Here is a 51,060-nt window from a genome sequence, read left to right as displayed (position 1 = left end):
AGGGCGACGAGGAACTCGGCCTGCCGGGCCTGCGCGATGGCGATGGCGCGGGCCTCGACCGCGATCAGCTCGGTGCGGCGGGCCAGCTCCGAGCACACCAACTCGTCCAGCGCCGGATTGGGCACGTACGGCTCGAAACCGGCGGGCTCGGCTGCGGCAGGTTCGGCTGCGGCAGGTTCGGTCGCGGCAGGTTCGACTGCGGCAGGTTCGGTCGCGGTGGATTCGGGCGAGCTGGTTTCCGTCGACCCGGGTTCGGTCGGGTCGACAGGGGAGGGGGTGGAGCCAGGTGGAGCGGACTCCGGAGAGTGGTGGTCATCATCCGGAGCGGGCGGTACTGCCCGGTCGGGGTTACTCATAATGAGATCGTCTCACCAACCACTGACAATGCAGAAGGCTCCGCGAACTGTGAGAAATGCCCCGAAAACCGCCGGATTCTGGGGCTCAACTCACGGTTCGCGAGGGTGTCAGCGGAGGATTTCAACCATCAGGACCCAGGCGTCGAGCATGGAGCCGATGACGGTGAGGATCACCCCGGCCGCGACCAGGTAGATGCCGGTGGAGGAGCCGGTGACGATGAGGAGCAATGCGCCCAGCGCGAAGGGAAACAGCTGGAGGGCCGCGAGCGGTAGGTAGAGGGCGAGGGAGAACCGCCCACTCGCGCTGTTCCGTGCCCGGTGGCGGAGCGAGTTCGTATGCAGGGCGACCGCCGGAACGACGGCGACGAGCACCTCGACGCCCAGGACCGCACCGGGCTGGCCGGGCACCAAAAGCAGGCCGCCGGTCACCACCACCAGCACGAGGGAGCCGACGGCGGCCGCGGCCCGTGCCGTCAGCCCGGGCAGCGCGAGGATCTCCCGGATGTTCACCGAGATCGCCACCATGACCAGGCCCGCCAGCGCCGCGGCGGCGCCCACCATGGCCACGGCGAAGTCACCCCAGCCCGTCGTCACTGTCTCGTCACTGTCTCGGTCATGGTCGCCTTCGCTCGGATGCCGACACGATAGCGCGACCGGCCCGACCGTCATCCACCCATCAGCGCCCGCACGCCGGCCACGGCGCGGGACCAATGACCCCCGTGTGACCAGCAGTTTGACAGCCGTTTGTTCTACGCTGGTGGCATGAGAAGGCGCAGCGGGGAACCGATCTACAGCACGGCGATTGCAGCGGGTCGCACAATTTTCGGAGCATTCAGGCTCAGGCCGTCGGCGACGGGCCTCACCAACCTTCCGGACGCCGGTGGGGCGGTCCTGGCCATCACCCACTTCGGCTACGCGGACTTCGCCCTCGTGGAGTGGATGACCTGGCGAAAGAACCGCCGGCACATCCGCTTCATGGCTAAGAAGGGTGCGTTCGACAAGCCCGTCGTCGGCTGGCTGTTGCGCGGGATGCGGCACATCAACGTCGACATGACGGCCGGGGCCCAGGCCTACGCCGACGCGGTCCGGGCGCTCAACGCCGGCGAACTCGTCGGGGTGTTTCCCGAGGGGGGAGTGAACGCGTCGTTCACCGTGCGCGACCTGAAGACCGGTGCGGCGCGGATGGCGATGGAGGCCGGGGTGCCCATCGTGCCCATCGCCGTCTGGGGTGGCCACCGGCTGCTCACGAAGAACCACAAGCCGTCCCTGCGGGAGGCCTATCGCACCCCGGTCTCCTTCGCGGTCGGCACGCCGGTACGCGTAGACGCCGAGGACGACCCGCAGCAGGTGACCCGGCGACTGCACGGCGTGCTGCAGGAGCTCGTGGACGGCCTGCAGACGCGTTACCCGGAGCCGGGCGCCGGCCGCTGGTGGCAGCCCGCCCACCTGGGTGGGACCGCGCCCACCCCGGCGGAGGCTGCCGCGACCGAGGCGGAACGACAGCGACGCAAGGCCGCCGCCAGAGCCGCTCAAACCCCGGCCGGGTGAACCGCGCCGGCCGCAGCCTAGCCACCGCGGGGTCGGCACCCACCGGATCGAAGCGGATGAGCTAGAGCGTTTCGCCCAACGCCCGGTACTGGCGTTCGTGGTAGATCAGCGCCTCGTCGTCATCGCCGAGCCCGCCGCCCTCGATCTGCACGACGACGACAGCAGAGTTGTGCACGGTCACTCGCTCCACGATCCGTCCCACCATCCACGACGTCACGTTGTTGAGAACGGGCAGGCCGTACGGTCCCACCCGCCAGTGATCGCCGACGAAGCGCTCGGCGTTGGGTCCGGCCAGCCGCTCGGCCAGGGTGCGGTTGCGCAGTCCGAGCAGGTGGATGACGACGCGCTCGGTCTCGTTGATGGCCGGCCACGAGCTGGCCGACTTCGCCATGTTGAAGGTCGCCAGGGGCGGCACCGCCGACATGGACGCCAAGGATGTCGCGGTGAATCCGACCGGCTTGCCCTGAGCGTCCAGCGCGGTCACGACCGCGACGCCGGCCGCATGGCGGCGAAACGCGTTCTTGAACGCGGCCAGGTCGCCGGGCGCGTTCGGGTCGGTGTCGAGGGCCGGGGCGTGGGGGAGACCTGTGGCGGGGAGACCTGCCGGTGCGGTGGTGCGTTCGTTCATAGTGGTGCCAATCGTTTCACCGATCAGCCTATTCCCGTGCGAGCACCGTTCTTGGATAAGCTGGAGCGACATGATCCAGACGATTGACCTTCGAGGAACGCGGCCTGCTCCGGCCGAACTTTTGGCCTCGGTGCCCCGGGCGCTCACCAGCGTCACGGTCGCCAGCGACGTTGCCGCCGACCTGATCGATGATGTGCGCGCCCGCGGCGAACAGGCTCTGCTCGACCAGGCCGAACGCCTCGACAGGGTGCGCCCCGAGCACGTTCGCGTTCCGGCGTCCCACGTCGCCGAGGCCCTTGAGGCCCTCGACCCGGATGTCCGCCTCGCGATCGAGGAGACCATCCGCCGGGTGCGCCTGGCCAGTGCCGCACAGGTGCCGCCTCTGGTGACCACCACGATCGCCGACGGCGCCGAGATCGTGCAGCGCTGGCGCCCCGTGCAGCGGGTCGGCCTCTACGTTCCCGGCGGCAAGGCCGTCTACCCGTCCAGCGTCGTGATGAACGTGGTGCCCGCGCAGGTGGCCGGGGTCACCTCCATCGCACTCGCATCCCCGCCGCAGAGCCACTTCGATGGGCGAGTGCACCCCACCATCCTCGCCGTCGCCGGCCTTCTCGGCGTCGACGAGATCTACGCCATGGGCGGCGCCGGCGCCGTGGGCGCCTTCGCCTATGGCGTGCCCGGCCTCGGCCTCGACCCCGTACAGCTCGTCACCGGCCCCGGCAACGTCTACGTCGCCGCCGCCAAACGGCTCGTGCGCGGGGTCACCGGGATCGACTCCGAAGCCGGACCGACCGACATCCTCGTGATCGCCGATGCCGCGGCCGACCCGGCCTTCGTCGCCGCAGACCTGGTCAGCCAGGCCGAGCACGACGAACTCGCCGCCGCCGTGCTCGTCACGGACTCCGCCGAGCTCGCCGAAGCCGTCGAAGCGCTCCTGAACGACCTGGCCACCACCACCACGCACGCCGAACGGGTCACCGCATCGCTGGGCGGCAGCCAATCGGCCATCGTGCTCGTGGACGACCTCGAGCAGGCCGCCGCGTTCAGCAACGCCTTCGGTCCGGAGCACCTCGAAATCCAGACCGAAGACCCCGACGCGGTCCTCGGGCAGATCGACAACGCCGGCGCCATCTTCCTGGGCCCGTACGCGCCGGTCAGCCTCGGCGACTATGCCGCCGGCTCCAACCACGTGCTGCCCACCGGGGGACAGGCGCGGTTCTCCGCGGCCCTCGGCGCGTACACCTTCCTGCGCCCGCAGCAGGTCGTGCGCTACAGCCGGGACGGCCTCGCGGGCGTGGCAGACCACATCCTCGCCCTGTCCGCCGCAGAGGCACTGCCCGCCCACGGTGACGCCGTCAGCGTCCGATTCAGCACAGCCGCGGAACGGTAGGCTCGTAGGCACAATGTATTGCCCGTTCTGTCGCCACCCAGATTCCCGTGTCATCGACTCTCGCACCAGCGACGACGGGCTCTCGATCCGTCGCCGCCGGCAGTGCCCGGAGTGCGGTCGACGGTTCAGCACCACCGAAACCGCCAGCCTGAACATCATCAAGCGCAGCGGCGTGGTCGAACCGTTCAGCCGGGAGAAGATCGTCTCCGGCGTGCGCAAGGCCTGCCAGGGCCGCCCGGTCACCGACTCTGACCTGGCCATGCTCGCGCAGAAGGTCGAGGAGACCATCCGTCAGACCGGTGCGTCCCAGATCGAGGCCAACGACATCGGCCTGGCCATCCTCGCCCCGCTGCGCGACCTCGACGAAGTGGCCTACCTGCGCTTCGCCAGCGTCTACCAGGCATTCGATTCGTTGGAAGACTTCGAGAGCGCGATCGGCCAGCTGCGCACCGAGCACACCGCCGCGTCGGAATCCGATCCCGAATCTGAACGGTAGCCGTGTACCCCACCCTCTTCAAGCTGGTACTCACCCGGATCGACCCCGAGCGGGCTCATCACCTGGCCTTCGAGGTCATCCGGTGGCTGCCGCGCCTGGGCCTCGGCCCGCTGGTGCACAGGTTCACCCGCCCGCGCACCGACATCGGTGTGGACACCCTCGGCGTGCACTTCGACTCGCCGTTCGGCGTCGCGGCGGGGTTCGACAAGGACGGCCACGCCGTCATCGGGCTCGGCCGGCTCGGCTTCGGGCACGTCGAGGTCGGCACCCTCACCGCGGTCGCCCAGCCCGGCAACCCCACACCGCGCCTGTTCCGTCTCGTCTCCGACCGCGCCGTCATCAACCGGATGGGCTTCAACAACGGCGGTGCCGAGGCGGCCGTCGCGCGCCTGGGTCAGGTCCGCCGTACCCCCAACCGTCCGGTGCTGGGCATCAACATCGGCAAGAGCCGAGTCACCGCTGTCGAAGACGCCACGGCCGACTACCTGGTCAGCACCGTGGCGCTGGCCCCTCTCGCGGACTACCTGGTGGTCAACGTGAGCTCCCCCAACACCCCGGGCCTGCGTGGCCTGCAGGAACTCGATCAGCTCGCCCCACTGCTGCGCGCGGTGCAGGAACACGCCGGCGGTACCCCGCTGCTGGTGAAGATCGCACCCGACCTCACCGATGACGAGGTGACCCGCATCGCCGGCCTCACCGTCGAACTCGGCCTGGCCGGCATCATCGCCACCAACACCACCGTCAGCCGGGACAATCTGTTGACCGACCCGGCGATCGTGGCCGCGGCCGGCGCCGGCGGACTGTCCGGTGCGCCCCTGAACGACCGGTCGCTGGCCGTCCTGCGCCTCATTCGGGCCTGCGTGCCGGCCGAGCTGTGCGTCATCTCGGTCGGCGGCGTCGAGACTGCGCAGCAGGTCGTCGAACGTCTCGACGCCGGCGCCACCCTGGTGCAGGGCTACACCGGCTTTCTCTACCGCGGACCGCTCTGGGCACGCCAGATCAATCGCGGACTCGACAGACTCCTCGCGGGTCGTTCCACCGCCCCGATCCTCTCCTGACCGGCAGGTCGGCATCCGCCGGGGCGGCCCGGTCACGGGTCAGTCGGTGGGTCCGGGCGCTCCCGGATCCGTGATGAGTCCGAGGCCGGCCAGCTGGGCCGCCAGGCTCGCGCCGTCGGGTCCGTAGACCCAGAGCGGATCCGGCTTGGCCTCCACGGCGTCCTTGGCTCTGCGGCCGGCCAGCACGGCCTCGCTCGGCGACAGCCGACGGATGGCCACCGCGGCGACGCACTGCGGGAAGTCCTGTTGGAACTCGCTGTAAATCGCCTCGTCGTGCTGACCGTCGTCGCCGATGAGGACCCACTTCATGTCGGGGAACTCGTGCGCCAGCCTGCGCAGATTGTCGCGCTTGTGTTCCTTGCCACTGCGGAACAGCCTGTCGTGGGTGGGCCCCCAGTCGGTGAGCAGCAGCGCCCCGGCCGGGTAGAGGTTACGGGAGAGGAACCGGCTGAGCGTCGGCGCCACATTCCAGGCGCCTGTGGACAGATAGATCACCGGAGCCCCCGGTGTCGCATCGGCGAGGCGGTCCAGCAGCACTGCCATGCCCGGCGTCGGAACGCGAGCGTGCTCGTCGAGGACGAAGGTGTTCCACGCGGCCAGGAGCGGACGGGGCAGAGTGGTGACCATGACGGTGTCGTCGACGTCGGAGATCACGCCGGTGCGCACATCCGGGGCGACCACGAAGACCGGAGCGTCGACACTGCCGGAGGCGTGGGTGTGCAGCGAAGCGGTGTGCCAGCCCGGCTCGAGGTTGACCTGCATCACGGTGTCGACGACTCCGCCGCGGTCGGCCTGCACCCGGTGGGCCTTGCCGCCGATGTCGATGGTGACGGTGACGTCGTTGACCGGCACGCTGGTGAAGCTCCGCCAACCCCGGATGCTCCCGTCACGTCGGTCGGTGCGACGCCGCTTGGGGGTGGTGCCGGTGGGTTTCACGGGTTTTGCCAGCAGGACGCGGCAGAGAATCCGCACGCGTTCCGTGGTGCCATAGCCCGTGTAAGGGATGACGACCGGCAGGTGTCCGCGCCGACGGGCGAACTTTTCCCGCTTGTCGTGAAGCCAATCCTCGATCCGCGCGGCTCGGTGCATGAGGCGCACGGGGTTGAGGGGAGTGGACGGTGTGGCGGGGGACTTTGACACAGTTCAGTCTCTCATGCGCCGCGGGGCTGCTTGGCACGATCCCGGGCTGGAGAACCACCACGGCGACCCGCCCGGGGCAGCCGCTCCCACTCCGTTTGGGGGGTGTGTTCTGTGTCTGGGTGTCAGTCGGGGGCCCTAAGATTGTGACGTATATTCAAGGAGGACACGTGGCGCTGATCGACATATTCGGGGGAGACTCTGTCGCACAGGGGCGGCAGATCCGCACCGAGCCCATCCAGCAGCGCAGTGCCGCCAGGTTGACCGCTCTTCTGGACGCTGCGGCAGAGGTCGTCGACGAGGTCGGTTTCGACCGCATCACGACGGCCATGGTCGCCGAACGTGCGGGAGCCTCGATCGGCACTGTGTACCGCTACTACCCCGATCGGGTCGCGGTCCTCGAGGGACTGCGCGAGCGTGCGGTCCAGCGCTTCCGGCAGCGCGTCGCCGACACCCTCAAGGAGACCCAGCCGGGAACCTGGTGGGAAGCCGTGGACTGCGGGATCTCGGCCTTCGTAGAGCTGTATCGCGCCGAGCCCGGATTCCGCATCCTGCACTTCGCCGATCGTGAACGCGCCCAGTCCACCGGGCCGGACCAGCTGGATTCGGGATTCTTCGCCAACCAGATCGCCGGAGTCCTGTCGGAGGAATTCGGCCTGTCCGGTGGCCCCGACCTCATCTTCAGGCTCGAAGTCGCCGTCGAAATGGCCGACTCCCTGCTGTCTCGCGCCTTCACCTGGAACACCCAGGGTGATGAGCGCTTCATCGCAGAGTGCCGACGTATCATGCACGATTACCTCGTCGGCTACTACGGGACGGACGCCTAGCCCGGCTCATCGCCTGTGGCGCTGACGACGAACAACGGCAATCCGCTTTGGATTCGGCTCCGAAGAATGATTGGCTGGTCATCCGCACTTGCCTGCTTCCGTCGCCCCGCATCCGCGGGAGCGAGGGACGTCAAGCCCGCACCGAGGATTGAGCCCAGCCATGATCGAGTTCCGTTCCGTCAGCAAGCGCTTCCCCGACGGTACCCTCGCAGTCGAGGATTTCAGCCTGGTCCTGCCCTCCCACAAGACCACAGTGCTCGTCGGGTCCTCCGGATCGGGCAAGACCACCCTGCTGCGGATGATCAACCGCATGGTCGACCCCACCAGCGGCTCGGTCGAGATCGACGGCGAGGACATCGCCACTCTGCCCCCCGTGAAGCTGCGCCGCGGAATCGGCTACGTCATGCAGAACTCGGGACTCCTGCCGCACCGCACCGTCCTCGACAACGTCGCCACGGTGCCGCTGCTGCGCGGCACGCCGAAGCGTCAAGCCAGAGCGGATGCCCTGGCGATGCTGGACACCGTCGGGCTGGACCGCGCGCTGGCCGACCGATACCCGAGCCAGCTCTCCGGCGGCCAGCAGCAACGCGTCGGCGTGGCCAGGGGGTTGGCTGTCAACCCGAACATCCTGCTGATGGACGAACCGTTCGGGGCCGTTGACCCCATCGTGCGCGCCGAGCTCCAGCAGGAGTTGGTTCGGCTGCAGAAGGAGCTGGACAAGACCGTCGTCTTCGTCACCCACGACATCGAGGAAGCGTTCCTGCTGGGAGACCAGATCGTGATCCTGCGGGACGGCGGCCGCGTCGCCCAGGTGGGCTCGCCCGCCGAACTGCTCGCCAACCCCGCCGACGACTTCGTCGCCAGTTTCGTGGGCGCCGATCGGGGCCGGCGGGCGCTGCACGTGGAGCGGCACGGGAATGAGGACGTGGTGGTCGACAGCGACGGGCGCCTCGCCGGTGTGCTGAAGCCCGAAGGCGCCCGATGACCTGGGTCCTGGCCAACCTCGGCCTGATCTGGGCGCGCACCCTCGACCACGTGGTGCTGAGCCTGCCGCCGATCGTGATCTGCTTCGTGATCGCCGTTCCGTTGGGCTGGTTCGCCCGGCGCTACCGGGTGAGCCGCGGGATCATCCTCACCGGCGCCGGCCTGCTCTACGCGGTGCCCTCGTTGCCGCTGATCTTCGTGCTGCCCGCCGTGATCGGCACCAGCCTGCTGTCCCCGGTGAACGTGATCATCGCCCTGACCCTGTACGGTATCGCCCTGATGGTGCGGGTCGTCGCCGACGGTCTCGATTCGGTGGATGCCGACGTCCGCCAGTCGGCCTCCGCGATGGGCTATTCCACCTGGTCGCGGTTCTGGCAGGTGGAGCTCCCGCTGTCCGGCCCGGTCCTGCTCGCGGGGATGCGGGTCGTGGCGGTCAGCACGGTCAGCCTGGTCACCGTGGGCGCGGTGATCGGGGTGCAGAGCCTGGGCAGCCTCTTCACCGACGGTTTCCAGCGCGGAATCCAGGCCGAGATCGTCGCCGGCCTCGTCGCCACGGTGGCCCTTGCGCTCCTTTTCGACGGTGCGCTGGTGCTCGCCGGTCGGCTGCTGATGCCCTGGACCCGACGGGTCGCCCCGCCCAAGCCGAGTGTTCCTCTCGAGGTGAGCGCAGCATGAACCTCTTCGCCAGCGCCATCGACTGGATCCTTGACCCGGCCAATTACGTCGGGCTCAACGCGATTCCGCTGCGCATCGGACAGCACCTCGTCTTCTCCCTGGTCACCCTGGTGTTCGCGTCGGCGATCGCGATCCCGCTGGGCTACCTCATCGGTCACACCGGCCGTGGCCGCGGCCTTGCGGTGACGACGTCGGGCGGACTGCGGGCCATTCCCACCCTGGGCCTGCTCACCCTGGTCGCGCTGTGGGTCGGCATCGGCGTCGTGGCCCCGTACGTGGCCCTCACGGTGCTCGCGATCCCGCCCATCCTGGCCGGCGCGTACACAGGGTTCGAGGCGATCGACCGGCGCACCATCGACGCCGCGCGCGCCGTGGGAATGAGCGAACTGCAGATCGTGCGGAAGGTCGAACTGCCCCTCGGCCTGCCCCTGTTGATCGGCGGGCTGCGCTCGGCCACCCTGCAGGTGATCGCCACAGCGACCCTGGCCGCCTATGTGGCCGATCTCGGTCTGGGTCGATATCTGTTCTCGGGGTTGAAAACCAGGGATTATGCCGAGATGCTGGGCGGGTCGATCCTCGTCATCCTGCTGGCCCTGGCTCTGGAGGGAATCTTCGCGCTGATCCAACGGTTTGTTGTACCGCGGGGTGTCTCCGGGCGCCTCGGCACAGCTCCCAAGCTTCGCACCGGCGGCCCCGCGGCCGCACGGTGAAACATCTACCGAATCTTCGGTACCTGAGGAAGGACAACAGCATGTTCACAAACACACGAGGCCGGCTCGCGCTTGTCAGCGCGGTCGCGGTTGGGGCTGTCGTAGCCCTTGCAGGGTGCGCGTCCGGGGATCCTCTGGACGAGGGGGAGAGTTCGGCCGGATCCGAGACCCTGGTCGTCGGATCGCAGGACTACTACTCCAACGAGATCATCGCGGAGATCTACGCGCAGGCGCTGGAGAACGGCGGTTTCACGGTCGACCGCCAGTTCCGCATCGGCCAGCGCGAGGCGTACCTGCCCGAGATCGAGGCAGGCTCGATCGACGTGTTCCCCGAATACAGCGGCAGCCTGCTGCAGGCCCTGGATGCCGAGGCCCCGACCGGCACCGCCGACGAGGTCTACACGGCCCTGGAAGCGGCCTTGCCGGAGGGCTTGACCGTGCTCGACTGGGCCGAGGCCAGCGACCAGAACTCCTGGACCGTCACCCAGGCGTTCGCGGACACCTACGGCCTCACCGACATCGCTTCGCTGTCCGAGGTCACCGAACCGATCACCGTCGGCGGCAACTCCGAGCTGGAGACGCGCCCGTATGGACCGACCGCTCTCAAGGAGGAGTACGGCATCGAGATCGCCGGCTTCACCCCGGTTGAGGACAGCGGCGGACCTCTGACGGTCAAGGCTCTGGTCGACAACAAGATCCAGCTTGCGAACATCTACACGGCGGATCCCAACATCACCTCGAACAACCTCATCGCCCTGGACGACCCCGACAACCTGTTCCTGCCGGACAACGTCGTGCCCGTCGTCTCCGACAAGGTCGACGACTCGGCCGCCGACATCCTGAACGCCGTCAGCGCTGCCCTGGACACCGACACCCTGATGGCCCTGAACGCCCAGAGCGTGAACGACCAGGCCGCCGCCGACACCATCGCGACGGAGTGGCTGACCCAGGAAGGCCTGATCTAACCGCCTTCGTGTACAAGAAACGGCCCCGTGATCTTCACGGGGCCGTTTCTTGTTCGGGTGTGTGCTCAGCGCCCTAGACGGCGGGACCGACCGGGATGTCGTTGAGCGTTCCCGGGCCGTCCACCAGGATGACCGGCTGCTTGCCGCCGTTGATCGCCACGATCTGGTCCCACGAACCGAGCGGACGTCGTGTCCCGGCCTCGACCACGTACACCGTGCCGTTGTCGGAGGTCTTCACGAAGACGTGCTCGATGGGTGCGCCGCCGCCCTGGGGAAGCACAGCGCAGGTGCCACCGGTCAGATCGGTCACGGGCATTCCATGAGTGACTCCGCCTGCCAGCGGGTAGATACGATCTCCCGCGGCGAAATACTCCGTGGAATCGCAACGCACGACCCGCGTCAGGCTTCCGGCGGCCGCGGTATACGTGGCCAGTGACGCATCGGTCGCGTACGACCACGAGTTCATGCCGAACGCCGACGTCGTCGTGAACGAAGCCACCGGGATCTTGCGGGTGGCACCGTCAACGAAGTAGATCGTGGCGTCGCCCGGGCTGCGAACGAGTGAGGCGCCCGGCAGGTACGGGGACGCGAGCGGGATCGCGGATCGGGCATCCTGCGAAATCCACACGATCTGAGGAGCGGAACCGTTGTTCAAGGCGAGCAGCGTGGTCCAGGTCGGTACGGCGCGAGCCGTGCCGGCCTTGACCCCGTATACGGTGGGGCTTTCCGGCGAGATCACGAACAACGCACCGGCAATGGTCTCGCCCCGGGGCAGCCGGGCGCACGAGTCGGCCGACAAATCGGTGACCGGCAGGCCTGACGCTTCCGCGCCCTGCGCCAACTCGCGCAACGAGCCGGCGGCCGCGAAGTAGGCCTTGCCGTCGCACCGAACGGTCTGCGTCAGTGCCGCACCCGTGGAGTAGGAGTCGAGCTGGGACTGCGGCACGGTTTTGAAGCCGTTCGCACCGAACTCGCTCGCCAGACCGAACGAGGCGATCGGGAGCTTACGGTCAAGCCCGTCGATGAAGTAGACGGTTGCCGAACTGGACGACTTGGCCAGGCTCATCGGTGCCAGCACCGCCTGGACGATCGGAAGCGCTGCGGCAGCCTGGGCGCTCATGGTGGCGATGTACGGGACCGTGCCTCCGTTGAGGCTGATGACGGTCTCCCACGCGGTGATCGCGGTGCGGCCGCCCGGCGACAGCATGTAGACGGTTCCATCGTTGACCACGAAGAACTTGGTCATCTCGCCACCCACCGGCAACTTGGCCAGCTGGGCAGGGGAGAGGTTGACGGCCGCGGCACAGGCGAACCCGTACGAGGTCACGAGCTCACACGAGGTGAAACGATGCCGCACACCGGCCTGGACGAGGGAGATGTCGCCGCTTCCCGCGTCACGCACCAGGGTGCTCGCCAGGAGGGGCGAGGTCGAGAAGCTGTCGAGGTAGCTCTGCGAAACGATCCGGAACGGGCCGAGCGCGCCGAGGCCGTTCAGGACGTCCATCGACGGAACGGCGTACTTCGTCGTTCCGGAGAGCAGGTAGATCGTGCCGTTCGATTCGGTGCGTGCGAAGTCGCCCCCGCCCTGGGTGTTGCCGAACCAGTCCGTGAAGATACGGAAGAAGTTGCGGTTGCCGTAGGTGGAGCAACCGTCGCCGGTGCCGTACATGTTGGCCAACGAGGCACTGTTGGGTCGGTACGGGGTGTAGTTGTAGAGGCCCGCCGTGGCCTGGTTCTCGATGTACACCTGTGACGATCCGCACCCGGCGTTGGGGTGCCACTGGATGGTGTTCGTCCGGCCGGCCTGGAAGTTACGTCCGCTCGGTGTGGCCTGGTACTTCTTGTACTGGTAGGCCGCGTTGTAGACCTGATTGAAGAAGCCGTAGTACACGGCGTCGCAATCGGCGGTGTCCGGGCAGCCGAACCCCGTCGCCTTGCGGTAGATGCCGGACGTGGGTGAGGTCGCACTCACCAGTCCCTGTTCCTTTTCCAGCAGGACCAGCATCACCTGCGGGTTGATGCCGCAGAGGGAGGACACCTGCCAGATGATCTCCGCAGCGCTCTGATTGGCGGGGCCGGGGTAAGCGGCGCAGCCGGCGGCCCGTTGCGGCTGATAGGACGAGTCTGCGCGGTAGTCCTTGAGGCAGACGTAGCCGGAGCGGCAGGAGGGCACCTTGGAATTGAGGAACGCCTGCACCTGCGCGACGCTCATCGTGTTCGAGTTGTAGAACTGTGCGTCAGAGATGATGTTGCCGGGGTTGAAGTCGGCGGCCGAGGCGGCTTCCGCGCGGGACGGCGCCTGGCCGACCACCAGAAGCGGGGCAATGAGGACGACGGCGATAATCGCCGCGAGGAATCCCGTCCAGCGCCGAGCGCTCATCCGTGAGACATTCGGCAGACGGATCATGAGCGTTTCCCTACGTTGGCCAGCGCGTTCAGAGGTCAGATTCGGGTGGCCGCCCACAGGCAATCGCGCGCTCCCCCCAGCAGCTGAACGCGTGTTGCCATTCAGTACTTTTAGGTACTCTATTACACTGTGTCGGCTACACCCCCTCGATGACACTCCAGCGATATCACCCCATCTCGCGGGTCAGCGCGGCTCGTTGGAATTCCCGTCGTTAGACTGGTGGGTGAACGTCGCGGCAACATGGCCCTGGGCCGCCGGAGATCCGATCGATAGTCACCAGAGAGTCCTCATCAGAATGTTAAGCACATCTTCGCTGGAACACACGGTTTGCAGCGACGCTGACGTCGCTCGTGCCGCGTCCGCACCGAGCGCAGACGTCGGTCGCTCATGACGTCGTCGAGCGCTCGTGAGATCCAGGCCGTTTCCGTCGACCTGATGATGCCGTTCTACGGCGATCCGGCTCTGTTCCGGCTCGCGGTGGAGAGTGTTCTGGCGCAGACGGATCCGAACTGGCGACTCGTTGTGATCGATGATCAGTATCCGGATGCCGCCCCGGGAGCCTGGGTGGCCGGTCTGGACGATCCCCGCATCGTCTACCTCCGCAACGAGATCAATCTGGGCGTGAGCGGCAACTTCAAGAAGTGCGCCGAACTGGCCACCGCGGATTTCACGACCATCGTCGGATGCGACGACCTCCTCCTGCCCAACTATGTGGCCCGAATTCGTCAGCTTGTCGCGGAATTCCCCGATGCGGACTTCGTTCAGCCGGGGGTCCAGGTCATGGACGCCACCGGCGAGGATGTCCTGCCCCTGGCCGATCGGGTCAAGGGCTGGTATCGGCCACGCGTGGCCGGGGCGACGCAGATCTCCGGAGAACGGCTGGCATCGAGTCTTCTCGCGGGCGCCTGGACCTACTTCCCGTCCATCGCGTGGCGCACGTCGCGTCTGCACCGACACGGCTTCCGGGACGACCTCGATGTCGCCCTCGATCTCGCCCTGCTCATCGACATCGTCGTAGCCGGTGGCACGCTCGTGCTCGACGACCAGCCGAGTTTCCGGTATCGCCGGCACTCCGGCAGCGTCTCCTCGTGGAAGGCCGACGACGGCTCACGCTTCGTCGAAGAGCAGCGCTACTTCGCGGAGTGTGCGGAGCGGATGACCGCCATGGGGTGGAAACGTGCGGCGCGGGTCGCCTCGCGCCACTATTCTTCCCGGCTCAACGCCGTGACCCGCATCCCCGCGTCCATCACGGCCAGGGACCGCCGGGGCACCCGCGCTCTCCTCGGGCACGCCCTGGCGATCACGCCGGGGGACCGCTCCCTCGGGAGCGTCTCGGTCCCGCCCGTCGGGGCCAGCCCGGTGAGGCTCGCCCAGGACATGTCCTCGGTTCTCGCGCGTACCCTGATCGTCATGCCGGCCTTCAACGAGGAAGAGTCCGTCGGTGACGTCGTGCGTGAAGTCTTCTCCGCTCTGCCGGGGGTGCACTGCCTGGTGGTCAATGACGGTTCGGCCGACCAGACGACGGCCTGTGCCCGTCGCGCCGGTGCCGTCGTCGCTGAGCTTCCGGTCAACCTCGGGGTCGGCGGTGCCATGCGACTGGGCTTCAAGTACGCCATTGCTCACGGCTTCGACAATGTCGTGCAGATCGATTCAGACGGCCAGCATGATCCGGCGAACGTGCTGGCCCTGCTCGAGCGACTCGGTGACGCTGACCTGGTCATCGGTGCCCGCTTCGCCGGAGTCGGCGACTACGAGGCACGCGGACCCCGTCGATGGGCTATGCGTGTGCTGTCCGTCATTCTCAGCCGCACCGCGCGGACCACGCTGACCGATACGACCTCCGGGTTCAAGGCCTCCGGGCCTCGTGCGGTCGCACTGTTCGCGTCGCACTATCCGGCGGAGTACCTGGGTGACACCATCGAGGCCCTTGTCATCGCTTCTCGTGCCGGCTGCCGTATCGAACAGGTGCCTGTCATCATGCGGGTGCGCGCAGGGGGGCAGCCGTCACACAACCCGCTTCGATCCGCCGCCTACCTCGGCCGGGCCTTCGTCGCCCTGTGCTTCGCACTCATTCGTCCGTCGCTGCCACTTCGACCGGAGGCCTGAGTCCGTGAGTTTTTCCACCTATATCATCGGCGTCCTTGCCGCTCTCGCGACGCTGGGCGTTGTGATCGAGATGCTACGCCGACGACGCCTGCGTGAGCGCCACGCGCTGTGGTGGGTCATCGCCGGCCTTCTCGCGCTCATCATCAGCGTGTTCCCGGACACTCTCATCTGGGCGGCGGCGCGCTTCGGAGTGGATGTGCCGACCAACCTGGTCTTCTTCGTGAGCATCGCCGTGTTGTTTCTCGTCTGTATCCAGCACAGCGCCGAATTGACCGATCTGGAAAGCAAGACCCGCACTCTCGTGGAGATGTCTGCATTGCAGGATCTGCGCCTGCGCGAGTTGGAAAGCCGCGTGGATTCCGAAGATCTGCACGGTACCGCGACCGGCCGCGGAGTGCGACTGCCGGATACCCAGGAGCTCCGACCCGAGCGCTAAACTTTCCGCGGCGTGGGCACCCCGCCGCGATTCCTTTCCTCCCGTCCGCGGTCGCCCCGCCGAACGGTTCAATAGATGCGGACACAGCAGCGGCATGAAGACAGCAGCAACCAGCGATACGTCATCGGCACCATTAGACCGCACCGGCCGCCGATGGCGGGTCTTTGTCACCAGTTTTGTGGTCGTCCTGGCCCCGATGCTGCTGTGGGCCCTGGCGTCGCCGATGATGTCAGCACCCGATGAGGCGTCGCATGCGATCCGCGCCGCCGCCGTCGCCCGCGGACAGATCGCGAGTGTGCCCTGGGACCAGGACCTGTCGCTGGCTCGTGCTGAGGTCCCGCGGTCCGTTGCCCACGCCCACGAACTCAGCTGCTACAAATTCCGGCCGGATATCTCTGCTGGCTGCGTTCGCCCTGTCGAGGGCGATCCGACTGACATCGTGGTCACCGGAACGTCCGCCGGGCTGAACAGCCCCGCCTACTACGCCATCGTCGGGCTGCCGACGCTGGTGATTGACGGGACACCGGCGTTGTATGCGATGCGAGCGCTCAGTGCGGTACTGTCCGCCGCCGCCCTGGCCGTGATGTTCATGCAGTTGATGCAGTTGCCCCGGTCCCGATGGGTCATCGTCGCTGCCGCGGTCGCGGTGACGCCGATGGTGCTGTATCTCGGTGGGTCGATCAATCCCAACGGCGTCGAAGTCGCGTCGGCGGGGGCTCTGTTCGCCACCCTGGTGCTCACCCTGCGGACACCGGCCTCCCGACGTCTCCTGTGGGAACGGGCAGCACTGGTGGTCGTCACGGCCGCGGCCCTCTTGAGCACACGAAGCATCTCGCTGCTCTGGGTGCTGATCATCGTCGGAGCGGCACTCGTGTTCGCCAATCCGCGTGTCGTGGCGGGTCTGGTCCGCCAACCGGCTGCCTGGGTGGCCATCGGAGCATGTGGCCTCGTCAGCGGACTGACGGTCGCGTGGTACCTCGGCCTGGCCACCTTCGCCGAGCACCCCACCGCCAACACCGGCAGCAGCCCGACCATCGAGTTCTTCACGATGGTGCTGCGTACGCTCGACTTCAGTGACGGGCTGATCGGGTTCTTCGGTTGGACCGACACACCCTCGCCCAGCTTCAGCATCATCGTGTTCAGCTTCGGCATCGTGACCGTGCTGGTCGCCGCCGTGGCCTGGGGATCGCGGCGGGGAAAGTTCGCCGTTCTCGGCCTGGCCCTGGTCATGGTGCTGGTGCCGGCGATCACGCAGGCCATCCTGATCAGTTCGATCGGCAGCATCTGGCAGGGTCGCTACATGCTGGCCATGATGATGTGCCTCCTCGTCGCCTGCGGTCTGGCGATCGACGATTCCGATCAGAGGCCACAGCCTTCCGCGGGCCTGAAACGGTTCGTGATCACCCTGCTTGTTCTTTTGTCGATCGGGCAGGTGTTCTCGTTCGTCTCCACCCTGCGGCGGTACATGGTCACGGTCAACGGCGGCATCGAGGCCATGTTCCTGGCACCGAGTTGGCAACCGCCGGTGGGATGGCTCATTCTCACGGCCGTTCTCGCCGCCGCCGTGACGGTGGGCGCGCAGCTCACGTACCGGGCGGCATTCCGCGAGTCCCGCACGGCGGTGGGCCCGCTCGACGCCGCCAGGCCCGAACCGGCCGCTGCGGCTTAACCGCGCAGGCGTTCCCGGGGGACCGTCCCGGGGGACCGTCCCGGGGGACCGTCCCGGGGGACCGTTCCGAGGGCGACCCGCGAGCGTCAGGTCGTGAGCAGCAGCAGCGCCGGCGGCAGCAGGAGCAGGACGACGGTCGCGGAGACCACCAGGGTGCGCGCCGCCGTGCTCAGCCCGGGGACCTCGCCCAGCAGACGGCTCACCCGCGGCCCGACCAGGTCTGCCGAGGACACGTCATCGAGGCCGCCCGCGGCCGCGAGCGGCGTCTGGGTGCCGGAGACCTCCGCCAGGTGGGCGGTGCCCACGAGTGCGATCGCCCTGGCCAGGGTGCGGTCGTCGACAGCCTGCCTGGCCTGGTCGTCGGCCATCATCTCCACCAGCAGGGCCACCGCGTTCTCGGCGCGGTTGGCGATGGGGAACCAGGGCAGGGCGCTGTGCCAGGACTTGAACGCCAGCAACACCACGTGGTGCTGCTGACGCAGGTGGGCGCGCTCGTGCGCCACGACGCCACGCAGCTGGTCGGCATCCAGCAGGTGCAGCAGACCCCTGGACAACACCGTGGCCGACCTGGTGCCCCCGGGCAGGCAGTACGCGATCGGCGCGGCGTGATCGATGACCCTGGTGCCCTCGGTATCGAAGGGCAACGGATCGCTGAGCAGTCCGATCAGGGTGTGGTGACGACGGCGCTGCCGCTCGGCGCGGATGAACGTGGCACTGAGGTTGAGCAGCAGGTGGGTGCCGAGGATCAACGCCAGGCAGAGCGCCATCACCCCCGCCAGCGTGGCCCCGGCGGGTAGAGTGCCGGCCGCGACGTGCCCGGCGAGGGCGCCGAGGGCCGACACGGGGGTGGCTCCGAACGGGATCAGGCCGAAGACCAGCAACGAGCCGATCATCGAGATGCCACCGGCCAAGGCGATCGACTGCCACAGGGCGAGGGCCAGGCCGGGCGCGCGAGGCGGCCAGTCTGCCCCGGCAAGCAGGATCGGAACGGGCCAGGCCAGGAGGACGGCCAGCGCCATCAGGGCCAGTGCGGTGTTGAGCACGGCGCGCTACCCGGCCAGGGCCGACAGGCTCGTGCCGGAGATGACGGCCATCGTCACTCCGGCGACGGGCCGATGCTCTCAAGCAGGGCGCGCAGGGTCTGCGCCTCCTGCGGGCTGACATTTCCGATGAACCGGGCCAGAGTCGCCGTGCGGTCGCTCGTCGTGCCCAGAACCTCGTGCATGAGCTCGGCGGTGTGCTGCGCCCGAGAACTCACTGCCGTGTACCCGTGCGGCCGGCTATCGCGGTCGCGAGTGACGAAGCCCTTGCTCTCCAGGCGCGACAGCACGGTGAGCACCGTCGTCGTTGCGAGGGGCTTCGCGCCGGTGGCGGCGGGATCGAGCAGAGCATCACGCAGTTCGTTGGCGGTCAGGGGAGCGTCGGCAGACCAGAGCAGGTCCATCAGCATTCGCTCGAGCACGCCCAGACTTCCCATGAGGAAACTTTACCAAGCGAAACTGCGCTTTCTACCGAACGTAGAATAGTAGTCTTCTACGACACGTAGAAAAACCGTCTTGGAGGGCATATGAACGAGTGGCTTGATCCGTTACTCCTGTCGCGCTGGCAGTTCGGCCTGACGACGATCTACCACTTCCTGTTCGTACCACTGACCATCGGCCTGGTCACGACGGTGGCGATCTTCCAGACCGCCTGGTACCGCACCAACAAGGCCATGTACCTCCAGCTGACCCACTTCTTCGGCAAGATCTTCTTGATCAACTTCGCCATGGGCGTCGTGACCGGCATCGTGCAGGAGTTCCAGTTCGGCATGAACTGGTCGGACTACTCCCGCTTCGTCGGCGACGTCTTCGGGGCGCCCCTGGCGTTCGAGGGCATCACCGCTTTCTTCCTGGAGGCCACTTTCATCGGCCTGTGGATCTTCGGTTGGGACAAGCTGCCCAAGGGTCTGCACCTGGCCACCATCTGGCTCACCACGGTGGGCAGCATCGCGTCGGCGTACTTCATCATTGCCGCCAACGCCTTCATGCAGAACCCTGTCGCGTACCAGATCAACGAGGAAAAGGGTCGGGCCGAACTCACCAGCATCGGCGAGCTGCTCACCAACCCGATCGCCCTCGCGGCCTTCCCGCACACGATCTTCGCCTGCTTCATGGTCTCCGCCGGCCTGATCATCTCGGTCGCAGCCTGGCACCTGTCCCGCAATCAACACCTCGAGACCATGCGGCCCGCGCTCAAGTTCGGCCTGTGGATGATGGTCATCTCCGGAGCCCTCACCACCCTGATGGGCGACCAGCTGAGCCTGGCGATGGTGGCGGCGCAGCCGATGAAGATGGCGGCGGCCGAGGCCATGTACAACACGGCCACCGGCGCCGAGGCCTCCTTCTCGATCTTCACCCTCGGCACCCCCGACGGTGTCAGTGAACTCTTCTCCGTGCGCATCCCGTACCTGCTGTCGTTCCTGTCCACGCACACCTTCGACGGCACGGTGGAGGGCATCAACAACCTCCAGGAGCAGTACGTGCAGCTCTACGGTCCCGGCGACTACGCGCCGATCATCTGGGTCACCTACTGGTCGTTCCGGTGGATGATCGGGCTCGGCATCGCCCACATCCTCGTCGCCGTCGCCGGCCTCTGGTTCACCCGCAAGGGACGGAGCCCGAAGACCTGGATGTGGAAGATCGCGATCTGGTCCTTCCCGATGTCGTTGCTGGCCATGAGCGTTGGCTGGGTCTTCACCGAGATGGGCCGGCAACCGTGGCTGGTCTTCGGCCTCCTCAAAACCGCGGACGGTGTCTCGCCGAACGTCAGCGGGCTCGAGATCCTCATCTCTCTGATCGCCTTCACCCTGCTCTACGGCGCCCTCGCCGTGGTGGAATTCCGCCTGATCCTCAAGGCGGTCCAGAAGGGGCCGGACGACGCTCCGGCGCCGGACCCGGTGTCCGGCGAAATCAAGCACACGACCACGGTCTACTAGGAGCTCACCATGGAACTCAATATCCTGTGGTTCTGGATCATCGCCGCGATGTTCATCGGCTACTTCGTCCTCGACGGGTTCGACTTCGGGGTGGGCATGTCCCTGCCGTTCCTCGGCAAGGACGACACCGACCGCCGCGTCCTGATCAACACCATCGGCCCGGTCTGGGACCTCAACGAGACCTGGGTCATCGTGGCCGGCGCCTCACTGTTCGCCGCGTTCCCCGAGTGGTACGCCACGATGTTCAGCGGCTTCTACCTGGCGTTGCTGCTCATCCTGTTGGCGCTGATCGCCCGAGGCGTGTCGTTCGAGTACCGGCACCAGCGGCCCGAGCTGAAGTGGAAGAAGTCCTTCGACACCATGATCGTGGTCGGTTCGGCCGTGCCCGCCCTGCTCTGGGGCGTGGCCTTCGGCAACGTCGTCCGCGGCGTGCCGCTGGACGAGAACTTCAACTACATCGGCAGCTTCTTCGATCTGCTGAACCCCTACGCGCTGCTCGCGGGCCTCACCACGCTGCTGCTCTTCTTCACGCACGGCGTGATCTTCGTCTCCACCAAGACCGAGGGCGACATCCGGGTGCGGGCCCGCGCCCTGGCGATCAAGTCGGGGCTGGTCACCATCGTCGTGGCAGCATCCTTCCTGGTCTGGACAACGCTCGCCTACGGCACCCTCGCCTCCGGCATCCTCGCCGCCGTCGCGGCCGTGGCCCTGATCACCGCGTACCTGGCCAACCTGCGCGGCAACGAGCGCACCGCGTTCGGCCTGATGGCCGTCACCATCGGTTTCGCCGTGCTGACCCTGTTCGCGTCGCTGTTCCCTGACGTGATGCCGGCCAGCAACGATGTGGCCAACAGCCTGACCATCGAGAACGCGTCATCCACCCCGTACACGCTGCAGGTGATGAGCTGGACCGCGCTGATCGCGGCCCCCGTGATCCTGGGCTACCAGGGGTGGACCTACTGGGTGTTCCGCAAGCGGATCAGCCGGTCGCACATCGAAGCCGCCGTACACTAAAACGGATGCGTCCCCTCGATCCTCGGCTTCTCACCCATGCCTCCGCGGCCCGGTGGTTCCTCCTCGTCGGTGCGGTTCTGGGCCTGGCCCAGACCCTCACCGTCGTCGCGTTCGCCTGGTTCTTGAGCCAGAGCATCACGCTCGCGGTCAGCGGCGAGTCGCTGGAGGCGCTCAGCAGCACCGTCGCCGCGCTGGCCGCCGTGGTCATCCTGCGCGCCACACTGGTGTGGCTGCTCGAGGTCGCCGCCAGCCGGGGGGCCGCAGCCGTGAAGAGTCAGCTGCGCACCGCGGTTCTTCGCCGACTGGCCGAGCGCGGACCGGACTGGCTGGCCGGCCAGCAGTCCGCCCGGGTTGCGACAGTGGTCACGAGCGGTCTGGACGCACTCGACAACTACTTCGCGAGGTACCTGCCCCAGCTGCTGTTGACGGCCATCGCCACGCCGATCCTGGTGCTGGTGATGCTCTGGCAGGACCCGGCCAGCGGCATCACGGTGATCATCGTGCTTCCGCTCATCCCCGTGTTCATGATCCTGATCGGCCAGGCCACCCAGGTCGTGCAACGTCAGCAATGGGATGCCCTGCAACGGCTGTCGGCGGGTTTCCTCGACGTGGTCGGCGGTCTGGCCACCCTGAAGATCTTCGGGCGGGACCGCCGCCAAACCGCCCGCCTGGGCAACCTCACCGACGAGTACCGGGGCCGCACCATGAAGGTGCTGCGGGTCTCGTTCCTCAGCGGATTCGCGCTGGAACTCGCGGGCAGTCTCTCGGTGGCCCTGATCGCCGTGTCCATCGGACTGCGGCTCGTCGACGGGTCATTGCTGCTGGGTGTGGGCCTGTTCGTGCTGCTGCTGGCGCCGGAGGCCTTCCTGCCGCTGCGCCAGGTCGGCGCGCAGTTCCATGCCGCGGCCGACGGCCTCGCCGCGGCCGAAGAGGTCTTCGCCATCCTGGAAAACGACGACCTCCCGGCCCCTGCACCCCGGGTCGGTTCGGAAGGGACGGCCGGCACCGCTGTCCCCACCTCGCCCCACGACGCCGACAGCGTCGACACCCTCCGCTTCGACGCGGTCACCATCCGCCGCGGCGACGCCACGATTATCGACGGTCTCAGCGCCGACTTCGCCGCCGGGGAGCTCAGCGTGCTCAGCGGGCCGAGCGGCGTGGGCAAGTCCACCCTGATCGGTGCCCTTCAGGGCTTCATTCCCCACGACGGCAGGCTGCTCCTCGGCGCCAGGGCCGTGCGCCCCGACGACAGTCGGCATTGGCTCGCCTGGTCCGGGCAACGCGCCGGCCTGTTTTCCGGCAGTATCTCGAGCAACGTCGCCCTCGGCGCCGACGCCACCGATGACGCCCTGGTCACCACCGCACTGCGGTGGGCGGGCGCCGGCGATCTGGATCCCGAACTGCGCCTGGGTGTCAACGGGGCGGGACTGTCCGGCGGTCAAGCCCAGAGGGTCGCCGCTGCGAGGGCCATCTACCGATGCATCTCCCTGGACTGTCCGGTCCTCGTGCTCGACGAGCCGAGTTCGGCTCTCGACACGATCGCCGAGCAGGCCCTCATCGAGGGACTGCGCCGGTTGGCCGGCCAGGGCCGCATCGTCATCGTCGTGAGTCATCGCCCGGCCTTCGTCTCCGCCGCCGACCACGTCGTCCACCTGAACGAGGTCGCCCATGTCTGATCGACGTTCTCCCGTCACCCTCGGTGTGTCAACGGCCACCTGGGCCGTGCTCAGACTCGCCCAACCGCCGGCACGCCGCAGCCTGCCCGGCCTCGCGGCCGGGGTGGGCAGCGCCGCCAGTGCGGTGGCGCTCCTGGCCTGCTCGGCGTGGCTCATCACCCGCGCCGCCGAAATGCCGCCGATCCTGTTCCTCGGCCTGGCCGTCGTCGGAGTACGCGCGTTCGCCCTGTCCCGCGCGGCGCTCCGCTATCTGGAGCGACTGCTCAGCCACGATGCGGCGTTCCGCCAGCTTGGAGATCTGCGGCTGGGCATCTTCGCCCGTCTGCTGCCCCTGGCCCCGGCCGGACTCGCCGGCACCAGGAGGGGCGACCTGCTGACCCGGCTGGTGCGCGATGTCGACGACCTGCAGGACCTGCCGCTGCGGGTCGTGCAGCCCCTGGCCACCTCGGGCCTGGTGGCCGTTCTCAGCGTCGTCGGGGTCTGGTGGGTGCTGCCGTCGGCGGGGCTCACCCTGATGGTGTGCCTGATCGTGGCCGGCATCGTCGGCACCCTCGCGACAGCGGCGCTGTCGGCCCGCTCCGAACGCGACCTGGCGCCGCTTCGAGGCGCCCTGGCCGACGAGGTGCTCGAGGTCGTCGAGAACCTCGACGTGCTCACGGCCTTCGGCGCCCTCGAGACCCGACTGACCGCCCTCGCAGCGGTGGAGAACAGGCTGCGGACGGCGTCGCTCCGCAGCTCAACGGGAGCCGGAGTGCAGGCCGCCGTGATCTCACTGTGCGCCGGCGCCGCGACCGTGCTCGCACTCATCGCGGCAATCCCGGCCCTGGGCTCCGGCGGCGTGTCCGGCCCCGCCCTCGCCGTGGTCGTGCTGATTCCCATGGCAGTGTTCGAGGTCTTCGCCATGATCCCCCCGGCCATCAGTGCCTGGCGCCAGGTCCGATCCAGTGCCGAGCGGGTGGCGACGGCGGTGCCCGAGACGATTCCCGCCGAGATTCCGTCGGATGTCGCCCTGCGGGAGGCGTCGGAGCCGACCGCCGTCGTGCCCCAGACCGGCAACCCGCTCATTGAGCTCACGGCGCTGGGCGCCAGCTGGCCGGGAACAGATCACCCCGCGCTGGCCGGGGTGACGCTGCGGCTGAACGCCGGCGACCGCGTCCACCTGGCGGGGGCCAGTGGAGCGGGCAAGACCACCCTCGCGCAGACCTTGGTGCGTTTCCTCGACTACACAGGGTCATACCGGGTCAACGGCGTCGAAGCCAGAGACCTGGCTCCGTCCGAGGTGCGGCGGATCGTGGGACTGTGCGAGCAACGACCGTGGCTGTTCGACGACACCGTACGGCAGAACCTGCTCTTCGCGCGGGACACCGCCACCGACGATGACCTTCTCGACGTGCTTGCCCGGGTCGGGCTCGCCGACTGGGTTCGCCGGCGCGGCGGCTTGGATGCCCGGGTGGGCGAGCGCGGGGCCCTCGTCTCCGGCGGCCAGGCCCAGCGGATAGCCCTGGCCAGGGCGCTGCTGGCCGACTTCCCGGTCCTCATCGTCGATGAGCCCACGGCCAACGTAGACACCGGCCTCGGCGACGCGCTGATTCGCGACATCCTGTCGGCGTCGGCCAACGCCGGCCGGGCCGTCCTGCTCATCTCGCACACCCCGGTTCCGGTCGGGCTGATCACGAGCACCTACACTCTCACGGCCGGATCCGGCCTGAAGCTGGACTCTACTCCGGGGGAAGCTCTCGTTCCATGAATCTGGCCTCCCGGCGCTTCAGCCAGCGCTTGACGAGGACCACAACCACGCCGAAGGCAGCGATCGCGCCGACGAACAGGTACCCCGCGAAGTGCAGCTGGTCTGAAATGCTGCGGTATCCCTCGGCCGCGGCGGCGCCCACACTCACGTAGGCCAGGGTCCAGAGCACACAGGCCGGCACGGTCCAGGTGAGGAAGGTGCGATACCGCATGGTGCTCATGCCCACGGTGAGCGGGATGACCGAGTGCAGCACCGGCAGGAACCGCGAGAGGAATACCGCGATCCCGCCGCGCCTTGCCAGGTAGCGCTCCGCGGCCGCCCAGTTCTTCTCACCGATGCGCCGGCCGAGCCAGCTGAGCCGGATCCACGGGCCGAATCGGCGCCCCAGACAAAAACCGATGCTCTCACCGGCCAGTGCGCCCAGGATGACCGCCAGCACCAAGCCGACGTATTCGACGGGTCCCTCCACGGCCGTGCTGGCCACGATCACGATGGTGTCGCCAGGGACGACCAATCCGATCAGCACCGACGTCTCCAGGAGCATGCCCACGCCCGCCAGCAGGGTGCGCACGACGGGGTCGACGGAGCTCACGGCGTCCAGGATCCAGTTGAGTACGTCGTTCACCTCGCCAGCCTAAAGCGTGTGCCTGCGCGGGTGGTGTGCGGGCGTGGCCGGGGATCCGTGATCCCCTGAACTGGGTGCTGGACCCTGCAGAATGTGTGCACGACCATGGACCATGGCAACAAGGATGCGCGGCCCCCACCCTGGCGAAACTGTCAGGATGGTGCGCACCGCCGCCGTATCGTGATCCAGCGCCGAAGCGCCCTGCACCTGCTCTGGGCGATGCCCCTGGTTTTCGTGGTCGGTCTGCCCGCGCTCGCTCTCGCCAGACTCAGCGGGTGCCCATGGGGCGGGTGCCGCAGCTGGCAGGGCCCGTACCCCGCAGACACCGGCACGGCGATCACCGCCTGCATCCTTGCCGCGGTGGCCATGACCCTGGTTCTCGCACTTATCCCGTGGCTCAGGCCGCGTGCCATCAGGATCGCCTTGGCTCTGCTGACTGGTGCCTGCTGGGGCCTCGTCATCGCGCTCATCGCCCACGAGCTGTAGACAGGGCCAGGAGGACAGGCCTGCACCTTCGGGAGTCATCTCCGCGGCTCTAGGCTGAGGGGATGCCGTCGACACCCAGCCTTCCGCAACCGGACGTCACCCGACGCCCGGCCCGGATGCCGCCCGACCCGGTGTTCTCCCGTCGGCTCCCGCACTGGATCGACCCGGCCGCGGCCTTCGATCTGTTGCACCGCGAGGCCAGCCATGCCGTTTGGCTGGACGCCGGAACCGGCGCGACGGCAGGTGTGAGCTATCTGGCGGCCGCCCACGACCGCTCTCGGTTCGTCACCGCGTCGGCCCGGACCGGAACGGTAACGTGTTCCCGGCCGCTCGACGCCGCCACTGAGGCCCGTACGACGCCCGGCACCATCTTCGACTTCCTGCGGGCCGACCTGGACACCGTGCGCGCGACGTCGGCGGACGGGACCTCTCCGGACGAGGTCGGTTTCCGGCTCGGCTGGATGGGCTGGTTCGGCTACGGTCTAGCCGTGTCCGCCGCCGGTCTCGAGGCGGGGGAGCAGGCCGACAATGCCCCCGATGCCGCACTGCTCTACGTCGACCGTGTCATCGCCTTCGACCACGCCGCCCGCACGGTCACCCTGCTTGCCGCCAGCGGGCCCGACCTCTCCCCGGACGCCATCGAGGAGTGGGCACTGCACACCTCTCGGGACCTCAGCTCTCGGGACCTCAGCAGCCGGCTGCCCGACGCCGCTCCGCAGGACGCGCCGGCGCGCCCGCTGCTGCATCCGGCATCCGCCACGGCCGTCGACGTGCGCTGGCGGCACGACGCCGGCGAGTACGCCCGCCTGATCGAGGCCTGCCAGGATCGCATCGAAGCTGGCGACGCGTATCAGCTCTGCCTCACCAACGAGATCACCATCGCCGGCAGCTTCGACCCCGGCACGGTGTACCGGCAGCTGCGCGCGGGCAGCCCGAGTCACCACGGCGGCCTGCTCAGGTTCGGCGCCCATGCGCTGCTGAGCGCCTCGCCGGAGGAATTCCTCTCCGTGACACCACGGGGTCGGGTGCAAACGCGTCCCATCAAGGGCACCAGGCCTCGATCTCCCGATCCGGTCACCGACCGGATGCTCGCCATCGAACTGCTCGCCAGCGACAAGGAGCGCGCCGAGAACCTGATGATCGTCGACCTGATGCGCAACGACCTCGGCCGGGTGGCCGCCCTCGGCACGGTCGCGGTGACGTCGTTGCTGCAGGTCGAGAGCTACCCGCACGTGCACCAGTTGGTCAGCACCGTCGTCGCCCAGCTGGCGCCGGGGATGACCGCGGTCGACACCATCGAAGCCGCCTTCCCCGCCGGTTCGATGACCGGGGCGCCCAAGGCCAGCGCCATGAGCATCCTCGCCGCGCTCGAAGGTGGCGACCGTGGCATCTACGCGGGGGCCTTCGGCTACCTCGGCAACGACGGCGCCGTCGACCTGGCCATGGTCATCCGCAGCATCGTGCTCGGCCCGGCGGGCGCCTCGATCGGAACCGGGGGAGGCATCACGGCGCTCTCGGTGCCCGCCGAGGAGATCGAGGAGACCCGGATCAAGGCCAGGGCACTGATCGGCGCGATCCTGGCGTCCGCCGCGGCGCCGGACCCGGCGGATGGTCAGGGTTTAGTAACCTAGGAGCTTGGGCGTCGCCAGCGGGATCACTTCGCTGCGCGTAGACGCCACCTCACCACAATGAATGAGAGTCACGTGGCACACGAGCACGACACCATGTCCAACGGCCCCGAGGACGAAGACGGCTACGACTTCGCCGCCATCCAGGCGAAGTGGGCGCCGATCTGGGACGAGCTGGAGCCGTTCCGCACCAGCGACCCCGACGACACCCGGCCGCGCAAGTACGTGCTGGACATGTTCCCGTACCCGTCCGGCGACCTGCACATGGGCCACGCCGAGGTGTACGCGCTCGGCGACATCGTCGCTCGCTACTGGCGCCAGCAGGGCTTCAACGTGCTGCACCCGATCGGCTGGGACTCCTTCGGCCTGCCCGCCGAGAACGCCGCCATCAAGCGCGGCATCGACCCGCGCGGCTGGACCTACGACAACATCGCGCAGCAGAAGAAGAGCATGAAGCTCTACGCGGCATCCTTCGACTGGTCCCGCGAGCTGCACACCAGCGACCCCGAGTACTACAAGTGGAACCAGTGGCTGTTCCTGCAGCTGTACAAGAAGGGCCTGGCCTACCGCAAGGACAGCTGGGTCAACTGGGACCCGATCGACCAGACCGTGCTCGCCAACGAGCAGGTGCTCGCCGACGGCACCAGCGAACGCAGCGGCGCCGTCGTGGTGAAGAAGAAGCTCACCCAGTGGTACTTCAAGATCACCGACTACGCCGACCGCTTGCTCGATGACCTCAACCAGCTCGAGGGCACCTGGCCGGCCAAGGTCCTGAACATGCAGCGCAACTGGATCGGCCGCTCCATCGGCGCCGACGTCGACTTCACCATCGAAGGCCGCGCGGAACCGGTCAGTGTCTTCACGACCCGCCCGGACACCCTCTTCGGTGCCACGTTCATGGTCGTCGCCCCCGACGCCGACCTGGCCGCCGACCTCGTCGCCGACGCCTCACCCGAGGTGCGCGAGCGCTTCGCGGCGTACCTGGTGCAGGTGCAGAACAGCACCGAGATCGAACGCCAGGCCACCGACCGGGAGAAGACCGGCGTCTTCCTCGAACGGTACGCGATCAACCCCGCCAACGGTGAGCGCCTGCCGATCTGGGCCGCGGACTATGTGCTGGCCGACTACGGTCACGGCGCCGTGATGTCGGTTCCGGCGCACGACCAGCGCGACCTCGACTTCGCCCTGCGGTTCGACCTGCCGGTACGCGTCGTCGTCGACACCACGGCGCCGGTCACCGGTGTCATCCCGGTGATCACCCCGGGGATGCTGGACGGCTCCGAAGAACTGCCGTCCCTCGACTCCGACGCCCTCGACCCCGCCCAGACCGGCGTCGCGCTCACCGGCGACGGCCGCCTGGTCAACTCCGGGGCCCTCAACGGCCTCACCAAGGCCAACGCCATCAAGCGGATGATCGACAAGCTCGTGGCCGACGGCACCGGGCGGGCGGCCAAGAACTACCGCCTGCGCGACTGGCTGATCTCCCGTCAGCGCTACTGGGGAACCCCCATCCCGATCATTCACGGCGAAGACGGCACCGAGATCCCGGTTCCTGAGGACCAGCTGCCGGTGTTGCTGCCGCCCACTGACGGCCTCGACCTCAAGCCCAAGGGCACTTCCCCGCTCGGCGGTGCCGCGGACTGGGTGAACGTCGTCAACCCCATCGACGGCACCCCGGCCAAGCGCGACGCCGACACCATGGACACCTTCGTGGACAGCTCCTGGTACTTCCTGCGCTTCCTCAACCCCACCGACGACACCAAGGCGTTCGACCCGAAGGAAGCCGACAAGTGGGCCCCCGTCGACCAGTACGTCGGAGGCGTCGAGCACGCCATCCTGCATCTGCTCTACGCCCGCTTCATCACCAAGGTGCTCTTCGACCTCGGCTACGTCACCTTCACCGAACCGTTCACGGCTCTGCTGAACCAGGGCATGGTGATCCTCGACGGTGCGAAGATGTCCAAGAGCAAGGGGAACCTGGTCTACTTCACCGAGGAGGTCGACAAGTACGGCGTCGACGCCGTCCGGCTGACCATGGCGTTCGCCGGCCCGCCCGAAGACGACATCGACTGGGCCGACGTGTCCCCGGTCGGTTCGGCGAAGTTCCTGGCCCGTGCCTGGCGCGTCGCGCGCGACGTCACCAGTGCTCCGGATGTGGAGTGGAAGACCGGGGACGTTGCCCTGCGCCGCGTCACCCACCGGTTCCTGGCCGACGCCCCTTCGCTGATCGAGTCGTTCAAGTTCAACGTCGTCGTGGCGCGAATGATGGAGCTCGTCAACGCGACCCGCAAGGTGATCGATACCGGTGTCGGACCGGCCGATGCCGCCGTGCGCGAAGCCGCCGAGGTCACCGCGATGGCGTTGAACCTGTTCTCCCCGTACACGGCCGAAGACATGTGGGAGCGGCTCGGCTACGAGCCGTGCGTCGCGCTCGCCCTGTGGCGGAAGCCCGACCGCAGCCTCCTGGTCGCCGAGTCGGTGACCGCGGTGGTGCAGGTCGACGGCAAGGTGCGCGACCGCCTCGAGGTTTCCCCGAAGATCAGCAGCGACGACCTCGAGGCCCTCGCCCGTGCGTCGGCCGCGGCGATCCGTTCGATCGGCGACCGCGAGATCATCAAGGTGATCGTGCGGGCTCCCCGGATGGTGAGCATCGTCACCAAGCCCGCCGCTTAGGCTGCGCGCCCCGCCTCCACAGGCGGGGCGGAGCGCTGTAACCACCACAACCTGGACCGGCTCCAAAACCTCGGCGCCCCGCGGGGGTTCCTCCACAGCCCGGCCGACCGTCGCCTCGACACAGATCCCCGCACGGAACCGGCGCGAGCGGGCGCGCTGTTTAGCCTGTCCGCATGGATTTTGACCCGTTCGCCAGTTTGACGCCGTCGTCCCGCGCGCGCTCTGGGCTGCCGGGGTCCCGGTCGGCCGGCCCCGGCCGCACCCGGATACGCATCGGGGTGGGCGCGGCCATCGTCCTGTTGCTCGCGGCGCTGGGCATCAGCGTGACCGTGACCGCCATCGGGCAGGTCGGCCACAGCGTTGCGGTGCCGGCGAATCCGGGCGCGGACCCACGGGTGGACGACGCGAGTGCGAGCCAGACAGCGGGTCCGCCCACCGGCGCGACCCCGGGAGCGCAGTCCGACCCGCGCGGCACCGGTGCGCCGACCGGCGAAGCGGAAGCACCCGGAGTGTTTGTGCACGTGCTGGGTGCCGTCGCGCATCCCGGCCTGTTCGAAGTGCACGAGGGTGCCAGGGTCATCGACGTGGTCGCCGCCGCTGGCGGTCTGCTCCCCAGCGCAGACGAGGCCGGCCTCAACCTGGCCAGACTCGTCGCCGACGGCGAGCAGCTCTACGTTCCGGCGCACGGCGAGATTGCGCCCGGTCCACCTGCCGGGGCGCAGGCCGGAGGCGCCGGGACGCCCGGCGGCGCACCGGGCGCCGCAAACGGGGGTGCAGCGGTGAAGGTCAACCTCAACACGGCCACGTTGGAGGACCTCGACACGCTGCCTCGGATCGGCCCGGTGATGGCCCAGCGCATCCTCGACTACCGCGCGGCGGAGGGCAGATTCGCGAGCATCGACGATCTGCGCAACGTGACCGGGATCGGCGAGAAGACCTTCGCTGCGCTCACGGACCTGATCACCGTATGAATCAGGACGGCATGACGCGAAGCCTGAACAGTGTGGACCTGCGGCTGGTACTGCCGGCCGCGGCATGTTGGTTGTCGGCCGGGCTGCTGGTGGCGACGACGACGCAGGCAGCCCTCGTGGCCGGCCTGGCAGCGGCCGCCGCCGCCCTGCTGACCGTCGGTGCACTCGTGACCGGGTCGCGAGCACGTGGCACGGGCTTCCTGGTGGAGCGCGTCCGCCCGGTACTGGCCACCGTGGCGGTGTGCTGCGCTGCGGCCGCATTGGCCGGGCTGTCCGTCGCGGTGCAGGCGCCCGTGCGGTTGCCCGAATCCGTTCGCGCCGTGGCAGCCCGACACGGCGAGGCCTCCATGGTTCTCACGGTCTGGTCGGCGCCGGCGCAGAGCAGTCGGTCGGCCATCGGGGGTGGGGTGCAGATGCGGTTCCGGGCCACGCTCACCTCCATCGGCGAGCCAACCGGTCAGGCGAGCACGGGGGAGACTTCCCTAGCCGGGGCCGGCCTGTCGGTGCCCGTCGTCGTCTTCGCCCCGGCATCCGCTGAGACCCCCGCCATCGGCGATGGGATCCGGATGACGGGCACTCTCGGTGCAACGGAGCCGGGTGACGCGGCCGCCGTCCTGATCTTCGGGCGAGCCCCACCGGAACCGGTACACCCCGCGCCGTGGTGGCTGGCCTGGGCGAACGCCGTTCGCGAGGGGTTCGCGACAGCGTCCGCCGAGCTGCCCGGTGACGGAGCCGGCCTGCTGCCCGGGCTGGCGATCGGTGACACCACGGCGGTGGATGACAGCCTCGACCAGGATATGAAGACGAGCTCGCTCAGCCACCTCACCGCGGTGTCCGGAGCCAATTGCGCCATTGTGCTCGCCATCGTCCTGGTGGCAGCAGCCGCGCTGGGCCTCGGCCGGGTGTGGCGGCTGGTCTGCGGGCTGGTCGTGCTGGCCGGCTTCGTGGTGCTCGTCACCCCGGAACCGAGCGTGGTGAGGGCCGCGACCATGGCGACCATCGTTCTGCTGTCAGGTTCGCTCGGTCGGCCAGGGCGAGGGCTCCCTGCCCTGGCCATGGCCTCGCTCTGCCTGCTGATCATCGATCCCTGGCTGGCCCGCAATTACGGCTTCGCGCTCTCGGTGCTGGCCACCCTCGGGCTGCTGGTGCTGGCGGGGCCGCTCAGCCGTCGGCTCAGACGCTGGCTTCCCACGCCCGTCGCCACGGTACTCTCGATCCCGATCGCCGCTCAGCTGGCCTGCCAGCCGGTGCTGGTCATGCTCAGTCCGACGCTCCCGGTCTACGGGGTGCCGGCGAACCTGCTCGCAGCCCCCGCCGCGCCGGTGGCCACCGTTGCCGGCCTGGTCGCCTGTCTTCTCCTGCCCTGGGCACCCGTTCTCGCGACCCCGCTGGTGTGGCTGGCCTGGCTGCCGGCCACCTGGATCGCCGCTGTCGCGACCACGACCGCCGGTTTGCCTTCCCACAGCCTGCCCTGGCCGGGTGGACCGTTCGGAGTGGTCCTCATCGTGGCCTGTACCGTCGCCGTGCTGACTCTGCTTGCTTCTCGCGGCTCCGGCCGGATGACGGTGCTGGTGCGGACCGCCAGCGGGACCTTGGTCTGCGTGGTCGCCGGGTGGGCGATCGGAGGCGCGGTCGGCACAGGGCTGGGGCGGGCCGCAGTCTTCCCCACGGCCTGGCAGATCGCCGCCTGCGACATCGGCCAGGGCGATGCCGTGCTCGTGCGTGACGGTGCGTCGGTCGCGCTCGTCGACGTGGGCCCGGACCCGGCGCTGCTGGCCGACTGCCTGGACACCCTCGGCATCGACAGGGTCGATCTGCTGGTCCTCACCCACTACGACCTGGACCACATCGGCGGTCTGGCCGCGGTGATCGGCCGGGTGGACACCGCACTGGTGGGCCGGCCGGAGAACAGCCAGGATGCGGCGCTGCACGACCGACTGGCGGCCGGCGGGGCCGACGTGCGCGAAACCGCCCGCGGCGACACCGGTGCCCTCGGCGCACTGATCTGGGAGATCCTATGGCCGATCCGCGGCTCGACCCTCATGCAGACCGGGAACCCCGGCAGCGTCAGCATGACGTTTCACGGTGGCGGCATCCGGTCGCTTTTCCTCGGCGACCTCGACGAGGAGGCCCAGAAGGGGCTGCTGGCCGCCGGTCAGATCGGTGCCGTCGACGTGGTCAAGGTCGCCCATCACGGCTCTCGCGATCAGAGCGCCGCCCTCTACGCCGAGATCGAAGCGAGCATCGGAGTCGTATCGGTCGGTGCGGACAACGGCTATGGACACCCCACCCGGTCGGTGCTCGACATCCTCGGCGCGGCGGGAACCACCGTGCTGCGCACCGACGAGGACGGGATGGTGGTGGTCGCGCCCGGTACCGGTGCCCCGACGGCCCGGCGGGGACTCGTGGTCTGGACGGAGAAGGTCACAGGCGCCGGTTAGGCTGGGTTGGTAGCGAAGGGAGCCGCGTGGCCGCACGAACAACCGCACAGGCACGAACCGGCAAACCGGCCGCCAAGGCCGGCACGGCGAAGATCCCGCAGCTCGCCTGGCATCAGGTGCGCCCGGCTCCCGTCGTGCTCGTCTCTGGCACCGAGACGTTCCTCGCCGAACGCGCCATCCGGTCGCTGCGGGACTTCCTCAAGCTGGAAGACCCCAGCCTCGAGGTCAGCGACATCCAGGCCGACAGCTACGCGCCCGGTGAGCTGCTCACCCTGGCCAGCCCCTCGCTGTTCGGCGAGCCGCGGCTGATCCGCGTGAGCAACGTTGAGAAGTGCAGCGACACCTTCCTCACCGAGGCCATCGATTACCTGCAGAACCCCGCAGACGACACCTACGTCGTGCTGCGCCACGGCGGCGGCGTGCGCGGCAAGAAGCTCCTGGACAGCATCCGCAGCGGCGTGGGCGGCGCCGTGGAAGTGGTCTGCGCCGAGCTCAAGAAGGATTCGGACAAGCACGACTTCGCCACCGCGGAATTCCGCTCGGCGGGCAAAAGAGTCACCCCGAGCGCATTGCGGTCGCTGGTGGCGGCGTTCTCCGACGACCTGGCCGAGCTCTCCGCCGCCTGCCAGCAGCTCATCGCCGACACCGGAGCCGAGGTCACCGAGACCACGGTGGACCGCTATTACGGCGGCCGAGTCGAGACCAACGCTTTCAAGGTCGCCGATTCCGCCATCGCCGGGCGTCTCGGCGAGGCACTCGTCACCCTGCGGCACGCGCTGTCGTCAGGAGCCGACCCTGTCCCGATCGTCGCCGCTTTCGCCAGCAAGGTCCGAACCATGGCGAAATTGTTCGGCGTGCGCGGCGGTTCCGCCCAGCTGGCGGCCACCTACAGCCTGGCCCCCTGGCAGGTGGAGCGCGCCCAACGCGATCTGCGCGGTTGGAGCGATGACGGTCTGGCCCGGTGCATCGTGATGCTCGCCGAGACCGACGCGGCCGTCAAGGGTGCGGGCAGAGACCCGATCTTCGCGCTCGAGCGGCTCGTCACGGTCATCGCCAAACGCGGCGAATGAGGGCGGCCGGTCCCGGACCGAGCGGCCGAGGCCGGCTCAGGGCTGGCCGGACACTGTGACCGAGGAGCGGTTCAGGTAGATCCACACCCCATCGGTGAACTCGGGGTCGCCGCAGATATCCCCGCTCACCTTCACCGGCAGGATGGTCGAGGAGCCGGCCAGATCGGCCCGCGATGCCGTCGCGGCGAACGACGCCGGCAGGGACGGGCAGTATTCCAGCTGGACCCGGCCATACAGGTCGGTGAACTGCACCATGATCCGCTGGGTGGGCATCGGCAACAGTACCGTGAGCACCACCGCGAGAGCGGCCAGCGCGAGGCCGACGACGCCGAACACCGACCCGAGGATGGTCAGCCCCCGCCGGGGGGCTGCCGCGTGTGCGGCCGGGTGAGCTGCCGGCTGCGCGGCAGGTGCGGTCGCCGGCAGCGTTGCGGCGGGGGCGGTGTTCGACGGTGCGGTGTTCGACGGTGCGGTGGTGGACGGTGCCGTGTTGGGGGGAGCGGTGTTGGGGGGAGCGGTGGGCAGCGAGGCCGCGAACAGGACGCAGGCCCCGGTCAACACGAGGATGAAGCCGAGCAGCCCCGCGAACACCCAGGGGTTCAGGCCCTCGTATGCGGTGACTGCGGGGGCTGACCAGAGGCCGACCGCGATGACGGCGGCTGCCACGGCGAACGCGCCGCCGAGGAACCGGGCCTGATGGCGCCAGGCGGACGGTTTTACCGGGCCGGTCTGCTCGCTTGTCACGACGCCACCATAGCGTCGGCCGGGCACCTCGGAAAGGGCCGGCCGGATCCGGCGGCACCACAGAAAACCCCCGCCCAGGAGGACGGGGGTGTATCTGTGTTACTGACGAGCGGTGCTGCTTAGAGCGCGTTGACAGCCTTGGCGATAGCGGACTTCTTGTTCGCTGCCTGGTTCTGGTGGATGACGCCCTTGCTGACGGCCTTGTCGAGCTTCTTGGAAGCAACGGCGAGGCTGGCGACAGCCTTGTCCTTGTCACCAGCGGTGACGGCGAGGCGCGTGGCCCGGATGGCGGTCTTGAACTCGCTCTTGACCGCCTTGTTGCGCTCCTGCGACTTCTTGTTCGTGAGGATCCGCTTGATCTGCGACTTGATGTTTGCCACGTTTTATACGCTTTCGTTAGGTTCTTGTTCGGATGGGCCGCCCGGTGATAGAGGGCACCGTGCGGCGAAAATCGTGTGGGGTGGGACCCAACACGCAAGCCAACAGGCAACGATACCAGTTATCTGCCCGGCCGGCTGACCGAATCGGACCAGTTCTGATCGGGATCGGCCTCGATCTCGGTGATGATGCGCCTGAGCACAGTATCAAACCGGTGCGGCCGATGCAGGCTGACCAGGTGGCCGGCCCGGGGAATCGTCACGAGGGTGCCTCGCTGCGCAGCCGCGAGGAACCGTCGCTGGTGCAGGCGGAAGTGATCGTACGCGCCGTTGACCAGCCAGACCGGTCCGGGAAACGCCCCGAGATCGGCCAACGGCGACAACCGCCCCGTCGCAGCGAGGCCCGCGTCCATGACGTCCAGGGCCACGCCGCCGTCGAGCACATCCCGCACCCCGGCCGGCGGGAGCATCCGCCGGACCAGGAAGGTGTGCAGCCAGAGACCGCGGTCCGGGAACCTGTGGATGATCCGGGCGAGCCACCGATAGGCGGCCAGTCCCGGCCCGCCCGGTTCGAACGACGACCCGGCGGCCACCAGGCCGAGCACCCGGTCCGGGTTCCTGGCCGCATAGGCGATGGCGTAGTAGCCGCCGAGCGACAGCCCGACGAGCAGCACCGGCCCATCGACGGCGTCGACTGCCCCATCGATGGCACCGAGCGCACCGTCGAGAGTGAACGGCTCGCCCAGGCGCGAGCCGTGGCCGGGCAGGTCCACGGCGACAACCGGATGTCCCGCCGCCGCCAGCCACTCCAGCTGGTGTCGCCACATGCTGGCCGAGGTGCGGATCCCGTGCACGAGCACGACGGGGACCCGGTAGCCGGCGCTGGGCATCAGGCGCCTCGCAGGGTGCCCGACGCGCGGGCGCTGGCGACGGCGGAGGTCCGCGAGCCGACGCCGAGCTTGCCGAAGATATGCACCAGATGCGACTTCACCGTCGCCTCGCTGAGGAACAGGTCCTGGCCGATCTGCCGGTTGGAGCGGCCGGCGGCCACGAGGGCAAGCACCTCGACCTCGCGGGGGGAGAGTCGGCCCTCCGGGACGAGCGACCGGTCGGCCAGCCGGGTCACGATGGCCGGAGCGAGTGCGCTCTGTCCCGCCGCCGCGGCCCGCACGGCGGCGACGAGTTCGGCGGGCGGCGCGTCCTTGAGCAGGTACCCGCTGGCGCCGGCCTCGATGGCACCGAGGATGTCGGCATCCGTGTCGTAATTGGTGAGGATCAGCACGTGCGGGGCGCCGGGCCGGGACCGGACCAACCGGGTGGCCTCCGCGCCCTGCATAGGGGTGCCGGGCGGGTCGGTATTGGGCAGCGCACCACCGAACTGCAGGTCCATCAGCACCACGTCGACCCGGCCGGAGGCGGCCAGGGCCACGGCCTCCTCCGCCGTGCCGGCCTCCAGCTCGACCTCCAGGTCGGGCTCGGCGCCGAGCATGGCGCGCAGTCCCGCCCGCACCACGGGGTGGTCGTCGGCGAGCAGCACCCGGATCATGCCAGCGCCTGACGAATCGGGAACCGCACCGCGACCGCGGTGCCCAGGCCCGGCGCGGACTCCAGGACGAAGGAGCCGCCGAGCGCTTCGACGCGTTGCCGGATCGCGACCAGGCCGAACGAGTCGGGGCTCTGCGCGGTGGCGTCCGTGAGGGTGAAACCGCGCCCGTCGTCGACGACGTCGAGGGCCACCTCATCGGTCATGTAGCTCAGGGTGACCTCGGCGCGGTTGGCGCCGGCGTGTTGGGCGACGTTGGCGAGCGAGCCCTGCGCGATCCGCAGCAGGGTCGTCTCCAGCGACATCGGCAGCGCGATCGGGTCACCCGTCACATGCAGGCTGACCCTGGTGGCGTGATCGCCGACCGGTGCGGTGCGCTCTGCCGACGAGGCGAGCCTGGCGAGTGCGCCCGGCAGCGTCTGGCTGTCCAGGGCCGGCGGGGTGAGCTCCCGGATGAACCGGCGGGTCTCCTGCAGATTGGCTGCCGCGGTATCCCTGGCCAGGCGCAGGTGCTCCAAGGCCGCCGGATCGGACACCCGGCCCTCGACGGCGTGCAGCAGCATCTGGATGCTCGACAGCCCCTGCGCCACGGTGTCGTGGATCTCCCTGGCCAGGCGTTCCCGCTCGGCGAGGGTGCCCGCGTCGCGTGCGGTGGCCGCCAGTTCGGTGCGGGTGGCGAGCAGATCCTCGATCAGGTTCTGTCGTTCGGCGGCCTCGCGCAGCAGTGCCCGGTAGCCCAGGCCCACCGCCACCGCCACGCCGGCGCCTACCAGCGGGCCGAGGGTGGCGCCCAGGCTCAGGCCCACGTGGAAGCTCATCGCCCAGATCGTCAGCAGCACACTGAGCAGGACCAGGGGGATACCGGCTCTGAGGGGCAGCACGTGCAGCTGCAGGAAGAACAGCGGGAAGACGATGAAGGCGGCATCCGGTGCCAGCAGGGTCAGTGCGAGCCACTCCACCAGCAGCACGGCCATCCAGACCGGCACGACCCATCGCCACGGCCGGCGGCGGGCCAGCTCGCTGCCGCCGACGTAACTGGCCAGGAAGAGCAGCGAGAGGCTCACCACGGCGGCGGGGTTCGGCACCGCCCCCAACACGGTCCGCACGATGACCAGCCCGGTCAGCCCGATGATCAGGACGTGCAGGCCGATCCGCAGGCCGGAGAACACCGGGGTGAGCGCCGAGTGCGGAAGACCCTCGCCGATGCTGGCGGGCGGCATGGGATCCCGGCGGAGCGGGGAGGTGCGGAGTGCGAGGCTGGACATGGTGCGCCCAGCCTAATCAGGACCGCTGGTTCCGTCATCCGTCGAATGGATGACCGACGGCCGGCCGGGCAGGTCACACCGATGCTGCGGGGCATGGGAGAATTGGGCCATCATGTCACCGAGAGCTCTCAAGGCGCTGGAACCGGCCGCCACCGCCCCCGCGTTCATCCGTAACTTCTGCATCATCGCGCACATCGACCACGGCAAGTCCACGCTGGCCGACCGGATGCTTCAGATCACCGGCGTCGTCGACGACCGTTCCATGCGTGCCCAGTACCTGGACCGGATGGACATCGAACGCGAACGCGGCATCACCATCAAGAGCCAGGCGGTGCGGATGCCGTGGGAGATGGACGGTCAGACCTACGCGCTGAACATGATCGACACCCCCGGCCACGTCGACTTCACCTACGAGGTCTCCCGCAGCCTGGCCGCGTGCGAGGGCGCCATCCTGCTCGTCGACGCCGCGCAGGGCATCGAAGCCCAGACACTGGCCAACCTCTACCTGGCGCTCGAGAACGACCTCACCATCATCCCGGTGCTCAACAAGATCGACCTGCCGGCCGCCGACCCGGACAAGTACGCCAAGGAGCTCGCCAGCCTCATCGGCGGCAGCCCCGACGACGTGCTGCGGGTCTCCGGCAAGACCGGCGTCGGCGTGTCCGAACTGCTCGACCGGGCCACCTCGCTGATCCCCGCCCCCGTCGGCGACGCGAACGCGCCGGCCCGCGCCATGATCTTCGACTCCGTCTACGACAGCTATCGCGGCGTCGTCACCTACGTGCGCATGATCGACGGGCACCTCAGCCCGCGCGAGAAGATCCAGATGATGTCGACCCGCGCCACCCACGACATCCTCGAGATCGGCGTCACCAGCCCGGAACCCACCCCCAGCAAGGGCCTGGGCGTCGGAGAGGTCGGCTACCTGATCACCGGCGTGAAGGACGTGCGCCAGTCCAAGGTCGGCGACACCGTCACCACCGCGATGAAGCCCGCCACCGAGGCGCTACCCGGCTACACCGAACCCAAGCCGATGGTGTTCTCCGGCCTGTACCCGATCGACGGCAGCGACTACCCGGCGCTGCGCGAAGCGCTCGACAAGCTCAAGCTCTCGGATGCGTCGCTGGTCTACGAGCCCGAAACCTCCGTCGCCCTCGGCTTCGGCTTCCGGTGCGGCTTCCTCGGCCTGCTGCACCTGGAGATCATCACCGAGCGCATCGACCGGGAGTTCAACCTCGACCTGATCACCACCGCGCCCAGCGTGATCTACGAGGTCACCACCGACGACAAGAAGACCGTCACGGTCACCAACCCGAGCGAGTTCCCCAACGGCAAGATCGCCGTCGTCGAGGAACCCATCGTCAAGGCCGCGATCCTCGCGCCCAAGGACTACGTCGGCGTGATCATGGAACTCTGCCAGGGTCGCCGCGGCACCCTGCTCGGCATGGAGTACCTCGGTGAGGACCGGGTCGAGATCCGGTACACGATGCCGTTGGGCGAGATCGTGTTCGACTTCTTCGACCAACTCAAGAGCAAGACCGCCGGCTACGCGTCCCTCGACTACGAGCCCATCGGCTCGCAGGAGGCCGACCTGGTCAAGGTCGACATCCTGCTGCAGGGCGAACAGGTCGACGCGTTCAGCGCCATCGTGCACCGCGACAAGGCCTACGACTACGGCGTACTGATGACCGGACGGCTCCGGAAGCTCATCCCGCGCCAGCAGTTCGACGTGCCCATCCAGGCCGCCATCGGAGCCCGCATCATCGCCCGCGAATCGATCAGCGCCATCCGCAAGGACGTCCTCGCCAAGTGTTACGGCGGCGACATCTCCCGCAAACGCAAGCTGCTGGAGAAGCAGAAGGAAGGCAAGAAGCGCATGAAGATGGTCGGCAGGGTCGAGGTTCCGCAGGAGGCTTTCATCGCCGCGCTCTCCGGCGACGAGCCGGCCAAGAAGGAAAAGAAGTAACGATCATGCGCCGCTCGACCTTCACCGACGCCGCCGTGACCTACGCCGCCATCGGCGGCACCCTGGCCCCCGACCTGATGCGCTACCCGCCCAAGGGCCACCGCCCGCTGGAGCGTACGGTGCGCCTGGGCAGCGGCGAGGAACGGTTCCGGGTGGCCACGACGGCGTTGATGACCTGGGGCATCCAGCGCGGCAGCGGCATCGACGTCACCGACCTCGACGCCGGCACTGGCGTGCAGTACACCGGCATCGTCTTCACCGAGAACGGCACCCCGGCGCCCAACCAGGAACACCCGGTGAACGAGGCCACCTTCGCCGAGGACGGCACCGCGTTCATCAGCAACGGGATGACCGCCAAGCTGGCCATCCCCACCGGCCCGTTCACCGTCGCCGCACCGGTGCGGGTCGTCTACGTCATCGACGAGGCCGACAAGATCGGCTTCGCCTACGGAACCATGCGCGGCCACCCGCAGACCGGCGAGGAGTGCTTCATCGTCGACCGTCGCGCTGACGACTCCGTCTGGCTCACCATCCGCTCCTTCTCGCGTCCCAGCACCTGGTACTTCACGCTGGCCTGGCCCATCCTGCGCGTCCAGCAGGAGCGCTACACCCGCAAGTACCTGCTCGCCCTGCACCCCGTCGGACGAGGCTGACCGGATGGCTGGACCGCACCCGGTCGGCGACCCCGCACCACTGGATGGCCTCATCCCGGCTTCGGCCGCGCTCGGCGCCTCGACCCGCGACTTCGGGGTCTACCTGCACGTACCGTTCTGCAAGGTGCGCTGCGGCTACTGCGACTTCAACACCTACACCGCCACGGAACTGCGCGGGGTGAAGCAGAGCGACTACGCCAGCCAGGCGGTCCTCGAGGTGGAGTCCGCAGCCCGCATCCTGGCCGAATCCGGTGTGCCGGCTCGGCCCGCCGCGACGGTCTTCTTCGGCGGTGGCACCCCCACGCTGCTGCCCGCAGACCATCTGGTGCGGATGCTGCATGCCGTGCGCGACACCTTCGGCATCGTGCCGGGCGCCGAGATCACCACCGAGGCCAACCCTGACTCCGTCGACCTGGCCTATCTCCGCCAGCTCAAGCAGGCCGGTTTCACCCGGGTTTCCTTCGGCATGCAGTCCGCGGTACCGCGGGTCCTGGCCACCCTCGAAAGAACGCATGATCCCGAACGGGTCCAGCTCGTGGTGGCCTGGGCGCGCGAGGCGGGCCTGGACGTGAGCCTCGACCTGATCTACGGCACACCGGGGGAGACCATCGAGGATTGGCGGGCCAGCCTGGACGCGGCCATCAGCCAGCAGCCCGACCACATCAGCGCCTACTCACTCATCGTCGAGGACGGCACCAAGCTGGCCAGGCAGATCCGCCGGGGCGAGGTCGTCCAGCCCGATGAAGACCTGCAGGCCGACTTCTACGAACTCGCGGATGCGCGTCTGGCCGAGGCCGGCTACGGCTGGTACGAGGTCAGCAACTGGTCCCGGGGAACCGAACACCGGTCCCGGCACAACCTGTCCTACTGGCGCAGCGCCGACTGGTGGGGTATCGGCCCCGGCGCGCACAGCCACGTGGGTGGGGTGCGTTGGTGGAACGTCAAGCATCCGGCGGCGTACGCCGACCGCATTCTGGCCGGCCACTCACCGGCCGCCGGACGGGAAACCCTGGACGAGGCGACCCGCGAAACCGAACGGGTGCTGCTGCTCACGCGCATCCGTGAGGGAATCCCGGTGGCGACGTTGTCGGCGCTCGGCCGTCGAGAGGTCGCCGGCCTGATCGCCGACGAACTCATCGACGCTCGTGCGGCCATCGGCGGCAACATCGAACTGACCCTCACCGGTCGGCTGCTCGCCGACGCCGTGGTGCGCCGACTGCTTACCGACTAGTGAGGCCAGGTTCTTAGGATCAGCTGACGAACTTGATCGTCAGCGGGTAGGTGTACCACTCGCCCTTGTTCGCGGCGATCGCGGCCATGATGCTGAAGACGATGCTGAGGATCCAGGCGGCGGCCAGGATCAGGAAGCCGACGAGGATGACGGTGAGAATCGATCCGACCAGGTAGGCGATGGCCAGGGTGATCTGGAAGTTCAGGGCCGTCGCGGCGTGTGCGCGGATGAACGGACCGCGGTCCTTGAGCACGATGTAGCCGATCAGGGCGGGCAGGAAGCCGAAGAGGATTCCGCCGATGTGGATCAGGGTCGCCCACAGCTTCTCGTCGGCCGGGCTCAGCTGGCTGGGTGCCTGGTACGGGTTGGCGGGGGGAGGCGTTGCCTCAGACATTAAATCTCCTTCGTGGGCGCTCGGGGGAGCGAGGATGGTGCTGGTCGGGCTGTCACCAGAATAGCGCCGGTCTCGGGCGCCCGCAGTGAGAAAACTAGCTGATCGGGCGCTAGTTGATCAGGCGCTAGTTGATCAGGCGCAGAGCGAACGGGTAGCGGTACGGGCGGCCGTCGCGGGCGCTGACAAATCCGAGTACCGAGAAGATCGCGCAGATCAGCCAGAGCACCCAGGTGAGCGAGCCGAGCCCGGCCAGCAGGCCGAAGGTGAGAAGTCCCAGGATGGTGCTGAGCACGCTGATGGCGAGATAGCCGATCAACAGCGTGATCTGGAAGTTGAGCGCCTCCTTGGCCTCGCCGGCGGTGAATCGGCCGCGTTCCTTGAAGACCAGCCAGATGATCAGGGCCGGCAGGAACGAGAGGATACCGCCCAGGTGCGCCAGGGACGCCCACAGCTTGTCCCGCTCCGGGGTCAGCGCAGCAGCGGTGCCCGACCCTGTCGGTTGTCCAGGCCCATTGGAATAGCTCATGACGATGCCCTTCGACGTGCGAGTGGATTCAGCGATGGAAAACAGCGGCGGAAAACAGCGGTGGAAAACAGCGGTGGATACCGCCACGGAGATACGTGTGCCACCACGGTACTGCGCGAATTCGTCCGTGAGCAACGGGTATCCCAAACGCCCGCGTTATGATTGGCAGTCATACGAAGAGAGTGCCAGCCGTCGGCGGCACAAACGGGAGAGGGAGGCGAGCGTCCAGTGGTATCAGACCGCAGCCTCGAAGTCCTTCGGGTCATCGTGCAGGACTACGTGGCCTCCCGCGAACCGGTCGGATCCAAGTCGATCGTCGACCGGCACGCCTTCGGCGTCTCGGCCGCCACGATCCGCAATGACATGGCCCTGCTCGAAGAAGAAGAACTCATCGTCGCGCCGCACACGTCGTCGGGGCGCATCCCCACCGACAAGGGCTACCGACTGTTCGTGGATCACCTGGCCGATCTGCGTCCGCTCACGGGCGTCCAACGGCAGGCCATCGAGGTCTTCCTGGGCCAGTCCGCCGATCTCGACGAGGTCCTCGCCCGCAGTGTCCGCCTGCTCTCCCAGCTCACCCATCAGGTGGCCCTGGTGCAATACCCCTCGTTGTCGCGGGCCACGGTGCGCCACATCGAGCTCGTGCCGCTCAGCGACACCCGGGTGCTCTCGGTACTGATCACCGACTCCGGCCGGGTCGAGCAACGGGTCGTCGAACTGCCGCGCCCGATCGAGGAAGCAGCCCTTGCCGAGCTGCGCTCCAGGCTGAACGCCGTCGTCGGCGGCCTCGGCATGGCGGCCGCCGCCACGGCCCTCAGCGGCCCGACCGGCCTGGGATCGCCGGAGCAGACTGAGCTCGTCGATCTCATCACCGGCACCCTGCGCGATCAGGTCGGAGCGAACCGGCAGGACCGCCTGGTCATGGCCGGCGCCGCGAACCTCGTGCGCACCGAGGAAGACTTCACCGGGAGCATCTATCCGGTCCTCGAGGCCATCGAGGAGCAGGTAGTGCTGTTGCGCCTGTTCGGCGAAATGGCCACAGACCAGCACGGCGTTTCGGTGAGCATCGGCCGGGAGAACGCACCGTTCGGGCTCGGCGAGACGTCCGTGCTCACCAGCGGCTACACCTCCCGTGGCGACGCCGCCCGCCTGGGTGTGCTCGGCCCGACCCGGATGGACTACTCCAACAACATGGCGGCCGTGCGCGCCGTCGCCCGGTACCTCTCCCGACTGCTCGGCGAGAACTAGCCGCCCCACACGTATCTCGACCCGACTTCCCCACCCCAGAACCCCAAGGAGAGCCAGCTTTGGCTGACCACTACGAAGCACTCGGCGTCGCCCGCGACGCCAGCACCGACGAAATCAAGAAGGCGTACCGCAAGCTCGCCCGCCAGCTGCACCCCGACGTGAACCCCGGCGCCGAGGCGTCAGAACGGTTCAAGACCGTCACGCACGCGTACGACGTGCTCAGCGACCCCAAGCAGCGCCAGAACTACGACCGCGGCGGCTCCGGCAACGGCCAGGGCGGCGGCTTCGACGCCGGCAACTTCGGCGACATCTTCGAGACCTTCTTCGGCGGTGGCGGGGGCGGCAGTCGTGGCCCCCGTTCCCGGCGTGAACGCGGCCAGGATGCCCTCATCCGCGTCGAACTCGACCTGGACGAGGTCATCTTCGGCACCCACCGCGACATCGAGGTGGACACGGCGATCGTCTGTGCCACCTGTTCGGGCACCTGCTGCCAGCCGGGTACCTCCCCGGTCACCTGCGACATCTGCCACGGCACCGGCAGCATCCAGCGCGCCGTTCGTTCGCTGCTCGGCAATGTGATGACCTCCAGCCCCTGCGGCTCCTGCCGCGGCTACGGAACCATCATCGCCACCCCGTGCGTCACCTGCCAGGGCCAGGGCCGCGTGCGCGCCCGCCGCACCGTGCCGGTAGACATCCCCGCCGGCGTGGACACGGGCCTGCGCCTGCAGATGCCCGGCAGCGGCGAGGCCGGCCCGGCCGGTGGCCCGAACGGTGACCTGTACCTGGAGATGAAGGTGCGCCACCACGACGTCTTCAGCCGCGACGGTGACGACCTGCTCTGCACCCTCGAGGTGCCGATGACCGACGCGATCCTCGGAGCGACGGCCACGGTGAAGGCCCTCGACGGTGACATCGAAGTGGAACTGCGCCCCGGCGTACAGGCCGGCGAGATCCTCACGGTCAAGGACCGCGGCGTCACGAGGCTCCGCGGCAACGGCCGCGGCGACCTGCGGGTCGGCGTGCAGGTGCTCACCCCCACCAAGCTCGACCACAAGGAGCGGGAACTGATCGAGGCCTTCGCCGCCAGGCACAAGGTTCCGGCTCCCGCCCTCAGCCAGTTCCAGCAGGGCCTGTTCGCGAAGCTCCGCGACAGGTTCCTCGGCTAGGACAACGTTCGATGGCGCACTTCTTCCTGTCAGAGACCCTCGGCGCCTCCGCCGACGGCCCGCCCACCGCGGACCCCGCGGTCGGGGCCACGGTGAGCATCACCGGGGCCGAGGCCAAGCACGCCGTCACCGTCAGCCGGGTGCGCCCGGGCGAGACCCTGCTGCTGGGCGACGGCGCCGGCCTGGTGCTCGGCGTCACGGTCCTGTCGGCCGCACCGACCGAGCTCACGGCGAGGGTGGACACCGTGACCCGGACGCCGCCGGCCGTGCCGCGCATCCTGCTCGTACAGGCCCTGGCCAAGGGCGACCGCGACGAACTCGCCGTGCAGGCCGCCACCGAACTCGGCGTCGACGGGGTCATCCCGTGGGCCGCTGCCCGGTCGGTGGCCCGCTGGGAGGGTGTCAAGATCGCCAAGGGGCAGGCGCGCTGGTCCGCCATCGTGCGGGAGGCCAGCAAACAGTCCATCAGGCCGTGGCTGCCGGACGTGCTGCCCCTGACCAGTACCAAGCAGCTGGCCCAGCTCGCTGGGACCAGCCGGATGCTGTTGCTCGAGCCGACCGCCGAGCTCAGGTTGACCGCGATCGCCGTGCCCACCGACGACCGGGACATCGTGCTCGTCGTCGGGCCGGAGGGCGGCATCGCCCCCAGCGAACTGGACATCCTCGAGCAGGCCGGCGCCAGCCGGGTGCGCCTGGGCGATACCGTGCTGCGCACCTCGACGGCCGGCCCCGCCGCGGTCGCCATCCTGAACGCAACCCTCGGGCGCTGGTAGGAGCGCTTAAGATAGAACCATGGCTTCCTCCGGTGCAGAACCCACGATCTTCAGCCGCATTACCGCGCGCGAAATTCCCGCGACCATCGTCGCGGAAACCGATGACATCATCGCGTTCAACGACATCGCCCCGCAGGCGCCCGTGCACGTCGTGGTGACCACGAAGTCGCAGCAGTACCGCAACGTCGGTGAACTCGCCGCGGGGGACCCTGCGCTGTTGGCCGAGCTGATCGCCGTGGCCGGCCGGGTGGCCGACGAACACTGCGCCGGTGAGTACCGCCTGGTCTTCAACACCGGAGCCTCGGCCGGTCAAACCGTCTTCCACGTGCACGCGCACGTCCTCGGCGGCGCTCTTGAGGAGGGCACGCTTGCTGCCCTCTGACGCCGAAACCCCCGACGGCGGTGCGCTCGACGTGGTGCGCAAGCTCCTGGTGGACGGCGTCGCCATGGTGCGCCTGCTCGGCCCGCAGGACCGGTTCCTCAGCACCATCGAGAAGGAATACCCCAACGTCGTCGTGCACGTGCGCGGCAACGAGGTCACCCTCACCGGCGCGGCGGTCTCCGTCGAGACCGTGGTGCGGTTGATCGAGGAGCTCCAGCTGCTGCTCCGCACCGGCGCCGACCTCGGCGAGGCCGAGGTGAGCACCTCCGCGAGGATGCTCGGGGCCGACGCGACCTCCAGCCCCTCCACGGTGCTCGGGCAGGCCATCCTCACCTCGCGCGGCCTCACCGTGCGGCCCAAGACCCTCGGGCAGAGCGACTACGTCAACGCGATCGACGAGAACGCCATCGTCTTCGGCATCGGCCCGGCCGGCACCGGCAAGACCTACCTCGCCATGGCCAAGGCCGTGCAGGCCCTGCAGCGCAAGGAGGTCGACCGGATCATCCTCACCCGGCCGGCCGTCGAAGCCGGCGAACGGCTCGGCTTCCTGCCCGGCACCCTGACCGACAAGATCGACCCGTACCTGCGGCCGCTCTACGACGCCCTGTTCGAGATGATGGACCCCGAGCTGGTGCCCAAGCTCCTCGCGGCCGGCACCATCGAGGTGGCCCCGCTGGCCTACATGCGCGGCCGCACCCTCAACTCGGCGTTCATCGTGCTGGACGAAGCCCAGAACACCACCCCGGAGCAGATGAAGATGTTCCTCACCCGCCTCGGCTTCGGCTCCCAGATGGTGGTCACCGGCGACATCACCCAGGTAGACCTGCCCGCCGGCGCCAGCGGCCTCCGCCTGGTCACCAAGGTCCTCGACGGCATCGACGACATCGCCTTCGTGCGCCTGACCAGTGCCGACGTCGTGCGGCACAGCCTCGTCGGCCGCATCGTCGACGCCTACACCGAATACGACGCGCAGAAGCAGGCCCAACGCTACGAAAGCGAACAGGCCCGCGACTTCGCCTCCCGCGCTCCGCACCAGGGGAACCCGCGCGATCGCACCCCGAAACGGAGATCCAGTTGAGCATCGAAATCAACAACGAGTCGGCCATCCCGGTCGACGAAGCCACCATCCAGCGCCTCGCCGCCTTCGCGCTGGACACCATGCATGTGCACGCCGACGCCGAACTGGCCATCGTCCTCGTTGACGAGGGCGCCATGGAAGCGCTGCACGTGCAGTGGATGGACGAGCCGGGTCCCACCGACGTCCTGAGTTTCCCGATGGACGAGCTGCGCCCGGGCACCGAAGACGCCCAGACCCCGCCGGGTCTGCTCGGCGACATCGTGCTGTGCCCGCAGGTGGCCCAGGGTCAGGCCGAAACCGCCGGCCACAGCACCCTCGACGAACTGCTTCTGCTCACCGCGCACGGCGTGCTGCACCTGCTCGGTTTCGACCACGCCGAGCCCGACGAAGAGAAGGAGATGTTCGGCATCCAGCGCGACATCCTGATCGGCTTCGCCATGCAGGAACGACGCCGGCCCCGATGATCGTCGGGTGGTTCCTGGCCGCCGCCATCCTGCTCGTCGCTTTCGGCGGGCTGATGGCCGCCGTCGATGCGGCGATCATGTCCCAGTCCAGGGCGGATATCGCCGAGCTCGCCGTGACGGCGCGATCCAAGCGGTCCCTGAGCGCGATCGCCGCCGACACCGGCGCGCACCTGAACGCCATCAACTTCGTGCGCATCATCGCGGAGACGACGGCAGCGGTGCTGGTGACCCTGGTCTTCGCCACCACCATCGACGCGATCTGGCTTGCCCTGCTGTTGTCGGCCCTGCTGATGACGGCGGTGTCCTTCGTCCTCGTCGGGGCGAGCCCCCGCAGCGTCGGCCGGGCGCATCCGCAGACCCTGCTCACGCTCACTGCCGTCCTCGTGCACTTCCTCAGGGTGCTTCTCGGCCCGGTCGCCAACGCCCTCGTCGCCCTCGGCAACCGGGTCACCCCCGGCCGCAGCCGGCTGGCCACGTTCACCTCAGAGGACCAGCTGCTGAGCATGGTCGATGAGGCCACCGAACTCGACGTGATCGAGGAAGACGACCGCGAGCTGATCCACTCGATCTTCGAGTTCAGTGAGACCGTCGTGCGCGAGCTGATGATCCCGCGCACCGACATGGTCACCATTGACGCCGACTCCAGCGTCGGTGCGGCGATGGGTCTGTTCCTCAGCAAGGGCTATTCCCGAGTCCCCGTGGTCGACGGCGAAGTCGACGACGTGACAGGCATCCTGTATCTGCGGGACGTGTCCAGGCTGGTCTACGAACGACCCCGCAACCTCGAGACGTTGCGGGTGGGCGAACTCGCCAAACCCGCCCAGTTCGTGCCGGAGTCCAAGAAGGCCGACGCGCTGCTGCGCCAAATGCAACTGGAGTCGAACCACCTGGCCATGGTCGTCGACGAGTACGGCGGCATCGCCGGCCTGGTCACGCTCGAGGACCTGATCGAGGAACTCGTCGGAGACATCTCTGACGAGTACGACCGGGACGTCGTCGAGATCGAGGATCTCGGCCACGGCCGTTTCCGGGTCAGCGCCCGGTTGCCCGTCGACGAACTCGGTGAACTGTTCGACCTCGACCTCGACGATGACGAGGTCGACTCCGTCGGCGGACTGTTGGCCAAGGCGCTCGGCAGGTTGCCGGTCGCCGGCTCTGAAGCCAGAACCAGCGGGTTGATCCTCACCGCGGAGCGAACCGAGGGTCGACGCAAACGAATCAGCACAGTGCTGGTTGAACCAGACAAGGCGTTGAGAGACGCACAGTCCGCATTCCTGGGAATGCCGGACACCGAAGGAGCACACGGCAATGACACAAGAACCTGATTTCCGGGCGGGATTTGTATCCTTCGTCGGGCGCCCCAACGTGGGCAAGTCCACCCTGACGAACGCCCTGGTGGGGGAGAAGGTGGCGATCACGTCGTCGAAGCCGCAGACCACCCGTCGCGCCATCCGGGGCATCGTGCACCAGAAGAACGGCCAGCTGATCCTGGTCGATACCCCCGGCATCCACCGGCCCCGCACGCTGCTCGGTGAGCGGTTGAACAGCCTCGTGCAGTCGACGCTCAGCGGCGTCGACGTCGTCGGCCTGTGCATCCCGGCAAACGAGCCGATCGGCCCCGGCGACAAGTTCATCAACGAACAGCTGGACAACTTCCCGCGCGCCAAGAAGGTGGCGATCGTCACCAAGATCGACATGTCCTCCAAGACCAGCGTCGCCAACCAGCTTCTCGCGGTCTCGCAGCTGCGCGATTGGGAGGCGATCGTGCCGATCTCGGCGACCAGCCGCATCCAGCTCGATGTGCTCAGCAGCGAGCTGCTGCGCCTGCTGCCGCTCAGCGACGCGCCGCTGTACCCGGCGGATGCCGTGACCGACGAAAGCCTGGAATCGCGCATCTCCGAGTACATCCGCGAGGCGGCGCTCGAGGGCGTCACCGACGAGCTGCCGCACTCGATCGCCGTGACCATCGACGACATCATCGAACGAGACGATCAGGAACTCGTCGAAATCTACGCCAACCTCTTCGTGGAGCGGGACAGCCAGAAGGGCATCATCATCGGCAAGTCGGGCAGCCGGCTCAAGGACGTCGGCATGCGCGCCCGCAAGCAGATCGAACCTCTCGTCGGCAAGCGGGTATTCCTCTCGCTGCGGGTCAAGGTCGCCAAGGAATGGCAGCGCGACCCGAAGCAGCTCGGTCGGCTGGGCTTCTAACCGCGCGCCAGGTCGGGCCCGGTCGTAGCAGACCCTGAAACCTGTCCTCGAGGGCGATCGACCCCGCCCATCGGTCGACCCTGTCGAGACCCCGCAACCCGTCCTCGACAACGCGCCCATCCCGTCGGTCGAGCGTGTCGAGAACCTCGCTGCCCGTCCCTTTTGGCCCAGAACTGAGTTCGATATTTGCTCAAGTTCTTGCTGACATTTCCTCGCATATAGTTACGATTCGTGAGAGAATGGGGTATGGACGACGAGCTGGATAGTGGCTCCACCGCACCGACGGGATCCTCTCCCACCGGTCCGAACTTGCACGACTGGAACACCGGCCTGTCCGGT

General features: G+C 68.4%; 47 protein-coding genes and 2 pseudogenes. 34 read left to right on the top strand and 15 right to left on the bottom strand.

From position 1 onward, the window contains the following. Together RCH12_RS14090 and RCH12_RS14085 are read right to left on the bottom strand one after the other, a co-directional pair. Positions 1-356 (bottom strand): annotated as a pseudogene (locus RCH12_RS14090) (hypothetical protein); the annotation flags it as partial. Positions 357-464: 108 nt separating this feature from the next. Beyond that, entirely contained in the window at positions 465-950 is a 486-nt protein-coding gene (locus RCH12_RS14085; RefSeq protein ID WP_103431725.1) for a hypothetical protein, read from the bottom strand. 168 nt (positions 951-1,118) lie between these two features. Here RCH12_RS14085 and RCH12_RS14080 point away from each other — a divergent pair, with 168 nt between their 5' ends. Then, a complete protein-coding gene (locus RCH12_RS14080) occupies positions 1,119-1,904 on the top strand; it encodes a lysophospholipid acyltransferase family protein (RefSeq protein WP_103431726.1) in 786 nt (261 codons plus the stop codon). 61 nt (positions 1,905-1,965) lie between these two features. On the opposite strand, the gene RCH12_RS14075 is transcribed toward RCH12_RS14080, so the two are convergent. Beyond that, on the bottom strand, positions 1,966-2,532 hold the full coding sequence (locus RCH12_RS14075) for a flavin reductase family protein (RefSeq protein ID WP_327017270.1): 567 nt from the start codon (positions 2,530-2,532) through the stop codon (positions 1,966-1,968). Positions 2,533-2,602: 70 nt separating this feature from the next. On the opposite strand from RCH12_RS14075, the gene hisD reads away from it, so the two are divergent. Genes hisD through RCH12_RS14060 form a run of 3 tightly spaced genes read left to right on the top strand, consistent with a single transcriptional unit; the run spans position 2,603 to position 5,476 of the window. Further along, positions 2,603-3,922: a histidinol dehydrogenase gene (hisD, locus tag RCH12_RS14070; RefSeq protein WP_103431728.1), complete on the top strand. Its 1,320-nt coding sequence runs from the start codon at positions 2,603-2,605 to the stop codon at positions 3,920-3,922. 13 nt (positions 3,923-3,935) lie between these two features. After that, a complete protein-coding gene (gene nrdR / locus RCH12_RS14065) occupies positions 3,936-4,418 on the top strand; it encodes a transcriptional regulator NrdR (RefSeq protein ID WP_327017269.1) in 483 nt (160 codons plus the stop codon). 2 nt (positions 4,419-4,420) lie between these two features. Beyond that, positions 4,421-5,476: a quinone-dependent dihydroorotate dehydrogenase gene (locus RCH12_RS14060; protein WP_327017268.1), complete on the top strand. Its 1,056-nt coding sequence runs from the start codon at positions 4,421-4,423 to the stop codon at positions 5,474-5,476. Positions 5,477-5,515: 39 nt separating this feature from the next. Here the strand turns inward: RCH12_RS14060 and RCH12_RS14055 are convergent, their stop codons facing one another. Next, on the bottom strand, positions 5,516-6,565 hold the full coding sequence (locus RCH12_RS14055; protein ID WP_103432119.1) for an App1 family protein: 1,050 nt from the start codon (positions 6,563-6,565) through the stop codon (positions 5,516-5,518). A gap of 218 nt (positions 6,566-6,783) precedes the next feature. Here RCH12_RS14055 and RCH12_RS14050 point away from each other — a divergent pair, with 218 nt between their 5' ends. From RCH12_RS14050 to RCH12_RS14030, 5 genes are all read left to right on the top strand, one after another. Continuing rightward, positions 6,784-7,440, top strand: coding sequence for a TetR/AcrR family transcriptional regulator (locus tag RCH12_RS14050; RefSeq protein ID WP_088456077.1), 657 nt, complete (start codon positions 6,784-6,786; stop codon positions 7,438-7,440). 160 nt (positions 7,441-7,600) lie between these two features. Further along, positions 7,601-8,425 (top strand): ABC transporter ATP-binding protein, encoded by an 825-nt coding sequence (locus RCH12_RS14045; RefSeq protein ID WP_103431730.1) that lies wholly within the window; start codon positions 7,601-7,603, stop codon positions 8,423-8,425. Then, the gene (locus RCH12_RS14040) at positions 8,422-9,099 is read left to right on the top strand and encodes an ABC transporter permease (RefSeq protein WP_103431731.1); all 678 of its coding nucleotides are present in this window, start codon (positions 8,422-8,424) and stop codon (positions 9,097-9,099) included. Before RCH12_RS14045 ends, RCH12_RS14040 begins: the two co-directional genes overlap by 4 nt. After that, the gene (locus RCH12_RS14035; protein WP_103460602.1) at positions 9,096-9,809 is read left to right on the top strand and encodes an ABC transporter permease; all 714 of its coding nucleotides are present in this window, start codon (positions 9,096-9,098) and stop codon (positions 9,807-9,809) included. The genes RCH12_RS14040 and RCH12_RS14035 overlap by 4 nt, the downstream gene beginning before the upstream one ends. A gap of 41 nt (positions 9,810-9,850) precedes the next feature. Next, positions 9,851-10,774 (top strand): ABC transporter substrate-binding protein, encoded by a 924-nt coding sequence (locus RCH12_RS14030; protein ID WP_327017267.1) that lies wholly within the window; start codon positions 9,851-9,853, stop codon positions 10,772-10,774. A gap of 73 nt (positions 10,775-10,847) precedes the next feature. Here the strand turns inward: RCH12_RS14030 and RCH12_RS14025 are convergent, their stop codons facing one another. Further along, entirely contained in the window at positions 10,848-13,181 is a 2,334-nt protein-coding gene (locus RCH12_RS14025) for a hypothetical protein (protein ID WP_327017266.1), read from the bottom strand. 387 nt (positions 13,182-13,568) lie between these two features. Here RCH12_RS14025 and RCH12_RS14020 point away from each other — a divergent pair. From RCH12_RS14020 to RCH12_RS14005, 4 genes and pseudogenes are all read left to right on the top strand, one after another. Further along, positions 13,569-13,967: pseudogene (locus RCH12_RS14020) on the top strand (glycosyltransferase family 2 protein); the annotation flags it as partial. Between the two features lie 591 nt (positions 13,968-14,558). Further along, positions 14,559-15,287 carry a glycosyltransferase family 2 protein gene (locus RCH12_RS14015; RefSeq protein ID WP_327017273.1) on the top strand — a complete coding sequence of 243 codons (729 nt, stop codon included), beginning with the start codon at positions 14,559-14,561 and terminating at the stop codon, positions 15,285-15,287. Between the two features lie 4 nt (positions 15,288-15,291). Beyond that, on the top strand, positions 15,292-15,723 hold the full coding sequence (locus RCH12_RS14010) for a DUF2304 domain-containing protein (RefSeq protein ID WP_327017265.1): 432 nt from the start codon (positions 15,292-15,294) through the stop codon (positions 15,721-15,723). Between the two features lie 94 nt (positions 15,724-15,817). Next, complete coding sequence (locus RCH12_RS14005) at positions 15,818-17,392, top strand: DUF2142 domain-containing protein (protein ID WP_327017264.1); 1,575 nt, start codon at positions 15,818-15,820, stop codon at positions 17,390-17,392. 86 nt (positions 17,393-17,478) lie between these two features. On the opposite strand, the gene RCH12_RS14000 is transcribed toward RCH12_RS14005, so the two are convergent. Further along, positions 17,479-18,435: a M56 family metallopeptidase gene (locus RCH12_RS14000; protein ID WP_327017263.1), complete on the bottom strand. Its 957-nt coding sequence runs from the start codon at positions 18,433-18,435 to the stop codon at positions 17,479-17,481. 53 nt (positions 18,436-18,488) lie between these two features. Continuing rightward, on the bottom strand, positions 18,489-18,869 hold the full coding sequence (locus RCH12_RS13995) for a BlaI/MecI/CopY family transcriptional regulator (protein WP_088456085.1): 381 nt from the start codon (positions 18,867-18,869) through the stop codon (positions 18,489-18,491). Between the two features lie 90 nt (positions 18,870-18,959). Here RCH12_RS13995 and RCH12_RS13990 point away from each other — a divergent pair, with 90 nt between their 5' ends. From RCH12_RS13990 to cydC, 4 genes are read left to right on the top strand one after another with little or no spacing between them, the layout of a single operon-like run. Then, positions 18,960-20,369: a cytochrome ubiquinol oxidase subunit I gene (locus RCH12_RS13990; protein WP_088456086.1), complete on the top strand. Its 1,410-nt coding sequence runs from the start codon at positions 18,960-18,962 to the stop codon at positions 20,367-20,369. Positions 20,370-20,378: 9 nt separating this feature from the next. Then, the gene (cydB, locus tag RCH12_RS13985) at positions 20,379-21,383 is read left to right on the top strand and encodes a cytochrome d ubiquinol oxidase subunit II (RefSeq protein ID WP_103431734.1); all 1,005 of its coding nucleotides are present in this window, start codon (positions 20,379-20,381) and stop codon (positions 21,381-21,383) included. 5 nt (positions 21,384-21,388) lie between these two features. Beyond that, a complete protein-coding gene (gene cydD / locus RCH12_RS13980) occupies positions 21,389-23,059 on the top strand; it encodes a thiol reductant ABC exporter subunit CydD (protein ID WP_327017262.1) in 1,671 nt (556 codons plus the stop codon). After that, positions 23,052-24,806, top strand: coding sequence for a thiol reductant ABC exporter subunit CydC (cydC, locus tag RCH12_RS13975; RefSeq protein ID WP_327017261.1), 1,755 nt, complete (start codon positions 23,052-23,054; stop codon positions 24,804-24,806). Before cydD ends, cydC begins: the two co-directional genes overlap by 8 nt. Here the strand turns inward: cydC and RCH12_RS13970 are convergent. Further along, positions 24,778-25,431, bottom strand: coding sequence for a DedA family protein (locus RCH12_RS13970; protein WP_327017260.1), 654 nt, complete (start codon positions 25,429-25,431; stop codon positions 24,778-24,780). The two genes, cydC and RCH12_RS13970, sit on opposite strands and share 29 nt — an antisense overlap. A 105-nt stretch (positions 25,432-25,536) precedes the next feature. On the opposite strand from RCH12_RS13970, the gene RCH12_RS13965 reads away from it, so the two are divergent. From RCH12_RS13965 to holA, 6 genes are all read left to right on the top strand, one after another. Next, positions 25,537-25,917 carry a hypothetical protein gene (locus tag RCH12_RS13965; protein WP_327017259.1) on the top strand — a complete coding sequence of 127 codons (381 nt, stop codon included), beginning with the start codon at positions 25,537-25,539 and terminating at the stop codon, positions 25,915-25,917. Between the two features lie 62 nt (positions 25,918-25,979). After that, the gene (locus RCH12_RS13960; protein ID WP_327017258.1) at positions 25,980-27,548 is read left to right on the top strand and encodes an anthranilate synthase component I family protein; all 1,569 of its coding nucleotides are present in this window, start codon (positions 25,980-25,982) and stop codon (positions 27,546-27,548) included. Positions 27,549-27,641: 93 nt separating this feature from the next. Further along, complete coding sequence (leuS, locus tag RCH12_RS13955) at positions 27,642-30,218, top strand: leucine--tRNA ligase (RefSeq protein ID WP_327017272.1); 2,577 nt, start codon at positions 27,642-27,644, stop codon at positions 30,216-30,218. Between the two features lie 173 nt (positions 30,219-30,391). Continuing rightward, positions 30,392-31,189 (top strand): helix-hairpin-helix domain-containing protein, encoded by a 798-nt coding sequence (locus tag RCH12_RS13950; RefSeq protein WP_327017257.1) that lies wholly within the window; start codon positions 30,392-30,394, stop codon positions 31,187-31,189. An 11-nt stretch (positions 31,190-31,200) separates the two neighbouring features. Continuing rightward, positions 31,201-33,630 (top strand): ComEC/Rec2 family competence protein, encoded by a 2,430-nt coding sequence (locus RCH12_RS13945; protein ID WP_327017256.1) that lies wholly within the window; start codon positions 31,201-31,203, stop codon positions 33,628-33,630. A gap of 26 nt (positions 33,631-33,656) precedes the next feature. Further along, positions 33,657-34,700, top strand: coding sequence for a DNA polymerase III subunit delta (holA, locus tag RCH12_RS13940; RefSeq protein ID WP_327017255.1), 1,044 nt, complete (start codon positions 33,657-33,659; stop codon positions 34,698-34,700). A gap of 36 nt (positions 34,701-34,736) precedes the next feature. On the opposite strand, the gene RCH12_RS13935 is transcribed toward holA, so the two are convergent. From RCH12_RS13935 to RCH12_RS13915, 5 genes are all read right to left on the bottom strand, one after another. Next, complete coding sequence (locus RCH12_RS13935) at positions 34,737-35,444, bottom strand: hypothetical protein (RefSeq protein WP_327017254.1); 708 nt, start codon at positions 35,442-35,444, stop codon at positions 34,737-34,739. A gap of 119 nt (positions 35,445-35,563) precedes the next feature. Beyond that, the gene (gene rpsT, locus RCH12_RS13930; protein WP_088456096.1) at positions 35,564-35,824 is read right to left on the bottom strand and encodes a 30S ribosomal protein S20; all 261 of its coding nucleotides are present in this window, start codon (positions 35,822-35,824) and stop codon (positions 35,564-35,566) included. 119 nt (positions 35,825-35,943) lie between these two features. Then, positions 35,944-36,711, bottom strand: coding sequence for an alpha/beta fold hydrolase (locus RCH12_RS13925; protein ID WP_327017253.1), 768 nt, complete (start codon positions 36,709-36,711; stop codon positions 35,944-35,946). Then, positions 36,711-37,367 (bottom strand): response regulator transcription factor, encoded by a 657-nt coding sequence (locus RCH12_RS13920; protein WP_088456098.1) that lies wholly within the window; start codon positions 37,365-37,367, stop codon positions 36,711-36,713. The genes RCH12_RS13925 and RCH12_RS13920 overlap by 1 nt, the downstream gene beginning before the upstream one ends. After that, on the bottom strand, positions 37,364-38,629 hold the full coding sequence (locus RCH12_RS13915; protein WP_327017252.1) for a sensor histidine kinase: 1,266 nt from the start codon (positions 38,627-38,629) through the stop codon (positions 37,364-37,366). The genes RCH12_RS13920 and RCH12_RS13915 overlap by 4 nt, the downstream gene beginning before the upstream one ends. A 112-nt stretch (positions 38,630-38,741) precedes the next feature. Here RCH12_RS13915 and lepA point away from each other — a divergent pair, with 112 nt between their 5' ends. The 3 genes from lepA to hemW are packed head-to-tail and all read left to right on the top strand — an operon-like array spanning position 38,742 to position 42,479. After that, positions 38,742-40,595 carry a translation elongation factor 4 gene (lepA, locus tag RCH12_RS13910; RefSeq protein WP_088456099.1) on the top strand — a complete coding sequence of 618 codons (1,854 nt, stop codon included), beginning with the start codon at positions 38,742-38,744 and terminating at the stop codon, positions 40,593-40,595. Positions 40,596-40,600: 5 nt separating this feature from the next. After that, the gene (locus tag RCH12_RS13905) at positions 40,601-41,248 is read left to right on the top strand and encodes a DUF1990 family protein (protein WP_327017251.1); all 648 of its coding nucleotides are present in this window, start codon (positions 40,601-40,603) and stop codon (positions 41,246-41,248) included. Between the two features lie 4 nt (positions 41,249-41,252). Beyond that, positions 41,253-42,479: a radical SAM family heme chaperone HemW gene (gene hemW, locus RCH12_RS13900; RefSeq protein ID WP_327017250.1), complete on the top strand. Its 1,227-nt coding sequence runs from the start codon at positions 41,253-41,255 to the stop codon at positions 42,477-42,479. A 19-nt stretch (positions 42,480-42,498) separates the two neighbouring features. Here the strand turns inward: hemW and RCH12_RS13895 are convergent, their stop codons facing one another. Next, positions 42,499-42,873, bottom strand: a complete 375-nt coding sequence (locus RCH12_RS13895) for a DUF4870 domain-containing protein (protein ID WP_088456102.1) — start codon at positions 42,871-42,873, stop codon at positions 42,499-42,501. A gap of 124 nt (positions 42,874-42,997) precedes the next feature. Further along, on the bottom strand, positions 42,998-43,399 hold the full coding sequence (locus RCH12_RS13890) for a DUF4870 domain-containing protein (protein ID WP_327017249.1): 402 nt from the start codon (positions 43,397-43,399) through the stop codon (positions 42,998-43,000). Positions 43,400-43,627: 228 nt separating this feature from the next. Between RCH12_RS13890 and hrcA the strand changes: the two genes are divergently transcribed. The 8 genes from hrcA to era all read left to right on the top strand — a co-directional run bounded on the left by hrcA (position 43,628) and on the right by era (position 50,721). Next, complete coding sequence (gene hrcA / locus RCH12_RS13885; RefSeq protein ID WP_088456104.1) at positions 43,628-44,647, top strand: heat-inducible transcriptional repressor HrcA; 1,020 nt, start codon at positions 43,628-43,630, stop codon at positions 44,645-44,647. A gap of 59 nt (positions 44,648-44,706) precedes the next feature. Further along, positions 44,707-45,813 carry a molecular chaperone DnaJ gene (gene dnaJ, locus RCH12_RS13880; RefSeq protein ID WP_088456105.1) on the top strand — a complete coding sequence of 369 codons (1,107 nt, stop codon included), beginning with the start codon at positions 44,707-44,709 and terminating at the stop codon, positions 45,811-45,813. Positions 45,814-45,824: 11 nt separating this feature from the next. Continuing rightward, positions 45,825-46,586 (top strand): 16S rRNA (uracil(1498)-N(3))-methyltransferase, encoded by a 762-nt coding sequence (locus tag RCH12_RS13875; RefSeq protein ID WP_327017248.1) that lies wholly within the window; start codon positions 45,825-45,827, stop codon positions 46,584-46,586. Between the two features lie 19 nt (positions 46,587-46,605). Beyond that, positions 46,606-46,968 carry an HIT domain-containing protein gene (locus tag RCH12_RS13870; RefSeq protein WP_088456107.1) on the top strand — a complete coding sequence of 121 codons (363 nt, stop codon included), beginning with the start codon at positions 46,606-46,608 and terminating at the stop codon, positions 46,966-46,968. A 64-nt stretch (positions 46,969-47,032) separates the two neighbouring features. After that, positions 47,033-48,046, top strand: a complete 1,014-nt coding sequence (locus RCH12_RS13865) for a PhoH family protein (RefSeq protein ID WP_327017271.1) — start codon at positions 47,033-47,035, stop codon at positions 48,044-48,046. Beyond that, positions 48,043-48,510 (top strand): rRNA maturation RNase YbeY, encoded by a 468-nt coding sequence (ybeY, locus tag RCH12_RS13860; protein ID WP_088456108.1) that lies wholly within the window; start codon positions 48,043-48,045, stop codon positions 48,508-48,510. The genes RCH12_RS13865 and ybeY overlap by 4 nt, the downstream gene beginning before the upstream one ends. Next, entirely contained in the window at positions 48,507-49,835 is a 1,329-nt protein-coding gene (locus tag RCH12_RS13855) for a hemolysin family protein (protein ID WP_327017247.1), read from the top strand. Before ybeY ends, RCH12_RS13855 begins: the two co-directional genes overlap by 4 nt. Then, positions 49,819-50,721: a GTPase Era gene (gene era / locus RCH12_RS13850; RefSeq protein ID WP_088456110.1), complete on the top strand. Its 903-nt coding sequence runs from the start codon at positions 49,819-49,821 to the stop codon at positions 50,719-50,721. The genes RCH12_RS13855 and era overlap by 17 nt, the downstream gene beginning before the upstream one ends. Positions 50,722-51,060: the final 339 nt, after the last annotated feature.

The organism is Cryobacterium sp. MP_3.1 (genome assembly GCF_035984795.1).
In the GTDB taxonomy this organism is placed as follows: Bacteria; Actinomycetota; Actinomycetes; order Actinomycetales; family Microbacteriaceae; genus Cryobacterium; species Cryobacterium zongtaii.
This window is presented reverse-complemented; position numbering and strand designations above follow the sequence as displayed.

What these genes read in the sequence shown, in the direction of transcription:
- RCH12_RS13865 (WP_327017271.1), top strand. Translation starts at nt 47,033, where the DNA reads ATGGTGCGCCTGCTCGGCCCGCAGGACCGGTTCCTCAGCACCATCGAG.
- RCH12_RS14080 (WP_103431726.1), top strand. Translation starts at nt 1,119, where the DNA reads ATGAGAAGGCGCAGCGGGGAACCGATCTACAGCACGGCGATTGCAGCG.
- RCH12_RS13915 (WP_327017252.1), bottom strand. Translation starts at nt 38,629, where the DNA reads ATGTCCAGCCTCGCACTCCGCACCTCCCCGCTCCGCCGGGATCCCATG.
- hemW (WP_327017250.1), top strand. Translation starts at nt 41,253, where the DNA reads ATGGCTGGACCGCACCCGGTCGGCGACCCCGCACCACTGGATGGCCTC.
- RCH12_RS14035 (WP_103460602.1), top strand. Translation starts at nt 9,096, where the DNA reads ATGAACCTCTTCGCCAGCGCCATCGACTGGATCCTTGACCCGGCCAAT.
- RCH12_RS13950 (WP_327017257.1), top strand. Translation starts at nt 30,392, where the DNA reads ATGGATTTTGACCCGTTCGCCAGTTTGACGCCGTCGTCCCGCGCGCGC.
- era (WP_088456110.1), top strand. Translation starts at nt 49,819, where the DNA reads ATGACACAAGAACCTGATTTCCGGGCGGGATTTGTATCCTTCGTCGGG.
- leuS (WP_327017272.1), top strand. Translation starts at nt 27,642, where the DNA reads ATGTCCAACGGCCCCGAGGACGAAGACGGCTACGACTTCGCCGCCATC.
- RCH12_RS13990 (WP_088456086.1), top strand. Translation starts at nt 18,960, where the DNA reads ATGAACGAGTGGCTTGATCCGTTACTCCTGTCGCGCTGGCAGTTCGGC.
- RCH12_RS13945 (WP_327017256.1), top strand. Translation starts at nt 31,201, where the DNA reads ATGACGCGAAGCCTGAACAGTGTGGACCTGCGGCTGGTACTGCCGGCC.
- cydD (WP_327017262.1), top strand. Translation starts at nt 21,389, where the DNA reads ATGCGTCCCCTCGATCCTCGGCTTCTCACCCATGCCTCCGCGGCCCGG.
- RCH12_RS13890 (WP_327017249.1), bottom strand. Translation starts at nt 43,399, where the DNA reads ATGAGCTATTCCAATGGGCCTGGACAACCGACAGGGTCGGGCACCGCT.
- RCH12_RS13995 (WP_088456085.1), bottom strand. Translation starts at nt 18,869, where the DNA reads ATGGGAAGTCTGGGCGTGCTCGAGCGAATGCTGATGGACCTGCTCTGG.
- cydB (WP_103431734.1), top strand. Translation starts at nt 20,379, where the DNA reads ATGGAACTCAATATCCTGTGGTTCTGGATCATCGCCGCGATGTTCATC.
- RCH12_RS13965 (WP_327017259.1), top strand. Translation starts at nt 25,537, where the DNA reads ATGGACCATGGCAACAAGGATGCGCGGCCCCCACCCTGGCGAAACTGT.
- RCH12_RS13920 (WP_088456098.1), bottom strand. Translation starts at nt 37,367, where the DNA reads ATGATCCGGGTGCTGCTCGCCGACGACCACCCCGTGGTGCGGGCGGGA.
- RCH12_RS13875 (WP_327017248.1), top strand. Translation starts at nt 45,825, where the DNA reads ATGGCGCACTTCTTCCTGTCAGAGACCCTCGGCGCCTCCGCCGACGGC.
- RCH12_RS14045 (WP_103431730.1), top strand. Translation starts at nt 7,601, where the DNA reads ATGATCGAGTTCCGTTCCGTCAGCAAGCGCTTCCCCGACGGTACCCTC.
- RCH12_RS14055 (WP_103432119.1), bottom strand. Translation starts at nt 6,565, where the DNA reads ATGCACCGAGCCGCGCGGATCGAGGATTGGCTTCACGACAAGCGGGAA.
- cydC (WP_327017261.1), top strand. Translation starts at nt 23,052, where the DNA reads ATGTCTGATCGACGTTCTCCCGTCACCCTCGGTGTGTCAACGGCCACC.
- RCH12_RS14005 (WP_327017264.1), top strand. Translation starts at nt 15,818, where the DNA reads ATGAAGACAGCAGCAACCAGCGATACGTCATCGGCACCATTAGACCGC.
- RCH12_RS13905 (WP_327017251.1), top strand. Translation starts at nt 40,601, where the DNA reads ATGCGCCGCTCGACCTTCACCGACGCCGCCGTGACCTACGCCGCCATC.
- RCH12_RS14040 (WP_103431731.1), top strand. Translation starts at nt 8,422, where the DNA reads ATGACCTGGGTCCTGGCCAACCTCGGCCTGATCTGGGCGCGCACCCTC.
- RCH12_RS14025 (WP_327017266.1), bottom strand. Translation starts at nt 13,181, where the DNA reads ATGATCCGTCTGCCGAATGTCTCACGGATGAGCGCTCGGCGCTGGACG.
- RCH12_RS13895 (WP_088456102.1), bottom strand. Translation starts at nt 42,873, where the DNA reads ATGTCTGAGGCAACGCCTCCCCCCGCCAACCCGTACCAGGCACCCAGC.
- nrdR (WP_327017269.1), top strand. Translation starts at nt 3,936, where the DNA reads ATGTATTGCCCGTTCTGTCGCCACCCAGATTCCCGTGTCATCGACTCT.
- RCH12_RS13960 (WP_327017258.1), top strand. Translation starts at nt 25,980, where the DNA reads ATGCCGTCGACACCCAGCCTTCCGCAACCGGACGTCACCCGACGCCCG.
- lepA (WP_088456099.1), top strand. Translation starts at nt 38,742, where the DNA reads ATGTCACCGAGAGCTCTCAAGGCGCTGGAACCGGCCGCCACCGCCCCC.
- RCH12_RS13925 (WP_327017253.1), bottom strand. Translation starts at nt 36,711, where the DNA reads ATGCCCAGCGCCGGCTACCGGGTCCCCGTCGTGCTCGTGCACGGGATC.
- hisD (WP_103431728.1), top strand. Translation starts at nt 2,603, where the DNA reads ATGATCCAGACGATTGACCTTCGAGGAACGCGGCCTGCTCCGGCCGAA.
- RCH12_RS13855 (WP_327017247.1), top strand. Translation starts at nt 48,507, where the DNA reads ATGATCGTCGGGTGGTTCCTGGCCGCCGCCATCCTGCTCGTCGCTTTC.
- RCH12_RS14030 (WP_327017267.1), top strand. Translation starts at nt 9,851, where the DNA reads ATGTTCACAAACACACGAGGCCGGCTCGCGCTTGTCAGCGCGGTCGCG.
- RCH12_RS14075 (WP_327017270.1), bottom strand. Translation starts at nt 2,532, where the DNA reads ATGAACGAACGCACCACCGCACCGGCAGGTCTCCCCGCCACAGGTCTC.
- RCH12_RS13870 (WP_088456107.1), top strand. Translation starts at nt 46,606, where the DNA reads ATGGCTTCCTCCGGTGCAGAACCCACGATCTTCAGCCGCATTACCGCG.
- RCH12_RS14015 (WP_327017273.1), top strand. Translation starts at nt 14,559, where the DNA reads ATGTCCTCGGTTCTCGCGCGTACCCTGATCGTCATGCCGGCCTTCAAC.